Raw genomic sequence first — 54,893 nt, forward strand, 5'->3', positions numbered from 1 at the left:
GGAGCCGGGCCGAGCCGAGCCGGGCCGAGCCGAGCCGAGCCGAGCCGAGCCCGGCTACGCGGGCATGGATTCCGGCGTCGCGCGCCGACTCGTCAGCTCGGGCGAGTGGTGCGTCCCGATGCGCCGGGCCGGGTCCCGGTTCGGCGGCCTGGCGGCGGCGTGACGGACGTCCCGTCGGCGGCGCGACGTCCCCGCACGCCTTGAGTCCCGAACTCGCCCGCACCCATCTCGCACAACGGCCCCCGACGGCTGGATTTTCATGGTCGAGCAGCGATTCTGCGCCATCCCCCGGGGCTTGCGGCAAGCCCCGGGGTGCGCTATATCTTGAAAAGGGCGGAGGAAATCATTTGTTGCGGCGCGCGGAATCCCGCGCGGTTCACGCCTGCGCCGCCGGCGCCCAGTTCCGCACGACCGGTCGATACCCCTCCGGCTTGTCGCCCACCTTCGCGCCGGGGTTGATCAGCCACGACTGGTAGCCCGGCGTGAACATCCGGTACGGCCCGGCAGGCGGCACCTCGCTCGCGCGGTCCAGGGCGCCGCGCAGGTCGGCGGGCAGGGCGAAGTCGAGCGCGTGCATCGTCGCGTCCAGTTGCTCCGCGCTGCTCGCCCCGACGATCGCCGACGCGATGCCGGGCTGCGTCGCCACCCAGTTGATCGCGACCTGCGCCATCGTCACGTTCAGCTCGTCCGCGACCGTCTCGAGCGTCTTCAGCAGCTCCCACTGCTGCGCGGTCCAGGCCCCGGACCCGGTGGCGCCCTCGCCGGTCAACCGGCCCTCGCCGCTCAGGCCGTTCGACGAACTGCGGTATTTGCCGCTCAGGAACCCGCTGCCGAGCGGGCTCCACGCGGTGATTCCCAGGCCCAGCTCCAGGCCCGCCGGGACATGCTCCGTTTCGATCGTCCGCTCGATCAGCGAATACGGCAGCTGCAGACTGATCATCGGCGGCAGCGAATGCGCGTCGGCGAGAGTCTGCGCGCGGCTCGCGTACCAGGCAGGCACGTCCGAAAGCCCGGCGTACCGGATCTTCCCCGCTCGCACCAGGTCGTCGAACGTGCGCAGCACCTCCTCGACCGGCGTGATCCGATCCCACGTGTGCAGCAGGAACAGGTCGAGATAATCGGTGCCCAGCCGGCGCAGCGACGCCTCCACCGACCGGATCATGTGCTTGCGCCCGTTGCCGCCCGCGTTGGGATCGCCCGGCTCGACGCTGTTGGTGAACTTCGACGTCAGCACGAGCCGGTCCCGGTTGCCCGCCTCGGCGATGAACTTGCCGAGCAGCCGCTCGCTCTCGCCTGCGGTGTAGAAATCCGCGGTGTCGACGAAGTTGCCGCCTTCCTCGACGTACTTGCGGAAGATCGGCCGCGCCTCCTCCTCGGACTTCCCGTAGGCGGCGTGGAACCCGTCGACGCCGAAGTTCATCGTGCCGAGCGCGAGCCTGCTCACCCGCAATCCGGACCGGCCGAGCAGGTAATACTGGTCAAGAGACATCGGGGTCCTCGCTCCGTTCCCGAAAACACGCGCGGGCCGTGCCCGCCTGGCCCGGCCAGGGTGCCTCCGGAAAAATGGACCAGCAAGTCCAAAATCCTGGCCTCGCCGCGCAGCGAAGAACCGCGCCGGTCGCGTTCGCCGTGGATGTCCGCGAGGGGAACCCTCCGGGAGAATCAGAGTCCCTCAGGATTCCCCTCACGGACGCCGGAGAGGCCGGTGTCCCGCGACGCCGCGACCACGGCTGCTGAGCGAACCCCCGCGGGACGTAGGCTGCCAGACATGCCGTCGAACATGATCAGTCTCCGCGGTGTGCGCACTCACAACCTGGCCGACGTGGACGTGGACATCCCGAAGCACCAGCTGGTCGCGGTCACCGGCGTTTCCGGGTCCGGCAAGTCGTCGCTCGCGTTCGCGACGCTGGCGGCCGAGTCGCGGCGGCAGTTGTACTCGACGATGCCCGCGTTCGTCCGGACCAAACTCCCGCACGATCCGGCTCCGGAAGCCAGTTCGCTCAGCGGGCTCACGACCGTCGTCGTGGTGGATCAGCGGCCGCTCGGGACGAATTCGCGGTCGACGGTCGGCACCGCCACCGAGGTGTGGACGATGTTGCGGATGTTGTTCTCCCGCTTGGGCGAACCGTCCGCGGGATACTCGCCCGCCTACTCGTTCAACGATCCCTCCGGCATGTGCCCGGCGTGCGCGGGGCTCGGCACGGTCACCGACATCGACGGCGAGCGGATGATCGACCGCAGCCGTTCGCTCAACGACGGCGCGATGGTCTTCCCCAGTTTCGCGGTCGGCAGCTGGATCTGGAAGCGCTATGTCTACTCGGGATTCTTCGACAACGATCTGCCGTTGCGGGAATGGCCTGAAGACCTGGTGCAGTTCCTGCTGCACGGGCCGACGCAGAAGCCGCCGAATCCGTTGCCTCGCTTCCCGGCCAGCGCGAAGTACCAGTCGATGGTGCCGCGCATCCGGCGGCTGCTCGTGGAACGCGAGGCCAAGATGGGACCGGCGGTGCGGGCGGCGCTCGCCGACGTGACCCGGCAGCGGCCGTGCCCGGAGTGCGGCGGCAGCAGGCTCGCGCCGGCCGCGCGGGAGAGCCGGATCAACGGGGTGTCCATTGTGGACCTCGGATACCGCGACGCGGCGGGGCTGCTGGAATTCTGCGCCGGACTGGACCACGAGTGGGCGCGACCGCTGGTGGCGGCGCTGCGGCTGCGGCTGGAGTCGATGATCACGCTCGGCCTCGGGCATCTGCACTGCTACCGCGCGACGCCGACGCTGTCCGGCGGCGAGTCCCAGCGGCTGAAGCTGGTGCGGCACTTGGGCTCGAGCCTCACCGACCTCACCTACGTCCTGGACGAACCGACCGACGGGCTGCATCCGGCCGACGTCGCGTCCCTGGTCGACGTCCTGCGGCGGCTGCGCGACCACGGCAACACGGTGCTGGTGGTGGACCATCACGAAGCGGTGATGGTGGCGGCGGACCATGTCATCGACCTCGGTCCGGGAGCGGGCGAAGCGGGCGGACGCGTGGTGTTCCACGGTCCGCCGGCGAAGCTGCGGAAGGCGGACACGACGACCGCGCGGGCGTTGCGCACCGGCGTCCGGCTCAAGGACACGCTGCGCGAACCCACCGGCTGGCTGCCGTTGCGCGGACTGGACCGGCACACGCTGCGCGACATCGACGTCGACGTGCCGACCGGCGTGCTCACGGTGATCACCGGGGTGGCAGGGTCGGGGAAGTCGACGCTGGCGGGCGAACTCGCCGGGCGGCATCCGCGGTTCACGGTCGTCGACCAGAGCCAGATCGTCGCGACGACCCGGTCGACGGTCGGCACCTGGCTCGGGCTCGCCGATCCGGTCCAGCGCGCGTTCGCCGAGGTGAGCGGCGAGTCGCCGAAGCTGTTCAACCCGCGGTCGCAGGGCGGGTGCCCGGCCTGCCGCGGCACCGGCGTGCGACGCACCGACCTGGCGTTCCTCGAGGACGTCGACACGCCGTGCGAGGAGTGCGACGCGACCGGATTCCGCGCCGAGGCACTGGAACCCCGGCTCGAAGGACGGACGGTGCTCGAAGTGCTGGGCACGCCGGTGTCGGCGCTGTCCCGGTACGTGCCGCATCCGGACGTGGTCCGGCTGGCCGCGCTGCTCGGCGAACTGGGCCTCGGGCACCTCGCGAGCGGCCGCACGCTCGACACGCTCTCCGGCGGCGAGCGGCAGCGGCTGAAACTCGCCCGCCAGCTCGACTCGACCGGCGACGACCTGCTCGTCGACGAACCCACCGCCGGCCTGCACCCCAGCGACACCACGCGGATGGTGGCGCTGCTGGACCGGCTCGTCGACGAGGGCCGGACGCTCGTCGTGGTCGAGCATTCGCTGCACGTCGTCGCCGCGGCGGACTGGGTGCTCGACCTCGGTCCCGGCGCGGGCGAGAACGGCGGCCAGGTGCTCTACACCGGCACGCCGAAGGGACTCGCCGAGCACGACGGCGCGACGGGACGCTACTTCCGGGCCGCGCTCGGCGGCTAGACCCGCCCGGTTCCCCTCACGACCCGCAGCCGGGGAACCGGCGCGCCCCGGTGCCGCTCTGCCCGAGAACGTCGTCCGGATTCGAGTACGGGCAGGATTTCAGCGACAGGCAGCCGCAGCCGATGCAGTCGGAGAACCGGTCGCGCAGCGCGGTCAGCTCCTCGATCCGCGCGGTGAGGCGGTCGTGCCAGCGGCGGGAGATGCGCGCCCAGTCGCGTTTGGTGGGGATGCGCTGGTCCGGCAGTTCGGCGAGCGCGTCCTTGATCTCGTCCAGCGACACCCCGACGCGCTGGGCGGTCCGGATGAAGGCGATCATGCGCAGCGTGTCGCGCCGGTACTCGCGCCGGTTGCCGCTCGTGCGCCTGCTCGCGATGAGCCCGCGGCTCTCGTAATAGTGCAGCGTCGGGACGCTCACGCCGGCGCGTTCGGCGATCTGTCCCGGCTTCAGCCAGACGACCTCGCGCGTGATCTGGGGCATGGCAGCTCTTTCCGTGCTTGACATCAAGTCCGCTTGATGAAGTCCACTGTAAGCACCGCCCGGCAGAAGGCGGCGAGTGCGCGCGAAGGGGATTTTGTGACGACTGCGACCCTGCGAGTATGGGCCGACGTGTTGTGTCCGTGGCGCTGGATGGGACACCGCCGCCTCGCGCAAGCGATTGCGGAGTCCGGGGTTCCGGCCCGGATCGAGCACCGGAGTTTTCTTCTCGGCCCGGACGGACCCGGTCCGGGGCGGCGGCGGATCGCGGAGACCGCGGCCGTCGAATGGGGGATGAGCCCGGCGGAATGGGGGAGCCGCCGGGACCGGATCGAGCAGGCGGGACGTGCCGACGGGCTGGCCATCCGCATGGACACCGCGTGGGCGCTCGATTCCCGGCCCGCGCACCGCGTGCTGAAGCTGGCCGCGGCGCGGGGACTGGACGAAACCGCGGCGTGGGAGGCGATGTTCGCCGCGCACCTGCGCGACAACCTCGACCTGGCGGACTGGGGTGTGCTGGCGGAGGTGGAAACCGGATTGGAGCGCGACGAGGTGCTCGCGCTCGGCGACAACGAGGAGTACGTGGCGGAAGTGCTGGCAGATCACGAAGAAGGACAGGCGCGCGGGATCAGTTCTGTGCCGACTGTCGTGCATGGCGACCGCCTTCTCGCCGGGGCGCGCAGCGTCGGCGAACTGGCGGAATTCGTCCGGGCGGCAGCGAAGGCGGTGGCGTGATGTCCGAGATTCCGACGGTGATGCGCGCCGCCGCGATTGACGAGTTCGGGCCCGCGGAACTGCTGACCGTCCACCAGGTACCGACGCCGGTCGCGGAGCCGGGGCAGGTGCTGGTGCGCGTCGAGGCCGCTGGCGTTCAGCCGACCGACGTCGCGATCCGGGACGGCTGGACACCGCCGGGCGCGACCGTCGCGTTCCCGCAGATCCTGGGCAACGAGTTCGCCGGCACGATCGTCCAGGTCGGCGCGGGGGTGACCGAATTCGAGACAGGACAACAGGTTTCCGGGTTCCGGGTGCTCGGCTGCTACGCGGAGTACGTCACCGCGCCGGTCGGCCAGGTGGTCGTCAAACCGGAGAAGGTCGATTGGCTGACGGCGGGTGCGTTGTCCGCTTCCGGGCAGACTGCGCACACCGCGTTGGAACGGCTCGGTGCCCGGTCCGGCGAGACGATCCTGATTCACGGAGCGGCTGGCGGCGTCGGCTCGATGGCAGTCCAGCTGGCACGCCACCGCGGCCTGCGCGTGATCGGGACGGGCAGCGCGGGAAACCAGGAATATCTCCGCACGCTAGGCGCCGTCCCAGTGGTTTACGGCGAAGGAGAACTCGGCCGCCTCCGCGAAGCCGCCCCGAAGGGGATCGACCTTGCTCTCGACACCGCCGGGCACGGGAATCTTCGCACTGCGGCGGCGATAGTGGCTGACCGCGGCCGGATCGGGTCCATTGTGGAGCCGCCGCTGGCCGCGGAACTCGGCGGGCAGTGGATCACCAGCGACCGGTCCGCCCAGCGGCTGCGCGAACTGCTCGATCTGTGCGCGCGGGGAGAACTGCGGGTGACGGTCCGGGCGGAGTACCCGCTCGACGACGCCGCGAGCGCCCATCGCGACGTCGCCGCCGGACACGGTCGCGGCAAGGTAGTGCTGCGGATCGGCTGACGTAATTCGGTGGACGCGGGTCGTCGCGTGCCGTTATGGTTCGCCCGACCGTGACTCGACGCCAGGAGGTGAGACCCATGAACGCTGTTTCGATGTGGGTGCTCCCCGTGTCGTCACGGTCGGGCGACTGACGTAGGGGTTGCCAGGAGCGCCTTGAGCAAAGGCACTCCGAAAGGTGACCACCATGGACACTGTGCGTTTCACCGCGGGCGAACCCGCGGTGCGCATCACCCGGGTCGAACCCGGGCTCTGGCAGGCGCTGGACGACGGCAGGCTTGCCGGTCGCGCCGAAGCCACCACCCGGCCCGACGGACGGGTCTTCCTCAGCGTCGACGCCTGGCATCGCTCGGTCTTCGACCAGCTGGCCCGCGAGATGCTGGCCGCACTGCCGGACCCGCTCCACACCGTGGTCGACGAAACCGACCGCGAGCTGCTGGACGGCTGGCAACGGGCCGGTCTGACGGTCCGGCGGCGCGAGTGGGAGTACGTCGTGCCCACGGATCCGCGGGTCACCGGGCCGGTCGTGCTGCCGCCGGGCGTCACGGTCGTGCCCGCCGGATCCGCGGCCGAGGCTCCGTTGCGCGAGCTGGACCGCGTCGTCCGCGCCGAGGTCGAGGCGAGCGTGGGCTGGTCGGAGATGCCGGCCGAGGTGCTGCCTCGGCCGGCTGGCGACACCGTCGTAGACCCGGCGAAGTACGCCGTGGCTGTCGAGGACGGCGAGTACGTCGGTCTGCTCCGGGTGGTTCAGGTGACGCGCCTGCCCCGGATCGGGCTCATCGCCGTCCGCGCGGATCGGCGCCGCCGCGGCATCGCGCGCGGACTGTTGCTGCACACGCTCGGCGTCCTGCATCGAGCGGGAATCCCGAAGGCGTCAGCCGAAGTGAACGAGGCCAACGACGCCGCGACGGCGCTGTTCGAGGGCATCGGCGCGCGGCGGGCGAACAGCACGGTGGAGTTGATGCGCCATGGCCGGTAAGGGCGGGATCGAAGTCGAGGGAACCGTGGTCGAGTGCCTGCGCGACGCCCGGTTCACCGTCGAGCTGGCGAACGGGCACCACGTGCTGGCCCACATCAGCGGCAAGATCAGGAAGAACTTCATCAAGATCGTCCCGTTCGACCGGGTTCTGGTGGAGCTGAGCCCGTACGACCTCGACCGGGGCCGGATCCTGTTCCGGTACCGGAACTAGCCCGGCCCGTCCTTGCGGTCCCCGCCGGGACCGCAAGGACGGTCAGCTCGTTTTCGCGGCGGCGAGCTCGGTCAGCGCGGCGCATTTGCGGCCGAAGTTCGCCACGATGTCGGCGCCGATGATCCGCACCATGACCGCGCGCAACGGGGTGTCGAGGACGATGCGCTGGGTCAGCTCGGCCCCGCCGGGGACGGCCGCGACGCTCAGCCGGAGGTCCATCGTTCCGAGCGGAACGGGCTGGCGGAGGGTGAACTCGTGGCCGGGCCGCCAGCTCGTGAAGGTGAAGTCCTTCGCGATTTTCGCGTGCACGCCGCCGCGGAATCCGCCGCTGGGGTAAAGGAATCCGGTCGAACCCGTCGCGACCGGCCCGTGCAGCGCGACGCGCGCGACGTCCGGGTCCCAGCGCGGCCAGTTCTCGACGTCGGCGAGGACGTCCCAGAGCGCGGCCGGGTCGACGGCGAGGGTGCGGGTGGAGGTTCTGTCCCAGGTCATGCCCCCGAAGATATACGGAACTGCCAGTCTCGTAAACTGCGCTCCATGACGCACAACCGGCGCGGACGGCCGCGGGAGCAGGGAATCGACGCGGCGGTGCGGACCGCGGTCAACGAACTGCTGGAGGAGGTCGGCTACCAGCGGTGCACGGTCGACGCGATCGCCGCGCGCGCCGGGGTCGGCAAGGCGGCGCTCTACCGGCGCTGGAAGTCGAAAGGGGAACTCGTCTTCGCCGCGGTCGTGCACGACGACGCCATCGCGGCACCCCCCGACACCGGCACCCTGCGCGGCGACGTGGCGGGCGTCCTCGCCGACATTCAGTCCGCTTTGGAGGGTCCGCAAGTGCGCAACGCCTTGCCCGGCCTGCTCGCCGACCTCCGCGTCGAAGACGCGCCCGCCGCCCGGCTAGGCGAGTTGTTCCTGGTGCGAGAACGGGCTTACCTGACAGAAGTGCTCGACCGCGCGATCGCCCGCGGCGAACTGGCCCGGCGCCCCGAAGTGCCCGTGGTGCACGCGATGCTGCTCGGCTCGGTCTTCGCCTGGCTGCACCTTCTGCGCGAAGCAGTGCCACCCGGCGGCCTCGCCGACGCCCTCGCGCCCGGCTTGTACGGCGCCATTGCCGAGCTGGGCAGGTAATTTCCCCCGCGCCCGCAACGGATCCCGCGTTTCACCGCCGCGGCCGGGGCGACGGCTTACGCCGGGATAACTCGTCCGCGATTATCGCCTCCATGCGGGAGTTCGTACTGCGAAGCACGCGGTATCCGCGGTATGCCACCACGATTACCGCAATCCCGACGACCGCGGCGATCGACAGAACCGGCCCGTGCGAGACCAGCGTGTTGCGATAGTCGCGGGCGAGGTAGCCCAGCCCGAGCCCGGCGGCGAGAGCGTCGAGAAGCGCGAGCGGAACCCGTCCGGGGATGGGCATAGCGGTCTCCTCTCGGGACCCCGACCTCAGCAATCTAGGCGACCCGAGGCCTCCGCGAGCCGTCTCGACCCGATCGGCCTACGCTCCCCGGCCTGTGCGGAGCCTGTGCTAAGTTGACGTGAACTGGGGGGATCGACCTGCGGAAGCGAACCCAGGGGCCGGTAGCTCAGTTGGTTAGAGCAGGGGACTCATAATCCCTTGGCCGTCGGTTCGAGCCCGACCCGGCCCACTCTGCCCCTCTTTGTATAGGGTCTGACCTGCGAAAACAGCCTCGAAACGATCTTGAGCCGAGGTGTCGCGGAGGCGCTGGAGACGAGTGCAGCGCTGGTACAGCAAGGGATTGTTCGAGCAGGCCTGTTTTCCTGACCGCCGTTGAGGCACGGCTGGGGGGTACTGGGGCCCGATGGCATCAGGGGACTGGTCTCGGGTTGGGGACCGCGCCTGAGGGTCAGCGACCGCGCCGGCTCGCCGATCGACGCTTGCCTCGACACCGTGGCTATGCTGGTCGACTACCTCGACGACGAAGACATGTCGATGCTGGCTTTTGAAATTAGCCGCCGGGAGCTGGAACTGTACTTCGCGCACCAATAAGTCGCTGTCGCACAGTTGCATCGCGAAGAAGTATCCGAACCTGCAGCAGTTCTGGCGCTGGCTCGGCGACGTGGAAGAGGTTGTCGAGTTGTCTCCGTTCTGCAAAATCGAGGTGCCGCATTTTCCGGGCAAGCCGCCGACGGCCTTGCGGGAAAATGAGCTGAAGGTACTGCTCGCCGCTGCGAAAAGAAAAGAATTCACCGAGCTGCGGGGCAGAGCGGATATTCTGGTGCCGATTGACTGCGGAGTCCGGACCGGCAAGCTGCCGTTGTTGAGCGTGGCGAACCCTGTGGAGCGGGATTGACGCCCTTGTAGGGAAAGGTTTGGTGCCAGACCGCGGCTCCGGTTCCCGACGGTCCGCCGATGCGCGACCTCTGTGGATCTGCCTGATTCACGACACTCATGATCGAGAGGACGCGCCTGCCGCGGCACGGCGTGCGGCGCGAGCTGGACCGCACGGTCGGCGCGATATCGGTCCGGCACGAGGTCTTCGTGACTTTCACCGGCCCGAAACACCCTCCTGCGGCACCCGGCAGCAGCCGTCGGCGGTGGTGTCGACGGGCGCGCCGTTGTTCTGCATTGGACTCTCGGCGGCCTCGCGGAGTCGTTGCGCGCGCTCGGTGTGCGACGCGTCAGCTGGGGTCCGCTGCGAGTCCCGGGGAACGGACAAGGGAGAGCATGCATGGCAGGGCCGGTTTCATCTGATGCTGGATGTCGGTCTTGCTCGGCACCGGCACTGATCGGGCGTACCGAGTGTCGGTGATCGCCGACATCGAGAGCGGCCGGGCGTAGTATCAACCGTCGCTTATATAAGCCAGGCCTGGTATGTTTCTGGTTCGTGAACGCGTTCGACATCCTCGGCGACCCGGTCCGCCGGCGCATTCTGGAGTTGCTCGCCGGCGGTGAGCGGACGTCGGGGGCGATCACGGACGTGATCCGGGCTGAGTTCGCCTTGTCCCAGCCTGCTGTCTCCCAGCATCTGCGCGTTCTGCGGGAGAGCGGGTTCGCGTCGGTCCGTGCGGAGGGGGCTCGCCGGTTCTACGCCGTCGACCCCTCGCCGCTGAAGGAGATCGACGTGTGGTTGGGCCGGTTTCGCGGATTCTGGGAGCAGCGGCTCGATGCTCTGGGAACCGAGCTGGCCCGCGGCAGGCGCGCATCCCGGACCTCCGGCGCTCGCGAGAGCGATCCATCAGCGGAAGGAACGTGACATGAAGGACGTGCTGGACGAACTGGCCGCTGCGCGCCGCTCGATGGGCGCGACGACGCTGCCCGCCGGAGAGGCTTACACGGTCGAGTTGCGGCGTCGCTACGACGCGCCGGTCGAGGACGTGTGGAACGCCGTCACCGACCCTCAGCGGCTGGCCCGCTGGTTGAAGCCGGTCACCGGGGACCTGCGGCTGGGCGGGTCGTTCGAGCTGGAGGGCGGCGAGCACGGCGAGATCCTCCGGTGCGAACCGCCGGGTCTGCTGCGGGTGTCCTGGCTCTTCGGGCCCGACGCCGACGAGTGGCCGGGCACGAGCGAGGTCGAGGTGCGGCTGTCCCCGGGCCCTGCGGGGGATACCGAGTTCGAGCTGGTCCATGCGGCGGCCGTCGGGGAGCCCATGTTCCCGACCTACGGTCCCGGTGCCGGCGGGGTGGGCTGGGACCTGCATCTCCTTGCTCTGGCCCGGTTCCTGGCCGACGGCCCGGTCCTCGATGACGAGGAGTTCCGGACCTCGCCCGAGGGGCGCGAGTTCGTGCGGCGCAGCGCTGTGGCCTGGGGCGAAGCTCACTTGGTCGCAGGTGGCGATCCGCAGCACGCAGCGTCGGCGGTCGAGGCCACCACCGCGTTCTACGCCGGCGAGGCGAGCGCTTGATGAAGTACACCACGTCGATCGAGATCGCCCTGCCGCGGGAGAAAGTGCTCCGGCTGATCGCCGACCCCGCGCACCTGCCGAAGTGGTTGCGGGGCCTGGTGCTGCACGAGCCGGTCACAGGGGCGCACGGCCGCGTCGGCACCACCTCGCGTGTCGTGTTCCAGACGGGCAAGCACAGGATGGAAGCCACCGAGACCATCACGCGCCTGGAACCTGAAAGCCTGCAGGCCGTCCCCAGTTCGGTCGTCGTGCACTACGACCGCGAAATCGTCGGCGCGGGCATGCGGCAGGCACAGCGCGACCGGCTCGTCGACGCCGGTCCGGGCACCACGCTGTGGGAGAGCGAGAGCGAGTTCCGGTTCGACGGATTGCTGATGCGGCTGGCGGGGCTTGCGATGCCCGGCTCCTTCCGCAAGCAGTCGCGGCAGCACATGGAGGACTTCAAGGCGTTCGCCGAGCACGGGACGGACGTCCGCCAAACGACGGACTGATCTGCCGTCGAGGTGAGTCCGAGCATCACGGTTAGCGATGCACCCACCCAACGCGTCGACCTGTACGCCGCGATCCGGCCCGACGACAAGGCTGGATTGTCCAGGCGCGCTCTGCGGCGTTGGAGTCGGCGCGGTCCAGAAAGCCGAAGCCGCCACCGAAGCGAGGATCCTGGCTTGACCGCTGCCGGGGTCGTGTCACACGGGATGGTGCGCGGCTACGTCGTCACCCGACGGCGTGAGATCGCATCGGCGTCGGGCGGACGCCATACTGTGCTGGCTCGGGCTGAAACCCGGGTGCGCGCGACGCGATCGTGTCGTGGTCGGAGTGGACCTGGTCCGGCAGCCCGGCGGCGTGAGCTTCAGCTTGGTCGGCCTGCGGCACACTCGACCAATCCGTCAGGTACCGACCTTCTGACACCCCCGTCGCGCTGCAAGAGCTCCGCGGCCTGCGGACACGGCTCACCGCCCATCGCCGCCCCGCCGTCACCGTGCTCTGAGACCAGGCCTGCCGGACGGAATCGGTGGGTTTCCCGTACAGCGCGGCCACACCGACCCGAGCCTTCGGCAGCGAAGCAGGCCGGTGGGTTCTCGACTGCGACGCTGAATGCGGCGTTCAGCTGTGCTATCGCTGCGGTCCTGGGAGCACGGTGCCGAGACCGCTCTGCTGCTCGCCGCTGCCGAGTATCTGGTCGAAGGCCGCCACCAGGAACCCGGTCCGGCCCCGGACCGGGTTCTCCGGCAGGCCGGCGACGCTCCTCGGGGCGAGATCCGCGGAGATGAATTGTGCGGACGGCTTGGTGGTGCGGAATTCGCCGCGGTTCTCCCGGACGCGCAATCGATGCAATTATCGCTTCGTCTCAGGCGCAATGCAAAGGCCGCTATGCGGTGGAAACGGATTGCTCGGCCAGGAGCGAACGAGAACGAAAGCAGAGAACAGATGGGCTGTTCAGAGGCGATTCCTAGGGCAGCTGGTCCGGTTGGATCTGGCGAGTTTGTGATTCGGACTAGGGGCTTGACCCGTTCGGACTTGGCGGCCGGAACAGGTCGGGGAAGGTCGCTTCTCGTCTGTAATGCTCTCGTCGAGGGCGGCACAGATGAACATCTCTTCCGTCGACAACAACTGATCACGAATATCCCGTAGCCTGGTTCTGTTGCTTCACGTCGGAAAGCGAATCCGGTCCGCGGCGAATGCGTGTGCGGCCGGCTGGCGAGCCCGCAGGCTGACGTACCGGGACCGGCCAACTCGGAAGAGCCGGAGGAAGGCTCTCGGATGGAGAGCAACGGAATTGTCTTCGTCACGAGGAGAGGCGGCATCGTGATCAGACGGGGTTTTCGGAGCGTGGCAGCTGCCGGTGGGTTCTCGTTATTCCTGGCACTGGGCTTGTCCGGGGCGAGCGTGGGCGCTCTGTCCCCGCGCGAGCACGCATCGGCGGCAGAATACGCGCGGACACAGAGTTCGCGGAGCGCCGGGCCGGACAGCGACATGCGCGCGGAGCTGGAAGCCGCTGCGGCTGCTGCGAAAACGGCTGGTGCGGCCACGCAACCGATGCGTGAAGCGTTGGCCGCGTCGATCGCGGCGGGGGCGCACGAGCGCAGGCCCGCGCCGGCGGCGACGGCTCCAGACGAGGAATGGCGGCAATGGCTTGACAAGGACTATCCGATCAACGGGTGGCGTGCGGAGGAGGCGGCGCGGTATTGGACACCTGCTCGTCTGGCAAAGGCCGCGCCCGTCAGGTCCGCCCACGGGGCGGAGGGAACGTCCGCACCCGGGGATCGGATCTCTGCCGGCAGCGAACAGTTCGACGGCTACCCGGTGGTGGGACAGATCGTCGCGACTGTTCAAGGCGACCGGTTCTGCTCGGCGAGCGTGGTGTCCAGTCCGGGCAAGAATCTGCTGGTGACCGCGGCGCACTGCCTGACCGGGGAAACGCACAAGGCCTTGGCGTTCATTCCGCAGTCACGCGCCGGCCAGCAGCCGTTCGGCCTGTTCGCGGTCAAACCAGGGCGCATCTGGTTCGACCAGCGATACTTGAACCTCGGCAACGAGAAGGCCGCGCGCTGGGATGTTGCGTTCCTGGAGCTCGAGTCGCAAGGCGGCCGCAACGTCGAGGACGTGGTCGGCGGTCTGCGGATGAGCACCGACGCGGGCTTCGACCATCCCGCCGTGCATCTGGTCGGCTACCCAGGCGACAAGCCCCGGCCGTCGCGGTGCACGTCGGCCACGACGAAGTTCAGCTCGCCGGGACCGTGGCCCGGAGACTTCCTGAAGATCTCGTGCGACGGCTTCAGCCCCGGCACGAGCGGCGGCCCGTTCATCAACAACTTCAACGGCAGCACCGGTGATGTCATCGGTGTGATCGGCGGCTTTCACGACGGCGGACCCAATGACAACGAGTCCTACAGCTCGTACTTCGGCGCGGACGCGAGGACGCTGTACGACACTGCGGTGAATGGTTCCGCTCCCAGCCCGCCGACGGGCGGACTGCCGCCGTCCTGGATGTGGCGGCAGCATGAACGCGGCATCGCGCCGGGGAATTTCGCGGCCGGAAGCAAGATCGACAGCAAGTTCAGCGACCTGGTCGTGCGATGGGAGGACGGTGAAGTCAGTCTCCACCACGCCGCGGGCGACGCCCGATTCGACACCGAGTACACCCTTGCCGCACCCAATGACCTCTGGAAAAACGCCACGAGCATCGCTGCGGGCAAGTTCGCCGGCCGAACCACCGACGATCTGCTCGTACGCTGGGCGGACGGCGAACTGACGCTCTACCCGGGGGTGGACCAGTCCGGTTTCCACGGCGAAATCCAGCTCATGCCGCCGAATGACCTATGGAAAAATGCTGTGTCGATCGTCGGCGGAAGGTTCAGCGTCGCTGACACCCGGCGCAACGACTTGATCGTTCGGTGGGTCGACGGCGAGCTGACCCTTTATCCCGATCTCGACCAGACCGGCTTCCACGGGGAAAAGCAGCTGGCCGCGCCGAACGAACTCTGGAAGAACACGCGCGCGATCACCAGCGGCGACTTCACCGGCAATGACGCCTGGGATCTCATGGTCCGCTGGGTGGACGGCGAGGTCACCGTCTGCCCCGACATCGACGACGCCGGCTTTCACGGCGAGCACCGCGTCCAGCCGCCGAACACCTTGTGGACCAACGCGATCACCCTCGCCGCGGGGAACTACGACGGCAACGGCCATCCTGACGACCTGCTGGTCCGCTGGATCGACGGGGAGGTCAACATGTACGTCGACTCTGGCACGCAACTCGGCAGGGAAAGGATTCTCGTCGTCCCGAAGTAGCCGAGGAGGCGAACATCGCCCCTCGGCAACAGCAGGTGCGGCTCTGTTTTCTAACCCTGGATTCTGGAGGCGGCGGTCTGAGCTACCCGCTTGGCCAACGCGCAGTTCTCTGCCTCGTCCGGCGCACTGGAAACGGGTGTCGCGTCCACGCTCAGGTGGCTTCGCGCGTGCAGAGCCAGCAGGACTGCGCAACTCATCGGTGTTCCCCGGAACGTGATCATCTTGGCGTCGCGCCCGTGGATCTGTTCCTGGCTCACTTCCGCATCGGTCGAGAACGTGGTGTTCTGCGGCATGTCGGCGTCGTGGAAGCTGAGGTCCAGTTCAGTGCCGTCGACATTCCACCTGCATCGGGCGCGGCGGGTGCCGCCCATCTTGTAGGGCCGGTCCCAGGCTTGGCTGGGACCGGTCAGGCCGAGGGCTTGCTTGTCCGGGTCGGTCAGCAGTGCGCAGAGAGCCGCGCCGGTGAAGTTCTGCGCGGACGGTGGCATCGGCACACTGCTGGGTGGAGGCGCCGCGCTCGAACTGGCGCTGTTTTCCGGGGAACCGCATGCTGCGAGAGACGCCAGAGCGGCCGCGGGGAGGAACCGCAACGGTCGCGTTCTGTTCATTTTTCCCGCCTTCGACGGTGAATACCTGAAACCGGCAATCCGGATGTCGTGCTCGGCGACCATTCAACCACGCAGCCAAATTGACCTCCACACTGCTGCGGTTGCCGACTATTTCCGCACTGAACGTGCTGGTCGCCCAAGGGATTCCGCCGTGAGCCGGCGGCGGCGCTCGCGAAACACAAGCTCATCCAGGTAGCGCGTGATGGTTGAGTCGCTTGTCGTCACTGGCGGCGTGCCTTGCGGCAGTGGCCGGGTCTCGCGTACTGGCGCGACCCGGCACCTCGTTCGAAGACGCCGTGGAGAACTTGGCCTCGACCCTGACCGTCTTCAGCATCCCCGGTTCCGCCGCAGAAGTGGCCGCCCATCTCGTCGCCGGGCACCTTGACCTGGGCCTGATCCACCGACGAACGCATCGACTACCGCGTCGTCGCCGCGTATCGAAGCGGCATCGCGATGCGAAGCGACGACCCCCAGGCCGCGAAAGACCTCGTCGCCATCGACGATCTGCGTGACCGGGAGGTCGCCGTGGACTTCGCCGCCGCCAATCCGGTCGGTGATCCGCAGGCGCCGTGTTTTCGGCCGTGCCGGGCAACTGACCGGTTTCTCTGAGTCCGCGTACGTCGCTAGCACGTTACTGAACGAGACGCGGCCGAAGCTAGGCTCCTTGGGACAGCTATGCGCTGTCCGCGTGCATGACGAGTGCCTGCAGTTGCACCGAGTGCTTTCGCCGCAGTGTTGTGCGCCAGTACCGAAGACCACACAGAATACTGTAACCCTCGCCGTCGAGGATCTCCGGTCCGTGAACTGGCCGAACGCGCTCGATACGGCTGGCTATTGGGCGTGAAAGAGCCGGCACTGTCTCGATTCCATTGGTTCGGAACTCTTTGCGGTTAGTCCAGTAGATTGCCGCGAACGCATCCGTCCAGAAGCTGCTGTGTGCCGGTCGACTCATGCCGGGCGCCCGCTGAGGCGTGTTTTCCAGCAGGGAGGCGCGCCTGGCGACGACGACGGGAAGATTGTTTCGGCCTTCGGCTTGCGAGGCACGAAGCCAGCCGGCGCTCGCCATCTTCTTGCCGGTCCGGATGTCCTCAAACGTCGGGTAGACGGCGACTTCGCCGCCGTCAAGTATCCCCCCCCGGTAGGTTGCTTCTGCGGTGTGCTTTCCTCCGCGCCGGCGCACGGGAACTTCCTCGCTGCCAGCTGAAAGATTCGGAGCACAGCGACCTGTCGTTTTCTCTGGCCCGGGCTGTGAGCGCACGTCGCAAGTGAGCTTCGCGTACCTCATGCAGCGGCTTGCGTCGCGCCGGTGCTCCTGGTTCTCTTCGTCGCCGTCAGGTTGGCCAGGACCTCTTGCCCTATTGGCCGGTTACCCGATCGAGCTCCCCGGCGTTTCAGGAATGCTGTCCATCCCGATCCGAAATCGGTGAGGAACCAGGCTTCGGAGGTGCTGAGGTAATCGTGATCAGGTGACCGGCGGCTGCCTTTGTCGCACCTGTGCTCTCGACACCGAATCCGGCCGGGTTGTCCGCGCGGCTACTGGTGCGGTGGCTGTTGCGGCTGCTGGTGCCCCGGCTGAGGCGGCCGATAGCCCGCCTGCGGTGGCTGGTGCCCCGGCTGCTGCTGGAATCCGTGCTGCGGCGGGAAGCCCGGCTGTTGCCAAACCTCTTGCTGCGGCGGGAAACCGGGCTGCTGGGGGTATTCGGGCGTCGGCGGGAACCCGGGGTGGGGCTGCTGATCCGGAAGGGCCTGTGCGGCGGGGCCGGAACCGTCCTTTGCCTTCCGCCGGATCGCGATGACGAGCCGCCAGCCGCAGGGGATGGCGAATACGGCGCCGATTCCGATCGTGACCCATCGGCTGCCCGGGGTGAGGCTGTTTCTGGTGTCGGTCGCTTCCCGCAGTTTTTCCTCGTAGGACTGGCGGGACTTCTGGCCGTAAGTGGTTGTCTCGCAGTAGGTGCCGGGGCTCATGTCTTCGGTGCCGCACAGCACGCGGACGGATCCGCTGGGGGTGTAGAACGCGCCGATCGCGATCAGCCCTAGTCCGAGCAGCAACCCGATCGACCATCCGATCACGCTTTTCACAAGTTGCTCCTTCTGGCCTGATCCGGCGATGGGGAACTCATCAGACCACACATCGAGGTGTTACGTCTCCGTTTTGGATGTAACACCCGAAAGGGTGAACTCGGCCGAGCGGGATGAGCGGCTCCGTGCGCAGGCTTGGTGTCGCCGCGGCTGCGTCGTGGGAATCGGCAGTTCCGCGCGGGGCTGGCGGACGGGCTGGTCAGGGGAGTCGCGCCGGCATCGCGTCCGCGAACGAGGAGGATGCAGGCGCGTCGAAGTCGCGTGCGTCGTCGCATCAGGATTTCGACGCGGGGCTGCTGGTGTGCGTCCTGACGGGCTTGCAGGCAGGGCACGAGCACCAGCCGCGGGATCCTGCCCGGTCCGGGATCGCCGCGCGTGTCCACGGCGGCTGGCAGTCACGGTGCCCGAACCGGCGATGCGCGGCTTCGCGCGTCATCGCCGAAGTGGAGGAGCTGACCCTGATGGCTCGTTTGACCAGGACCGCCGGTCTGACCGATGTGCAGCAGGAGATTCTGTCCACGGTGCGGTCGTTCGTGGACAAGGAGATCATCCCGCACGCGTATGCGCAGCAGCGTTCGACGTTCGGCAAGCCGATCGCGCAGCACCAGGCGATCGCGTTCAAGCTCGCGGAGATGGCGACGAAGGTCGAGGCCGCGCACCTGATGATGGTCAACGCCGCCCGGTTGAAGGATTCCGGTGCGCGCAACGACGTCGAGGCCGGGATGGCGAAGCTGATCGCCAGCGAGTACTGCGCCGAGGTGACCCAGGAGGCGTTCCGGATCCACGGCGGTTACGGCTACTCGAAGGAATACGAGATCGAGCGCCTGATGCGCGAGGCCCCGTTCCTGCTGATCGGCGAGGGCACCAGCGAAATCCAGAAAACCATCATCAGCCGCGGCCTCCTGGGCTCGCCCGGCCGAGCTTAAGGGCTGTCTCGTCATTCGTGGTGTTGTTGGCGGGGTCGGGGTTGTGGTCAGTTGGTGAGGGGATGTTGTGCAGATGCGCGACGCCGGACGCCGTGGCGGCGAGCGTGCTCCCCGGGTGCCTCCCGCATCCCGCGGCGATGTCCACCGGCGTAGCGCGCCACGGGCACCGCACCGCGCAAATCGGTCGGGCGCTCGGCTGTTTCAAGTGCGTTCCGGCTTCAGCGCACCGCGTCGAGGGAGAGGCGGAGCACGGGTTCGCCGTTGCCGTCGTACTCGCCGGTGGGCTCGAAGCCGAGCCGTTCGTAGAAGCCGCCGGGGTTGCCGTCGCCGAGGGCATGGCTGGTCAGCAGTTCCGTCGCACCCGCGTCCCGGACGATGGCCATGACCTGGCGCACGGCTTCAGCGCCGTAGCCGCGGCCCTGATAGCGGTGGTCGATCAGGAGTTTCCAGAGGAACCACGGCCCGATCAGGTCCGGCGGTCTCGGCTCGATGTTCCAGCTCACCATGACGAACCCGACCGGCTCGTCGCGGGCGTAGATCGCCCGGTACCAGCCTTTCGCCTCGGGGAACTTCGCCGCGTCGGCCAGTGCCCGGTGCACCGACCCGACGAACCGCTCCTGCTCCGGCGGCAACCGTAACGCGAGCACCGCGTCACGGTTTTCGTCGACGATCTCGCGCAGGCACACGACCACGGCGACCAGCGTAACCTTCGGCGGCCGTGCTGGGAGATCGTCGCCGCGCCGTCGTCCTGGGCGTACTTCAAGCCGTTCCGGACCGCGAACACACCCGGGGCAGCCCCGGCAACTGCGTCGACGATCTCCTCGCCGAACTCGAACGTCTGAACATGGGCACGCATGCCGAGCAATCCCAGCAGAACGTTCTCGCGCGAGTCGGCACTCAGTCCTTGAGGGATGTCTCTTAACCTGGTGGGCGGCTGGCCGGCGCGATAGTTGAGCATGGTGGCGCGGTTCAGGTGATCGCGGCGTCGCGGCCGGAGTGGAGTGCCCAGTTCACCGGGCGACGGGGGCCATGGTCGCCTGGTCGCCTCCCCGTGCGTTCCGTCTTCCGGGCCGACCCGTGCACGCGTACGCCGAGCCATGCCTGTTCGGTGCCCGCACTCCGGCGCAGTGGCAGGGCCGCTGCTTGTCGAGCACTCTCGCCGCGATCAGCGAGCGGGGGAGCGATCGTCATTGGCTTGACGGCCGGGCGCACCGTTGAGCCGGTGTCGTTCGTGGATATAGAACGCCTGGCCGACGGCGCCGAGCAGCATGCCGAGAGAGCCGATGACGAACAGCCAGATCGCGAGCATTTCGGTGGCGTGCCACACGAACAGGACGCTGCCGACGAAGAAGATCAGGTTTCCGGCAACCCCGATGACGAGGTGCACCGTGGGGAAATCGCGGACGAAGTCTTTGAGCATGATCAGGTGAAACCTCCAGTGGTGAGGGCGCGAGCACCGCCTTGTCTGACCGTCGGTTACCCGCAATCTGAGGTTGGACACTGGATCCGGGCGCAAGTGCGCTGCCGCGTCCGCCTGACGGGCACGTCGACGGTTCACAAAAGACACTGGTAACAGTCCTGCCCCAGAAGATTCAGCCGCGCCTTCGTGGTGCTGGCCGGGTGCAGGCACGCGCCGCGAACTCGGCCGACTGCCGTGCCGTGACCTGGTGATCACGAGTCCTGTTACCGCGACGACACGTTTGTCACTGCCGCGCCGCGGTGATCCTCGGGGCATGGTTGCTCCGTGGTTGCTCGTGCTCTCCTGGCTCGGCATCGCCGTCGCGGCGGTGTCGGCGGCCTGGCTTGTCATCGACATCTACGGCCGCGGCTACCGGCCGCCGATGGCGATCATGGGGATCGTCTGGCCGGTTACCGCCTTGTATTTCGGGCCGGTCGCCGTGTGGGCGTATCGCCGATGGGGGCGGCCGAAGTCCTCGCGCTGGCAACGAGAACACGGCCGCGAGCCGGACGAGGCTCCTCGCTGGGCAGGTCCGGCGCTGGGGACGTCGCATTGCGGTGCCGGTTGCACGCTCGGGGATATCGCCGCCGAGTTCGCGGTGTTCCTGCTCGGTGCCGAGTTGCTGGGCAGCACGCTGCTGGCGGAGTACGTCGGGGACTACGTCCTGGCGCTCGTGCTGGGCATTGTGTTCCAGTACTTGGCGATCGCCCCGATGCGCGGGCTCGGCTTGCGGCGCGGGCTGGCGGAAGCGGCGAAAGCGGATGTGCTGTCGTTGACCAGCTTCGAGGTCGGGTTGTTCGGGTGGATGGCGCTGATGTCGCTGGTGTTCTTTCCGCACCCGCATCTGCGTCCGGACCACGTGACTTACTGGTTCCTGATGCAGGTCGGCATGGTGATCGGGTTCGCCACGTCGTACCCGGTCAACGTGTGGCTGGTCCGGAAGGGCATCAAAGAAAGCATGTGACCGCATCTCTCGCGTCCGGGCGCTGCTGGCGGAACTCAACGAAGACCTGCGGCGCAAGCTCGTCGAGGAAGGCGCTCAGGGGAGCATCGCCGGGGCCCCTGCCGCCGGGCTGGCTGACGCCGCGACCGGCCCGGCGGGCATTCTCGCTGTGGGCGAATTTGGTGCGGGGGAGCGGGTTTTCTTCGCTGACGCGGTCCGGGCCGGCCTCGCCGGAGCTGGGCACACGGGCGCGGCGGCTCAGCTTTCCGGATCGCTGTCCTTTCTCCGAGACCGCTTTCCGCTCGCCTTCGAGACTTCCGCGTCGTGTGTCTTGGCGAGGGCTGTGAGCGCCTCGGTGAGGAGTTGGAGACTGTCCAGAAAGGAATGCTGGGGGATGGCCTGGGGGTCGGTGTGCGCGAGGGTGGCGATGCCGTTTTCCAGTGCGAGGACCATGAGCGCGATGGCGTCGGGCGAGGCCGGAGGGGCGACGCCGGCTTGTCCGAAGGCGTTGGCGACCGCGGTGCGATACCACTCCCGGGAGGAGTTCTCGTAGTCGCGGAGCCGGTCCGCGACGTCGGGGTGGCGCAAGGCGTAGAGCCGGAATTCGGTGATCAGAAGGTACCGGCGCCGGTCGGCGAATCGGTTGCCGCCGTGGCCGCGGAGCGCTTCGATGGCGGCTTCGGGGGTGCCGTGCCGTTCCTGGAGATCGCTGCCTTCGGCGATGTCGTCGGCGAGCCAGCGGTCCAGCAGGGCGAGGAAGAGCTCGGCTTTGTTGGCGTAGTTGGCGTACACCGCGCCGCGCGAGAAGCCGGCTTGATCGGCGATCTGGTCAAGGGTCGCGTCGGTGAATCCCCTGTCCGCGAACACTTTTTCGGCGGCGTCCAGCAGCAGGCGGCGGGTGCGTGCCGCGCTCTCCGCCCTGGTCAGTCGAGCCACGATCACCTTCCTGGGGGTGTTGACACCGCAACGCTAGTACATGAATAGTACTCACATGCGCGGATGTATCTGAATGCACGCGCGAAGGTGAGGAACGAGGTCATGCGAACGAGCCTGGCGCTGCTGCTGGCCGCGGCATTGAGCGTGGCAGTCCCCGCCGCCGCGTCGGCGGCGCCGGGCACACCGGCGGCCGACGACTGGTCCTGCCATCCCTCGGCCGCGCATCCCCATCCGGTGGTGCTGCTGCACGGAACCGCCGACAGCACGGCCGCCTGGCACGATCTCGAACCCCGGCTCGCGGCGCGCGGGTACTGCGCGTTCGCGGTGGATTACGGCGCCGACTGGTTCACCGCTTACCAGGTCAACGCGATGGGGCCGATCGCGCGGTCTGCCCGGCAGGTCGGCGCGTTCATCGACCGGGTGCGCGCGGCGACCGGCGTTTCCGCCGTGGACATCGTCGGCCATTCCCAGGGCGGGATGATCGCGGAGTACTACGCCCAGCAGCATCCCGGCCGGGTGCACTCGGAAGCCTTGCTGGCTCCGGTCACCCACGGAACCACGCTGAACGGGCTCGTCACCTTCGCCGACGCTTCGGTTGTGTTGCGTCCGCTGGTCGATCTGGGCATGTACCTGACCGCATGCCCGGCTTGTGCGGACATGGAACAAGGCTCGCGATTCGTGCGCGCGCTCAACGCCGGGCCGATCACCCGGTCCGGCGTTCGCTACGCAGTGCTCGCCACCCGCGCTGACACCACCGTCACTCCGGCCGGAACCGCGTCGTTCATCCGCGAACCCGGCGTGCGCAACGACTTCGTCCAGGATTACTGCCCAGCGGCCACCACTGAACACGCGACCTTTCCGCAAGACCCCATCGCGATCTCCTGGGTGCTCAACGCACTCGATCCTGCCCACGCACAGCCGATCCGCTGCCCGGCGACCGCGCGACAAGACGGGAACTGACATGGCATCACGCATCCGACAGGCCCTCCTGGCGATCGTCCTCGCCGCCACACCGCTCGCGGCGATCACTCCGGCGGCCGCGGCTGACGACAACGGGTGGGCCCGCTCGTTCTACTGGGGCGTGGCGACCTCCGGCTTTCAAAGCGAGGGCTATGCCCCGGACAGCAACTGGAAACGCTATGTCGACGCCAACGCCGGCAAGAACAACGTCGACCCGTACGGCAACGCGGTCGATTTCCGGCACCGCTATCCCAGCTACATCCAGCTGGCGAAGAACCTCGGCGTGAACACCTTCCGCCTCGGCATCGAATGGGCGAGGGTCGAACCGAAGCCCGGCGTCTGGGACACCGCCGAACTGGCCTATTACGACGACGTCATCAAACGCATCACCGACGCCGGCATGACCCCGATGATCACCCTCAACCACTTCGCCGAACCCGGCTGGGTCACCGATCGGGGAAGCTGGGCGTCCGGCGAAACCGTCGGCGCCTTCCTCGACTACACCCGCCGCGTCGTGCAGCGATACCGCGACCGCAACGTCCTGTGGATCACCTTCAACGAGCCGCTGGTCTTGCTGCAGGACGAAATCAAAGTCGGCGCCATCCAGGCTTGGCAGCTTCCCTGGGCCGACGCGAACGTGATCACCGCGCACCGGCGAGCCTACGACTTGATCCACCGGCTCGACCCCGGGGCCAAGGTCACCTCCAACCAGGCGTTCATCAGCGGTTTCAACGCGCTGACCGACTTCGCCTTCCTCGACCACGTCAAAGACAAGCTCGACTACATCGGCATCGACTACTATTACGGGCTGAGCCTCGACAACCTTTCCGCGATCTCCGCCGCGTCCGGAGAATTCTGGAAAGTCAAACTCCAGCCGGAAGGCATCTACTACGCCCTGCGCGAGTACCACAATCGATTCCCCGAATTGCCGCTCTACATCGTGGAAAACGGCATGCCCACCGACAACGGCAAACTCCGCGACGCCGGCTACACCCGCGCCGACAACCTGCGCGACACCGTGTACTGGGTGCAACGCGCCAAAGCGGACGGCATGAACGTCGTCGGCTACAACTACTGGAGCCTCACCGACAACTACGAATGGGGCAGCTACCGGCCCCGTTTCGGCCTCTACACCGTCGACGTCCTCGCCGACCCGGCGCTCACTCCGGCCCCGACCGACGCAGTCGGCGCCTACACCGCGATCACCGCCGACGGCGGCGCGCCCGGCGATTACCGGCTCAAACGCCAGCCAGGGGTCTGCTCGCTCGTCGCACCGCTCAGCAGCTGCCTCGATCCGGCCGACCCGAACGGTCCGCGCACCGTCCTGAAATAGCGCTGCGGCGCTGTGTTCCCTCTCGGATGTTCCCTTCGCCGCGGGTTCACCCCCGCGGCGAGCCGGACCCCTGATCGTGCCTGTCCACAGTGGACGCAGCACGGCCCGGTGCGGGCGCGACGTTCGCGACGGCCCGGGCTAGGGCGGCGACGGAGGGGGAGGTGCTGTGCGCGGGCCAGGCGAGCACGAGGTTGCTGGGCGGAAGGTCGGTCACCGGAACGACGGCCAGGTCGTCGCGCAGGGGCGTGGTCAGCGACTGGGGCAGCACGGCGATCGTGCGGCCCAGGGCGATGAGGTGCATCAGTTCGCTGATGGTGCCGGTCGCGTTGGCGTCGGCGGGATGTTTGTGCAGGTTTTCGCCCGCCAGGTCGGCCATGCGCAGATCGGCGCGGCGCGCCAGCGGGTGGGACGCGGGCAGTACCGCGAACGGTGCTTCGCACAGCAGCGTTTCGGTGTCCAGCCCGTGCAGGTCGTCGGGCGGTGAGTACAACAGCGCCGCGTCAGCCTGCCCTTCGCGCAGCATCTGTGCTCGGTCGCCGCCGAAGGAGACCTCGATCGGCAGCACGTCCGGTTCGCGTTCGTAGGCCGCGAGGACGGCGGGAAGCAAGCCCGCGTCGCCGCCGGGTTTCATGGCCAGGATCACGCGCGGGTCGCGGCTGCCCGCCCGGCGGGTCCGCGCGGTCGCGGCGGCGACCGCGTCCAGTGCCACGCGTGCTTCGCGGGCGAGCACCTGGCCGGCCGGGGTGAGCGCGACCGCGCGGCTGGTCCGGTCGAACAGTTCGACGTCCAGCCTGCGTTCGAGGTGCCGGATCGTCTTCGACAGCGCGGGTTGCGTGATGCCGAGCAGGCCCGCGGCACGGCCGAAATGCAGTTCGTCGGCCACCGCCAGGAAGTGCGCCAGTTCCCGCGTCTCCAACCGGTCCATTCCTTCAGGCTATCGATCGCGGCCCGGTCGGCCTTGGACAGGCCGCGAGCGCCGGTGCTGGAGTGGAGGAGCCGGCCGGTCGGCCGGCGCACGGACACGAACACGGAGGCACTCGCCATGCCCGCAATCGCTCTCGTCGCCGCCGGGACGCGCCTCGGCCTGTCGCTCGGCCGGGTCTTCGGCAGCCACGGTTTCGACGTCGCCCTGATCGCGCGCTCCGCGGAACGACTCGGCGAGCTCACCGGGAAACTGGCGGCCGAGGGGATCGACGCGACAGCGTTTTCCGCCGATGTCGCGGACCGCGCTGCCTTGACCGCGGCCCTGGACGGTGCGGCGGCGAGGTTCGGCGGAATCGACGTATTGCAGTACTCCGCGCCGTACGTGCGGGTCGGCGACAGCTGGATGACCGGGGTCCTGGACGTCACTGTCGAGACCCTGCGGCCGCAGATCGAAGGCTCCTGCTACGGCGCGATCGCCGCGACCCGCGCGGTGCTCCCGGCGATGACGGCGGCCGGTTCCGGCACGATCCTGTACACGACCGGGGCGAGCGCGGTCGTGCCGACCCCGTGGGCCGGCGCGGTCGGAGCCGCGGGCGCCGCACTGCACAACTGGGCCCTCAACCTGAACGGCGCACTCGCGGGCAAAGGCATTTACGTCGGCCATGTCGCGCTCGGCGCCTGGATCGCCGGCACGCCGGGCGCTCCCGCGGACGCGACCCCGATGGAACCGGACGAGATCGCTCGCATCCACTGGGACATGCACGCCGCCCGCGGCCCGGCTGAACGCCTCGTCACCTCCTGACCGGACGGCGATCGCGCGGCGCGGAGGTCCGGTGCGGCCGGGCCGTCGTCGCGATGACCCCGGGCGACGCCGGCCGGATCGATTTCCTCCCGCCGCTGCCGACCCGCCGCGCGAAGCTGCAGCGCGTCTGGCGCAACGGCGGCGAACGCAAGATCTGCCTGGTCTACCGGCGGCCGTTCTGGCGCGACCAGGGACTGAACGGCACCGCGGTCACCGATCTCCCGATCGCGCATTTCGTCGTCGACAATTCGCCGCCCGACGGAAGCAAGGGCATCCTCCTGGCCTTCGTCGGCACGGCCGCCTCGGGCGAGTTCCATTGGGACGACACGATTCTCGACAACGAGACCGCACGCCGCGACGCGTTCGTGAAGGATCTCGTGCGGCTTTTCGGTCCCCAGGCGGGGGATTACGAGCAGTATCTGGAAAAGTCCTGGATCGCCGAACCGTGGGTCAGCGGGGTGGCGGCGGTGCGGACTCCGGGCGTCATCACGAACTACACCGATGCGGCGTCCGCCGCGGTCGGCCGCGTCCACTGGGCCGGAGCGGAGACTTCCGCGGAGTTCGAGTCCTACATGGAGGGTGCCGTCCGCGCCGCGGATCGAGCGGTGGCGGAGGTCCTCGCCGCGTCGCCCGGGTGATCCGGAGCTTCACGCTGCCGGGCAGGGCCGCCGGCCGTGCTCTCGAAACGGGACCGTCTCGGCACGGATGCGGCGGTGTCCAGCCGACTCCGGCGGCTGCAGGCCGCGGACAGGCCGCCCACAGCCGTATCCGGCCCGGACCTGAGCGACTCGCGCTCGCTCAAGGGCCGTTTCCGGCAGGTACTCGGGGGAATCGGGGTCCGTGGCAGTTGCCGCGGGCCCCCTCCGGTCAATACCCGTTCGCCCGGCCTTCGCGGCGTGGGCCGGTGCACGCGCTGAGTGTTCCGTCCTCCTCGCGCCAGGCCATCTGGCAAGTGCCCATGTGGTAGTCGTACTCGGGCAGCGGGTCGGTGAGCACGCCGAGTTTCGCCAGGCCGTCGCGGAGGGGAGGGTGTTCATCATCTGCACCCAGTTGCCCCGCTCGTCCACGATCGCCAGTTCGCAGTTGCCCGCGGGCTGCTTCGACGCGCCGGACGCGGCCATCGCGGGCAGTCCGCGGGTGAGCTTCACGTGCTCGGTCAGGTCGACCTTTGCCTTGGCGTTGCGCAGGATCGCCGCGAAATCCTTGATGAGTTCGCGGGAGATGAGCGGCTCCGTCGGGTCCTCGAACACCAGAGGATCGTTCAGCAGCCCGGTTTCGTGGGCGGCGCGGCGGAGTGCGTGCGCGAGGTAGTACAGGGCTTCCGCGTTGTCCGGGCGAACCGGCCACTGGCCGACCTGGCGTGCCGCGCCGGATCAGCATCCCTGGAGGGCACCTCGACGCTGCGGCAGGCGAGTCTCTGCCGCAGCGTCGGAGAGAGGCTGGTCAGCTGCCGGTCGTGGCGAGTTCCTCCGCCGCGGCGGCCGGGGAAGCGGTGCGCCGCGCGCGGGATCGGCTGCCGAGCAGGGAGTACGCGGCTCCGACGAGGAGTCCGCCGCCGACGAGGTTGCCCAGCCCGACGAACAGCAGGTTGCGGCCGAATTCTCCGGCGCTCGCGCCGGGAACGCCTTCCAGCAGGCCGAGGGAGAACGTCGTCATGTTGGCGACCACGTGCTCGAATCCGGAGCTGATGAAGGCCAGCAAACACCAGAAGATCAAGGCCAGCTTGGCCCCGTCCGACTTCGTGCGCGCGGCCATCCACACGGCGAGACACACCAGGAAGTTGCACAGCACGCCGCGGAAGAACAGCGCGCCGGCGGATTCCGCGGCTTTGGCCTTGACCAGGCTCGCGAGCAGGGCGGCGCCCGGTCCGGCGTGGCCTCCGGCGCCGCCGATCGACAGCACCCCGCCTTCGTGCACGAGCCACGCGAACACGATCGAACCGAGCAGGTTGCCGACGAACGACACCACGATGACCGCGGCCGCCGCGCCGGCCCCGCGCCGCCGGACCAGAACTCCCTGCACCATGGTCATCATGTTGCCGGTGGACAGTTCCGCTCCGGCGAACACGACGGCGGTCAGGGCGATCCCGAACACCAGCCCCTGGACCACTTTGGTCCAGGGGGAGTTCGCCGCGTTGAGCGGCCCGGTCGCGGACAGCAGCAGGACGACCGCCACTCCGATGAACGCCCCGGCGAGCATCGAACTCACCAGGTAGCGGCCGGGGCGGCGCAGGTCGTCGATCTTCCCGTCGGCGACGTCTGCTTGCAGGTCGAGTGCTTCGGGTACGGGAATCGGCATGGGACAAAGCCTTCCGGTGAGGTCAGGTACCCGGGCATTCGACCGCGCGGATTCTTCGCTCCGGTAGCGCGGTGATCAGCAACGGGTGTCCGAGTGCGCACAGGTCGCGGTCCGTGCGGGTGAAATACCGCACCGGGCTCATTTCGGACAGCCGCTCAGTCCCGTGCGGGAGCCCCGCTGATCCGGGCCGCGACGATTCCGCCCGCGATCAGCAGCACCGCGGCCGCGGCGATCCAGGCCCAGACCGGTATCCCGCTGCCCGTGTCGTTGCCGGCGGCCGGTGCGGTGTGCGCTGCCTGCGTCGCGGACGGGGGAGCGACGGGAGCTGCGACACCGGCGCCTGCCTTGGCGAGGGTGAAGGAATAGGAGCCGGACACGGGATGCCCGTCGGCTGACACGACCCGGTACTCCACGGTGTACTTCCCGGCCGGGCCGAGCGGTTTCACGGGCGCGGAAAGGGTCGGCCCGTCGACCGCGGCGCCCGCCGACTCCCAATGCGTCGCGCCGTCCGGTCCGACTACGGCCAATTCGGTGAAACCGCGGTCCAGTGGCTCGTTGAAGGTGAGCACAATTTTCTCGGGTGCGGAGGACAGTTCGGAATCCTTCGCCGGTGTGCTCGATTCCAAAAAGCTGTGCGCTTCGGCCGTCGAGGCAGGGAAAAGCGTGGCCAGGAGACTGAACGCGATAGCGGTGAGGACGCGCGCGAGAAGCGCGCGGCGGCTCGGGTGGCGGCGGACGGGGGCGGAAATCCCGGATGATGGTCGCATGAACCCTGCTTCGCTAAGGGGACTGGTGTCGGAACGAGATGGTTTCGGCGGCGCGTTGTCGGCGGCGGGTCGAACGCGAAACGGGAAGGTTAAATAGTTCTCACTGCTGGCCGAGCCAGCGAATTCACTGCTTGCCGTTCGATGTTCGGAGATCAATTTTACGTTCCCGTCACGGTGCGGCCGTCTGCCGAAACGCGCCGTTTGATGTGGTGCTTCCCGTCGTGATCCGGCCGGGTCGGCGGCAGACGTCGGGGAAGGAAATGCTTGTGGTGGCTTCAGTGGGACGCGGACCGCGGCGCGACCAGGTGGTCGCGGCCTGTCTGGCGGGCGCGGTCGTCGTCGTGGTCGGGTACGCCTCGGGAATCGGCCTGAAAACGACAGCGGCGAGCGGTCCGGCCCCTTCGGATCAGCCTCCGGCGCAGGCGGCGCCCGCGCCGCAACCGGTTCTGCCCAACGGCGAACTCCCGCCTCCGGGCGCCGTGCAGCCGATGCCTCCGGTGCCCGGAGGCGGGATCCCGCCGGTCGACGCGCCTCCGCCCGCGGCTCCGGTCACGGACCTGCCGCCAGGAGAAGTCCCGCCGCCGACCGGGGACATCCCGCAGCCGTCCGGTGACCCGATGCCGCCCGCCCCGCCGGACACGCCGCCGCAGACCCCTCCGGAAACTCCGCCGCCGACGGGGACGCCGACGTGCCGGCCCGGCGCGGTCCAGCCGGTGCTCGACACGGTGAGCGGGCTGCCGCTCGTCGGCGGCCTCACGACCGGGCTCGCGGTGACCGGCCCGGACGGGCTCCTCGCGACGCTCATCGGTTCCTGCCCGGCAGTTCCGGGGCAACCCGCGGGATCCCCGGCTCCCGCGGCGATTCCGTCGAGCGGCGGCTGAGCCCATGGACTTCGGTTCCGCGAAATTCTGGTACGTCCTCGCGCGCTGCGCGGACTACTCCGGGCTCGCCTTGTTCGTCGGCGGGCTGTTCTTTCTCGCACTGCTGTGGCCCGCGGGAGCGGACCGTCGCCGGGCCCGGGGCGTGCTCGCGACCGGCTGGGTGCTCGGGTTCGCCGGGACGGCGGCCGGGCTCGGGCTGCAGGGCGCGTGGGTGGCGCAGCGGCCCCCGGCCGATCTGGCCGACCCGGATCTGCTCGCCCAGGTCCTCGACAGCCAGTTCGGCCGGATCTGGTTCGCCAAGGCGCTCGTGTGGGTGCTCGCCGGAGTGGTGCTCGCCGATGTGCTGCAACGCGGCCGCCGCGCCGCGGTTTCGGTGGCGTGGCGGGTCGGCGCGGGCGTGGTCGCCGCGGGGCTGCTGCGCACGACGGGCCTGACCGGGCACTCCGCGGAGAGCGCGCATCCGCTGCTGAGCCAGCTCGCGGATTTCGGGCACCTGGCGGGAGTCTGCGCGTGGACCGGCGGGCTCGCGATGCTGCTGTTCGGCGTGCTGTCCCGGCGCGATCCCGGCGAACTCGCCGAAGTCGTTCCCCGTTATTCGAAACTCGCGCTGACGTCGGTCCTGCTGGTGATCGTCGCGGGGGCCGTGCTCGCGGTCGAGACGCTCGGCGACGTCGGACGGGTGTTCACCACCGGCTACGGCCGGATCCTGCTGACCAAACTCGCCGTGCTCGCCGTGGTGCTGCTCTTCGCCCAGGCGAGCAAGAGCTGGGTCGCGCGCCGTCTCGATTTCGCCGTGGTGCTGCGCGGCGACGCCGGCGCCGTCCGTCCTTTCGTCAATTCCGTCGCCGCGGAAACCACGCTCGTCGTCGTGGTCCTCTTCGCGGCGAGCCTCCTCGTCACCGCCAGTCCCGGCCGGTGAACGTCCCACCCCGGAAAGGAATCTCCTTGATGGACAACCCGGAACCCACCTCTGCCGCCGCCGGAACGCGGCCGGAAGCCCCGCCCGAGGCGGCTCGCCGGCGCCGGTGGCCGATCGCGGTCGCGGTCGTCGCACTGGCGCTGGCCCTGGTCAGTCTCACCACCCTGCGCACGGGACAGCAGACGGCTCCGGTCGCCGCGCCTGCCTCGCCGCAGGTGGACCTCGCGGCGCTGGCGAAGCAGAGCCCGCTCGCGGTCCCGCTCTACCAGGGACTGGCACAGCAGCAAGGCGGCGCGGCGGCCCCCGCCGCGGCCGCGGGCTCGGCCAAATCGGTCGAGATGAGCGGGTACAAGTTCTCGCCGGCCAGCTTGACCATCGCCGCGGGCGACACGGTGACGTGGACCAACCACGATTCCGCGCCGCACAACGTCGTCGTCACCGACGGACCGGAGAAATTCACCTCGCCGACCATGCAGACCGGCGGGACCTTCTCCCACACCTTCACCAAAGCGGGCACTTACTCCTACTACTGCTCGATCCATCCCGACATGAAGGCGACCGTGACGGTCCAAGGCGCTCCCGCCCCGCCGCCGTCTTCGCCGACCGCCCCGCCGTCGTCGTCCTCGGCGCCGACCGCGCCGTCCAGCCCGACGCACACGATGCCGATGCCCACCGACGCCCCGCCCGGAAACTGCGTGCCCAAGGGCGTCCTGCAGCCGATCCTCGACCACGTCAAGGCCGCGCACCTGGAGGAGTCGCCGGGGCAGCAGGTCACTGACCTGCTGAAGCTGGACCAGTACATCAAGACGCACACCGTGTGGCTGGAAAGCGTGCTCAAGCCCGTGCTCGACGGTTCGGCCGACAAGGTCGTCACCGACACGCTCGCGCCGATCATCGCGCACATCAAGGCCGCGCATCTCGAGGAGTCGCCGGGGCAGCAGGTCACTGACCTGCTGAGTCTGGACCAGTACATCAAGACGCACACCGTCTGGCTGGAAAGCGTCCTGACGCCGCTGCTGAACCAGGCGTCCTGCTGAGCCATGCCCACCGGTCCGGGGCGGGCCGCCGTGCCCGCCCCGGACCACCCTCGACCCCCTCGGAGGACTTCGTGCCCACTGACACCCGGTTCCTGCCCGCGGCGGGCGCCCTCGACGCGGACCCCGCCGTCCACCGGATCCGGCCGGACCGCTGCGTCCTGGAGCTGACGCAGCGGCTGCTCGGCATTCCGGTGCTGCGCGGGCGATTGACCGTCCGCCGGGCCACGTTCACCCGCGACCCGGAAGGCAGCAGCCTCGCCGCCGCGATCGACGGTGCGTCCTTCCGGTCCGCCTTCCCGCTCCCGTCCGCGACGGTTACCCGCGAACTGGGCGAGGTGTGCTTCACCGGCGAGGAAATCGCCGAACGCCCGCCGGTCGAATTCGCCGGACGGCTCGGCTTCGGCGGCTCGTCGCGCGACCTGGTGCTCGGCGGCGAGCTTCGCGAGGCCGGACCGGATCGCGTCATCCTGTGGCTGCGCGGGACATTGCCGCCGCCCCGCCGTCCACTGAGGACAGAAGGCTGGTTCGCGCGGTTGCTCGTCCGCCGACCGATCCGCGTCGAGTTCGCCGGGGAGTTCGTTCAGTGAAACGCTTTCTCGCCCTGCTGGCCGCCGCGTTCCTGCTCGCGCTTGCCACTCCCTTGGCCGCACCGGCCGCCGCAGCCACGCAGACAGTGATGATGCAGGACTACGCCTACTCGCCCGCGTCGCTCACCGTGCACGTCGGCGACACGGTGACCTGGACCCAGCACGACACCGCTCCGCACGACGTGGTCACCACCAGTGCGCCCGTCGCGTTCCGCAGCCCGCAGCTGTCCCAGGGCCAGAGCTGGAGCTATACGTTCCGCACCCCAGGCACCTATTCCTATTACTGCTCGGTGCACCCGGACATGCGAGCGCAGGTCGTCGTCCAGCCGGCGGCTGCCACCCAGCCGCCGCCTTCTGCGGCACCCGCTTCGCGTGCCGCTCCCAGCCGTACCGCCGTGGCAGCGCCGCCGGCAGTGCCGACCGCTACGACCTCACCGTCCACAGTGGCCACTTCAGCGGCGCCAGTCCAGTCGAGTGCGGCGGCGGCGCCTCCAACGCCGGCTGCGGCACCTCCGGTCGCCCAGGCCGCGGCGACCACCAGCCTCGATCCCAAACTGCTCGTAGCCGGTCTCGTGACCGCGGTCGCGATCGGATGCCTGTTGCTGCTGACGTCGCGGAAAGCTTGATTTCCGCACAGTGCACGGGCGATCAGCCAGTCGATGTCCGGCTGGTCGCCGGGCACTCTGCGCCCGGTGCGGAAGCAGCCGCTTCTCTCGACTGCGATGGTGAGTCGCTGTCACGACTGTGGCGTCGCCAAGCGGCATCCGCTGCAGTTCTGGCACAGGTGCCGCGCGTCCCGGGCAGTCCGGTATCGCGGCTCCGGGCGAGGTGCCCGGTGCGTCTCCCGGTCAGCCGGCCCCCAGCGAACCTCGGCGACATCGGCGGGGGATCGATCCGGCCGGAAGATCGGCTGCGAGCACGAGGGCTGTCGGGGCTGCTTCAGGTCCGGGTCGACCCTGTCCGGAAGACCTGCACGACCTGCCGCCCGCGGGCGGACAGTTCGGCGAGGATTTCCGTTTTCGTTGCCACCAGCGACTCCAGTTCGACGACGAGCGCCCACTGGCCGTCGCATGCGATGCGGATGCCGCTGCCGGCGCCGTCGGTCAGGTCGCTCAACGACCAGGGTGTTGCTGTTGTCCCGAGCGGTTCTGCGGAGAGCGCGCGAATCCAGGCAGTTCCTGGTTGACCTCTACCAAGGTCGAGGTCCGAGAATCGCGATCATGACATTGTGGATCTGCGACCGATGCGGCATCGAGCAACCCGGTTCGCCGGAACCCCCGCACTGTGTGATGGACCGCGGGGAGGTCGGCATCGAGGAGCGAGGGGACCTCGGCCCGCACTCCGGGAGCTGGCGGACTCACGAACAGCTCGCCGCCGAACCGCACACGGTGCGGCAGCGGGACCACGGCCGCGGGGTGCACAGCCTGCGCCGGGAACCGGTGGTGGGCATCGGGCAGTGGTCGTTCGTCGTGCGGACCGCGCGGGGGAACGTGCTGTGGGATCCGCCGACCTCCATTGAGCCGGACACGCTCGCCGCGGTCCGGGCGCTCGGCGAGGTCGCCGCGGTGGCGACCAGCCACCCGCACATGTTCGCCGCGCAGGTCAGCTGGAGCCACGCGTTCGGGCGGATCCCGGTGCTGGTGAACGCCGCGGGCCGGGAATGGCTGGGCCGCGCCGACCCGGTGATCGAGTTCTGGACGGAGCAAGCCGAGCCGGTGCCCGGGGTCGAGCTGATCGAGGTCGGCGGTCATATGCTGGGCAGCTCAGTGCTGCGCACCCCGGACGGCACGCTCCTGTCCGGTGACACGATCAGCGGCGGCCTGGCTCCCGACTGGGTGTCGTTCCAGCGCAACTTCCCGAAGCACATCCCGCTGTCGGCCGTGGTGGTCCGGCGCATCGCGGACCGGCTGGACGGCTGGTCCTACGACCGGTTGTACACGCTCGGCGGGGACACCGTCGACGCGGACGCCAAGGCTGTCGTGCACCGCTCCGCCGAGGCGCACATTCGTTGGGTGAGCGGCGAATTCGACCATCTGACCTGACTGTGCTCCTCGGCCGTACCCCGAGGAATGAGCTAACTGAGGGCTACGGCTGCCCTGGCTGCCGCCCCCAGGCTGGAACGAACGCCTGCCGCCGCCGCTTCTCTGTGCGGCGGGGCACCTTATCGATTGCTCCTCACTATCAAAGCGGAATTGCCGGACCGGTCGGAAGCCCGGTCCGGGTCGGATTCAGGAGGATAGGATCTGACGACGAAACTGAGGCATGCTATGAATCCGCCGTCGCCGGTCGAGCGCAGGGTCAAACAGTGCACATGATGGGCGGACTTCTCTTTGATGTCTGCGAACTGCAGTACTTCCGCAGTCTGCGCACGGTCTGCGTAGTCTATGGTCAGGGACTGGCAGAGGGATTTGAGTTTCATCCCGACCACCCCGAAGAAGGTGGCTTCGATCAGGTCGCCGGCTTGGGTGTCGACGGTGCGCAACCGAAGTTCCGAATGGCTGATGGCATAGCGCCACGGGCGAAAAGCCCGGTCGAACGTGACGGGAAGCGCCGCGCTCGGGCGAGCGTCCCGGTCAGGGGATGAAGGGGTTGGCAACGGGCACTCCGTCTCGGTAAAAGAGCACATTCGGCCACGAGCCTGGGTTGTTGCGGTTGCCGGTTAGCTCCCATGCTGTGGCCTGACCGTCGAAGATGGGATCGAGTCCGTCGCCGAGTCGTGCCGCGGCAACGGGATCGTCGATTCCGTCCAGGTTGAAATGGGTCTTCGTGCGACCGTACGCGACGGAGCTGTTGAACTCGTTGCCCCAATTCTCTCCGGCGGAAGGCCTGTGCTTCCAGAACTTCGCTCCGAGCGAGTCCGCGGAGTCGGCGAGCGCCATCGGATCTGAGTTGTGAACTAGGATCGGCGTTTTCCGGCACCCCCAGCGCCGAGTTCCGCAGCCGGTGGGCCGTGCATGACGTCATGATCCGCCACGGCGGCGCCAACCGGCTCCAGCATCCCGAGTTCGGCCCGCTGGAATTGACCTTGCAGTCCCTCGATCCGCCCCTGCCCGGCCGGGCCGTGCACGACTTGATCGCTTACCCCGCCGAACCTGGCGCCGAATCCGAGGACCGGCTCAGGCTCCTCGCGAGCTGGGCGGCCACGCGAACTCAGCCGAGCCTGGACTGAAGCTGGCGGTCGCCGTCGGCGCCGGGCTGGGCGGCGGACTCGCGGTATACGCGGACGAGGGCTTGGGCCCGGGCGAATTCGGCGGAGGTGAACGGCAGCGCGGGACGGTCCGCTTCGATGAGTTCGCCGACGCGGCCGTGCAGCAGCATGGTGGTGCCCGCCAAGCGCTCCTCCCGCACGCGGCGGCCGGGTTTCCGCTGGACCGTGCAGGACGGGCCGAGCAGCGTGCCGATCAGCTGAGCGAGATCGGCTCCCGGGGCGGCCGCCTGTCCGGCGATGGCGAGCATCCGGGTCGGGAGGTCGACGAGTTCGTGCACGTCCGCTCGCACGACCCAGACGTTGCCCCCGCCGCCGGACCGGGCCGCTTCGGCGATGTCGGCCGCGGTCGTGCCGCCCGGGGTGCGGAGGAGGAACTCGTCGACGGCGCCGTCGGGCACGGCGAGGACTTGCATGGCCGCGATGTCGTAGCGGTGCGCGGCGAGGGTGGCGGTGAGGGCGGCCAGGCTTCCGGGCACGTCGCGGACGGTCGCGCGGAGCCGCCATTCGGTCGCGTCCGCCGGTTCGGTCGCTCGTCCCGCCCGCTGCGGCCGGTGGCTCCAGCGGTGTCGCAGGGCCGCGGAGACGATGAAGAGCCCGCCCAAAGCGAACAGCAGCGCGGGCCCGACCCGGTTGTTCGAGAGAGTGCTGACGAACAGATCGGCGATCCCGGTGGCGAAGAACAACGCCGCCAGTTCGACCAGTTCCCGGTTGACCGAACGCTTCCGGCTCTCGGCGGTCGTACGCCGCATGTCGGTTGCTCTCATGCTCGCCAGCGTCGCGGTGCTCGTTTACCGTTGGCGTCACGGTCTGTCACGATTCAGTTAACCGGTGGCGGCGTCCACGCCAGCCGCGGATCGGTCTGCGCGAAGCTGCCCAGCAGCTGGTCCACGCGCATCAGCACGTCCAGGTCGAGCCGGACACCGCGGCTTTCGCGTTTTCGGTCACCTGTTCCGGCGTGCTCGCTCCCACCACCGCGGCGGCGACGGTTTCGTGCTGCAGGGTCCAGGCGAGCGCGAGCCCGGCGGGACCGCACCGTTGCCGTATTCGCCCGTCAGGACGCCTTGTGCCAGCGGGACAGCGGCGAACTGGCCGATGCCGAGGCGGTCGGACACCGAGATCACCTGTGCCTCTTGCCTTGCCGCACGAGGTCCGACAGGGCCAGGAACCGGCGTCTTGTAGTCGAATCTCAAGAGCTGGTAGACGTTGATGTAGTCGGTGCGCAGCCGCCGCAGCGAGCCCTTCAGAGAGGCGATCACGTGTTTGCGGCTCAGCCCCGCGTCGTTGGGCCCGGGGCCTTCGGGCCAGAACACGCCGGTGCACAGGACCAGGCCGTCCCGGCGAACGCCGCGCCGAAAGCGGCTTCCGCGGTGCCGCCGTCCCGGGCCGCTGCCGTGTGGAAGGTCGTGATGCCCGCGTCCAGCGCCGCGGTGGCGCAGCCGGGGGCGCGGTGGTTTTACCAGTTGCCGTAGGCGATTTCGCTGACGGCGAGGCCGCTGGCGCCGAGCGTGCGGTAGTCCACTTCAGCTTCCTCGGGCGGCTGTCTGGTCGATCCGCGCGTGCATCGCGCGGGCCTCGCGGGCGAACGTCTCCCGCACCGATTCGTGCGGCAGGATCAGGAACTCGTCCCGGGCGAGCCGCCGCACGACCGCGTCGGCGACGTCCTCCGGCTCGAGCAACGCGGTGCGGACGCCGAGCGGGCACAGCGCGCTGATCCGCACCCCGCGCGGGCGATAGGTGATCGCGAGCCATTCGGCCAGCGCGACGGCCGCGTGTTTGGTGACCGAGTACGGCGCGTCGCCCGGTACTCCGAGCAGGCCGGCGGCCGACGCGGTGAGCGGCAGGCAGCATTCGCCGCGGGCGAGCATCGAGGGCAGCACCGCCTGTGCGGCGTGGACGTGTTGCCCGTCGCGGACCAGAACTGCCGCGCGAGCGCGCCGATCCCGGTCGATTTGCGCACTGGCCTCGGATTCGCGCTGACGACCGGCGGTCCGGTGACCGGAACATGCTCGGTCCCGCCGTTGACCGGCTGTGGTGCCTTCACCGCGTATCTCAGCTCGGTTTTTCAAGGGGAGGGAAACACTTTCGCTGTCGCGTCGGCCGCGCGCTAGACCCCGGGGACTCGGGAAGCGGGGCATGGTGCTTGCCTGGAACGCCGGGTAAGCGCCATGCCTCGCTGGCATTCGCTCAGCTGCGGCCGTGCCCAGTGAGGGGTGTCAACGAACCAACCGAACAGGGGCGGCGCGACGATCATGCCCAGCGCCGCTCCGGCGAAGTTTCGCGCACCACGAAGCAACGTACCCCGCTATATATCGTCTTAGGATATATGTGGACCATGGTGCGAAGCCCCCGCTCAGCGGAAGCGCGAGCATGATCGGCGCCGAGGCCCGGTACCGCGCCCTGCTGCGCGTGCTCCCGGCTTGGTATCGCGCCGATCGAGGCGACGAGATGGTCGGCACGCTGCTTGACCTGCACGGCGAGCAGGACCGCAAGGCGCTGTGGAGCGAACTGTGGGCGGTGCTCGCGCTGGGCCTGCGTACCCGGCTGGCGGCCAGGGCAGCACCCGCGCGCACGGTCGCCCTCGGCGATCTCGTGCGGCAGGTCGCGCTCCTCGGGCTGCTCTGGGACGTGCTCAGATCGGCCTGCTTCGCCACCGGCACGCTCTGGACGCTCCTCACGTTCTCCGGCCCCTACCCGGGGAACTTCCGTGCGGCGATGACGTCCGACTTGATCACGGAGCTCATCCCGCTGGCGGCCGCGCTGATTCCGCTCGTGCTGCTGGTCGACGGATGGCGCCGCCTGGCGCGGATCACCGCCGGGGCGATCCTGGCGGTCGGCGCGATCTGGTTTCTGGCCAAGCATTCCGGCCCGGAAGCGATCGCGTACTTCGCTCCGCAGTGGATTCCCCTGGTGCTGTTGCTGGCGGCCTTCCACCGCGACGCCCCGCTGCCGCCGGCGCGGCCGTGGTGGTGGATCGTCGGGGGAAGCCTGCTCCTCGCTCCCGTCCTCGCGTTCAGGTTCGCGCTCCCGGGCGATCTCGACCGGATCACCGGGTTGTCGCCGCTCGTCTGGCTGTGCGCGCTCGCCGGAGCCGGATACCTGCTGCTCCGGCTCCGCTCCGCGCCCCGTCCGGCATGGACGCTAGCGCTGGCCCTGTGCATCGCACTGGCGGTGATCCAGAACCTGGTGCTGAAAAACGGCATCATCCCGTTCGACGCGATAGTGCTCGCGCAGGTTTGCTGCGCCGGGGCGATTGTCGTGGCATTGACCGTCGTCGGGATTCGCGACTACCGCCGTACCGTCGTGAAGGGCTGAGCGTTCTCCTCCAGAAAATGATTCTGGCGCTGTTGGCGTATCCGCGGAAACCATTGCACAAGAGTCTGTCTCTGGGCTCCGCCGACGAGCAGAACCGGAATCCTTCCGGAGCGCGGGCGGTCACCCCGGCACCGCGATTTTCCTTGCGGGACATCGACCAGATCGACGGGCGGGTTCCGCCGGGGGCGATCGCCTGGACGAGACCGAACCTGAGGCGTGAATCGTCACGCGCGATCCGGCTTCCCGTCCATCACGATCCCGCGGCCGGTGACCTCGAACGCGGTGGTGTAGGGGAGATTCGTGCTGGCCCGGGTCTTCAGCACGGTCAGCGCCCGGTCGATGCGCGCCCCGGAGCGCTGGTACTGCAAGAGGATCACGTTGTCGGACAGGTGCGAGATCCCGGTGCCGGACAGGCCCGCCTGCCCGTACAGGTCCGGGATCTCCAAGGTGAGCAGCGTGGTGATGCCCACCTGGGCGCAGCGGCCCAGCAGCGAATGCAGGAACTCGCTGAACCGCTGGTCGTCGTCGCACGCCGCGGCGAGGTCGGTGAGGCTGTCGATGACCAGCCTGCGGGTCCGGCTGGCGGTCAGCGAGTCCAGCAGGTCGTAGAACCACTGGTCGATGTAGATGTCGTTGGGGGATTCGCAGCGCAGCGTGACGGAGTCGGACCGCGGTTCCCAGCCGAGGCTGCGGACGGCCCGGTTGAGCTGGAGCGAGTTCTCCTGCAGCGTCGTGAAAGTGCTGTGCTGGCCCAGCTCCACGCCGTGGTAGGCGAAGTGCAGGCCGATGACCGTCTTCCCGGAGCCGGGCGGCCCGGCCACGATGGTGCTCGAACCGGGCCAGAATCCGCCGCCCAGCATGGCGTCGAGGCCGGGGATGCCCGAACTCGCCCGTGCGGTGGCCGCCGGGTCGACCGTGCCCTCGCCGACGGCCGGATCGCTGAGCCGGGGGAACGCGTCCAGCCCGTTCTCGGAAATGCGGTAGGTGTGCCAGCCGGGCAGGAAGGTGCTGCCGCGCAGCTTGAGCACCTGCAGCGCGCGGTTGGTGCGCTGGCCGCTGGCCTGCGTGGACAGCGCGATGGTGGCGTCGGCGATGGTGAACTCGGCCGACGACGCGAGTTCGGCGCTGTCGTATTCGGCCAGCCACAGGGTGCTGGTCGCCAGCGCGCTGAGCCGTCCGGCCAATTCGTAGAGGAAGCGCGTGTAGGCGGCCTGGTCCTGGGAGCCGTAGCGCAGGGCTTTGATGCTGTCCACGACCAGGATGCCGCACCGGGTGCGGGTCGCGATCTCGGTGAGCCGGGCGAGACCGGCGTTCAGCCCGCCCTCGGTCACCACGTCGCCGAGGTCCTCGAACAGCACCGACGTCCCGATCCGGTCCGGCGCGCAGAACTCGAGGCCGTCCAGGAACTGGGTGATCTTCGTGAGCGGTTCGGTGAGGGTGCTGAAGTAGACCACCGGGCGGGCGGGGTCGGCGTTGGCGAACGCGTACTGCTGGGCCAGCACGGTCTTGCCGGACCCGGGAGCTCCCGCCAGCAGGGTGATCGACGGGTCGATCAGCCCGCCGCCCAGTATCGCGTCCAGCCGTTCGCATCCGCTGGCCAATCGCTGTTTCGTCACGCGACTCTCCCGGCCGCGGGGTGCAGATCGCGGACCATGGCCAGCACCTGCGACGGGTGCACCGGTTTGGGCAGCACCCGGGCGGCGGCCGGCGGACTCTGCCGCACCGCCGACGGCGAAATCACGATCAGCTGGGTGCCCGGTCCCTCGGCGAGGGCCCGGATCAGGTCGCCCGCGCCCGCGGCGGTCTGGTCGATGATCGCCAGCGGCGGCGGGAGCGAGTTCAGCACCGCAGCCGCGGAAACGGTTGCGGTGACGTCGAATCCGGCGGCGCGCAGCGCGTCCGACAAACAGCTGACGGTGAAGCGGTCCGGGTCCACCACCAGGATCCGCGTGTCGTGGCCGGGACCGGCGAACTCGTCCGCGCCGCCGTCCGCCGCGTGCTCGGCGCTGCGCACGAGCGGCTGGGCCAGGTCCCGCGCGTGCGCGCGCAGCATGGCCTCCGCCGAGGGGAGGTCCACGCCGTGGCGGGCGGCGAGCATTCCGGTGGCCTGCCAGACCTCGATCTGGTCCTGCTGCGCGGTGTGCCGGGTCAGCCGCACGGCGGTGGAGGGCAGATCGTCGGCGACGGCGTCGGCCAGCAGGACCGTCGCGGCGATCCCGGCGCAGCCTCGCACGACGGCGATCTCGTCGGCGGACAGCGTCCGGTGCGCGCGGCTGACCAGCACGACGGTGCCGACGAGCGCGTCGAACGCCTCCATCGGGACTGTCTGCACCGCGGTGATGCCGTGCTCGACGGCGAGCCGCGCCAGTCCCGGCCGCTGGGCGGCCTGACCGACGAGGTCGGCGTAACCGGTCGCTTCCCCGGGCGTCGCGCACACGTCCTCGTCAGCGCGGAAAGCGAGGAAATCGTCGGCCAGCGGCCAGTCTGTCCCGGCGAGGGCGACGCCGCGGCCGCGGTCGTCAGGCAGCAGCACGATCGCCGCGTCCACGCCGGGCAAGCGCGTGCAGACGCGGGTGAGCAGATACGCGGCGTCGAGTCCGGTCCGCCGGCCGGTCACCGCCCGAGCCGTCTCCAGCAGCAGCGAAGCCCACTCGCCGTTCAGCGTGTTCATTCCGGGTGCCTCCCGCTTTCGCCGCCATGGCTTTCGTCGCCGCGGTCGTCCGCGTCGTTTTTGTCGCGGTCGTCGTCGTGCTGCCACGACGGATGGTCAGGAGGCAGGCGCAGTACGCCCGCGACCACGTCGTCGGCCACTTCGGACAGCCGCCTGCCGCTGACGTACGCGTAGGCCCGCAACCGCAGCGAGGCTTCCGCGACCGGGCAGCCCAGCTGGGCCGCGGCCATTCCCGTGGCGGAGTGCACGGTGCGCCAGCGGCGGTAGAGCCGCTCGTCGACGATCGCCTCCGCCTCGCCCGACGCCGTGAGGGCCACCCTCGCGAGCAGGTGGCCGGTCACGACCTGGACCATCGTGAGCGCCAGGTCCAGTTCGCCGTCGGTCAGGGAATGCGGGGACTCGCGGTAGATCTCCAGCACCCCCAGCGACGCCGCCCCGGTGGCGAGCGGGAACGCGAACACCGCGCGCAGCCCCTCCTCGACCACGGCGGGCGCGAACAGCGGCCACTGCCGGAACCGCCGCGGCTCGTCCAGCTCCGCGGACAGCACCGCGAACCGGCGCCGCAGCGCCGTCAGCCCGGGACCTTCTCCCACGGTGATCTGGAGTTCTAGCACGCGCTCGGCACGCGGATCGGTGGCGTAGGCGGGCTCGCCGAGACCGAACCGCTCCTTCAGCCGCACTCCGACGCCGTCGGCCGCCAGCACCTCCTGGCACACCTGGACCACGTGCCGCAGCGCCACCGGGGAACCCTCGGCCAGCGCACGGGCCCGGATCGCCTCGTAGATCCTGGCCAGCTCCTGCTCGATCACCACAGTCCGCGCCTCTCCGTCCGGAGGACTGCACGAACCGCGACGTTAGAACCGGCCGTCCAACGTGGCCAGAGCAACAAGGCTCTAGTGGCGGAGGATTCCGGCCCTGTGCGCCGTCCGCCGCGCCGGGCGGACGCGCCGGGCCGCTCGCCGTCCGGCGGCGGCATCGCGCACGGTTTCGCGAGGGTGTTCGCTACCGGTTTGCGGGCTGCCTTGCCGCAGCGGGGAATTCGCCGCGTTCGACCTGGCCCGCCACGCGCTGCCAGAATTCCAGCGCGGCGTGCTCCATGCCCAGCCCCAGTTCCAGGGTGACCATGCGGTTCGCCACGTCGTGGACCTCGCCGAAGCGGTCTTTCATGTCCTGGTATTCGGCGATGCGGCGTTCGTGCTGCTCGATTTGGCTCGCTGCCAGGCGTGCGACGTCGGGCAGTTCGCCCAGTTCGTTGAAGAACAGCTTGATCTCCGCGACGTCTCGCAGTTCGAAATGCTCGTGCACCGGTTCGGCCAGCCAGCCGCGGAGCGCGGCCGATCCCTCTTCGGTGATCGTGTACAGCTTGCGCCTGCGTCCGTGCTGTTCCTCGTGCACGTCGAGCAGGCCCGCGTCCTCCAGCCGTTTCGGCTCCGAATACAGCTGCGCGTGCGGGAACGTCCAGAAATAGCCGATCGACCGGCCGACCGCGCGCTTGAGGTCGTAGGGGGTCGACGCGCCGCGCAGCGCGATCATGCCCAGCACGACGTACGAGGTCGTGGACAACCGCACGCTTGACATGCCCCGAAGGCTACCGTACGGTCCTGACCGTCTGAAACAGATGGTCTGAAACAGATCATTGCGGAGATCTTCCGCCCCGGACTGCGGCAACGGAGCACTGATGGACCTGGGCACGGCGATGCGGTGGACGGCCGAGCGCTATCCGTCCCGGCGGGCGGTGGGCGGCGCGCGTCCGCTCACCTACGCCGAATGGGACGACCGGACGAGCCGGCTGGCGAGGGCGTTCGGCGAACTGGGAGTGCGCGCGGGCGACCGCGTCGTGCTCGTGCTCGCCGGCGGGCTGCCGCTGGCGAGCGCGCACTTGGCGGTACAGAAGATCGGCGCGGTTTCGGTTCCGCTGTCGTTCCGGTTCGCGGCGCCGGAGCTCGCGTACTGCGTGGCGGACGCGGAGCCGGCACTGGTGGTTTACGACGAGGAGAACGCCGAGTTGGCGGCCGAGGCGCTGGACGGGGTTGCCGGCGTTTCCGCCGACGAGCTCGACCACCGCGCCGGACGAGGTGGTCCGGCTCCGCTCGTGCCGGTGCGCGACGACGACATCAGCGTCATGCTCTACACCTCTGGCACCACGGGGAAACCGAAAGGCGTGCCCCGCAGTCACGCGGCCGAGCATTATTCCGCGCTCGCGCACATCATCCAAACTGGACAGTCCTATTTCGACGCGACGCTCGGCGTGATGCCGTTGTTCCACACCATGGGCATGCGGACGCTTCTGTCCACAGTGCTCACCGCGGGCACCTGGGTGCCGCAGGTCCGGTTCGACGCCGAGGAGACGCTCGAACTCGTCCAGCGCGAGAAAATCTCCAGTCTCTTCCTCGTCCCCACGATCTATTGGTCGCTCCTGCGCACCGGTCGCCTCGGGGAAGCCGCCTCGGTGCGCAAGATCGGGTACGCGGGAGCGGCGATGACGACCTCGCTGGCCGGACAGCTGCAGGACGCGCTGTCGCCGCAGTCGTTCGTGAATCACTACGGCAGCACAGAGATCTACACCTTCTCCATCGGCCCGGACTCGGCGGCCAAACCGGGTTGTGCCGGGCGTGCCGGGGTCTTCTCCCGGGTCCGGCTGGTGCGGCCGGAGCCGGACGCGAGCCCGCACGACCTGGTCGGACCGGGGGAGCAGGGGCAGATCGCGGTGTCGATGGCGAGCCCGGAGGCGTTCGCCGGGTACTGGCGCCGTCCCGACGCGGACGCGAAGGCGATCCGCGGCGGCTGGTACTTCCCGGGCGATCTCGCCGTCGCCGACGACGAGGGCGACCTGTGGGTGTCCGGCCGGATCGACGACATGATCAACTCGGGCGGCGAGAACCTCTACCCCGAGGAGATCGAGAACGCGCTCGCCGCGTGCCCGGCGGTGCGCGAGGTGGTCGTCACCGGCACCGCGGACGACCGGTGGGGCCAGGCGGTCACCGCGTTCGTGGTGCCGGAGCACGGGATCACGCCGGACGAGGCCGTCGCGGCGGTCGCCCGGTTCGCCCGCGACGAGTCCGGCCTGCCCTCGCTCAAACGGCCCAAGCGCGTCGTCGCGGTGCCGGAGATCCCGAAGTCCGGCGTGGGCAAGATCCTGCGCCGCGAACTCGCCGCACCCGATGTGCAGGAGGCGCCGTGACGGACCGGATGTGCGCGCGGATCGAGGATCCGGCGCTGCTCACCGGCCGCGGCCGGTTCCTCGACGACCTCGACCCGTTCGCCGGGACGCTGACCGCGGCGATCGTCCGCAGCCCGCATCCGCACGCGCGGATCCGCCGGGTCGACCTCGAGCGCGCACGCCGCCATCCGGGCGTCGCCGCGGTGCTCGGGCCCGAGGAGGTGGCCGCCGGGCTCAATCCGTTCCCGCTCGCGGTGAAGACGCCGATGCCGTATTACCCGACCGCGGTGGACAAGGCCCGGTTCGTCGGGGAACCGGTCGCGGTGGTCGTCGCGGCCGACCGGTACGCCGCCGAGGACGCGGCCGAACTCGTCCAGGTCGACTACGAGCCGCTGCCGCCGGTGATCGACATCGAGGACGCGCTCGCTCCGGACGCGCCGCTGCTGCACGACACGGCGGAGAGCAACGTCGCCACCGACCGCACCTTCGATTTCGGCGACGTGGACGCGGTTTTCGCCGCGGCCGATCGCGTTGTCGCGCGGGAGTACGACTTCCCGCGCTACTCGTCCACGCCGATGGAGTGCGGTTCGGTGGTCGTGGAGTGGCGCGACGAAGCGGACGGGCCCGCCGTCGAGGCGTGGGCGAACTTCCACGGTCCGTTCTCCATGGTCGCGGTGCTCGCCGGGGCGTTCGGCGTGCCCGCGTCGCGGATCCGGCTGCGCGTGCCCGCCGACATCGGCGGCAGCTTCGGCATCAAAGCCGCGATCTACCCGTACGTCGCGTTGATGGCGCTCGCCAGCAAACACGCCGGACGGCCGGTGCGCTGGACCGAGGACCGCGTCGAACACCTGCTGGCCAGTTCGGCGGGGTCCGACCGGAAAATGCGGTTCGAGGCCGCGATCGGCGCGGACGGCCGGGTCGCCGGCCTGCGTGCGGACCTGGTCGACAACGTCGGCGGCTACCTGCGCCCGCCCGAGCCGAGCACGCTCTACCGGTGCTTCGGCAACATCACCGGCGCCTACCGGATCGACGCGGTGCGGATCCGCTCGCGCGCGGTCGTCACGAACAAGACGCCGACCGGCCTCAACCGCGGTTTCGGCGGCCAGCAGCTCTACTTCGGCCTCGAACGCCTGATGGACGAGATCGCGCGGACTGGCGGTCTCGATCCGATCGAACTCCGCCGCCGCAACTTCGTCGGCGATTTCCCTTACGCCACCCCGACCGGCGGCATTTACGACTCCGGCGACTACCACGGGGCGCTCGACCTGCTCGTCAAGAACAGCGACTACCAGGCGTTGCGGCGGCGGCAGGCCGAAGCCCGCGAGCGCGGCGAATACCTCGGCATCGGCGTCGCGACGATCGTCGACCCGTCGGCCACGAACATCGGCTACGTCGGCCTCGCCACGCCCGCCGAACAGCGGGCCGCGGGCCGGGGGAAGTCCGGTTCGACCGAGCACGTGCGGATCAGCGTCGACCCCAACGGCCTCGTTTCGGTGCTGCTGGGCACGGTGCCGCAGGGGCAGGGCCACGCGACCGTCGCACAGTCCGTTGTGGCCGATCAGCTCGGCCTGCCGCGCGAACAGGTGCGGCCGGTAGTCGAGATGGACACCGCCACGACGCCGTGGACGATCAGCACCGGCAGCTACTCGTCCCGGTTCGCTCCGCTGCTGACCAGCGCGCTGGTCGAGGCGAGCGAACGGATCGCCGCGACGGTCAAGGTCGCGGGTGCGACGCTGCTCGGCGTCGACCCGGCGGGCGTCGAACTGTCCGGCGGCTTGGTGCGGGAGACGGGAAACCCGGAGCACTCGGTGTCGTTCCGGCACGCGGCCGGGCTCGTGCACTGGGACCCCGGCTCGCTGCCCGACGGCGTGTCCGCGCGGCTCTACGAGGAAGCGGCGTTCACCCCGCCGCAGTCGAAAGCGCCGAGCCGCAGCGATCAGATCAACTCCAGCCTCTGCTACGGATTCGTCGCGGAACTGGTCGTGGTGCGCATCGATCGCGAGACCCGCGAGGTCCGGCTGGAGCAGGTGTACAGCGTGCACGACGCCGGAACCATCCTCAATCCGGTGCTGCTGGAAGGCCAAGTGCACGGCGCACTCGCGCACGCGCTGGGCGGCGCGCTCTACGAGGAGATGCGCTACACCGAAAACGGCCAGCCGACCGCGACGTTCATGGACTATCTCTGCCCCACGACGGCGGAAACGGCCTACGAGCTCGACAGCGACCACCTGCAAACCCCCTCGCCGCTCACGAAACTCGGCGCGAAGGGCTGCGGCGAGGGCAGCTGCATGAGCCTGCCCGTCGCCATCGCGAACGCCGTCGCCGACGCGCTGTCGGCCGAAGGCGTCGCGATCACAAGCCTGCCCCTGCACGGCAACGTCGTGCACGAGCTGCTCGAACGCAGCGCGGCAACCAAGGAAGGGAACAACTGACCATGGCACTCACCGGAGGCGAGATCCGGCTGCACCGCGGACATGAGGGCCGCGTCGCCTACCTCACGCTCGACCACGGCAAGTTCAACATCATCACGTGGGAGACGCGGCAGGTCATGGCCGACCGCTTCGCCGAGATCGACGCCGACGACGACATCCAGGCGGTCGTCGTGCGGGCCGAGGGCGAGCATTTCTCCTCGGGCGGCGACATCGCCGGCTTCATGGAGGTCGAACCGGTCGCGTTCACCGACCTCGGCCACAACGTCACCGCCGCCTCGCGCAGCCCGAAGCCGGTGATCTGCGCGGTGGACGGCTACTGCTTCGGCGTCGGCCTCGAACTCGCGCTGTCCACCGACATCCGGGTCTGCACCGAACGCAGCGAGTTCGCGCTGCCGGAGATGCGGCTCGGCATGATCCCCGGTTCCGGCGGCACGCAGCGGCTGGCCCGGCTGATCGGGCTTTCGCGGGCGAAGTACCACATCATGACCGCCAGCCGGATCAAGGCGCAGCAGGCGGGGGACTGGGGCCTGGTCGCGAACGTGGTGCCCGACCGCGCCGCCCTCGACGCGGAGGTCGAGCGGATCGTCGGCGTGCTGCTCGGCTATTCGCCGCTGGCCGCCCGCACCGCCAAGGAGGTGCTGGACAAGGGCGTCGACGCGCCGCTGTACTCGGGCATCGAACTGGAGCGCAAGGCGTACGCGATGCTGCGCTCCAGCAACGATTTCGCCGAGGGCGTCGCGGCGTTCGCCGACAAGCGCAAGCCCAAGTTCCAAGGTCGGTGATCCTCCCGTGAAGGCTGCGCCGTTCGCCTACGCTCGTCCCTCCACTGTGGACGAGGCGGTCGCGGAACTCGCCCGTTCCGGCGGGGGCGGCAAGGTGATCTCGGGCGGCCAGTCGCTGGTGCCGGTGCTGGCGATGCGGCTGGCCCGCCCCGAGGTGCTGGTGGACATCAACGGCATCGCGTCGCTGCGGGAGATCCGGCGCGGAGACGGGTTCGCCGAGATCGGAGCCACCGTCCGGCAACGGGCGGTCGAACGCGACGCGGTGAGCCGCGAGGTCCCGCTGCTGGGACTCGCGCTGCCGTGGGTCGGGCACCGGGAACTGCGCAGCCGCGGCACGGTGTGCGGCAGCCTCGCGCACGCCGACCCGGCCGCCGAACTGCCCGCGGTGGCGTGCTGCCTCGACGCGCGCCTCACGCTCACGGGCCCGGCTGGCTCGCGATCGGTGGCCGCGCGGGACTTCTTCGCCGGGGCGATGATGACCGAACTCGGTCCCGACGAGGTGCTCACCGCCGTCCGGTTCCCGTTGGCAGGCAAGGGTGACGGCTACGGATTCGGGGAGATCGCGCGCAGGCATGGCGATTTCGCGCTCGCCGGGGTCGCCGTGCACGTCCGGGAGGGACGCGTCGCGCTCACCGGCTTCGGCATCTCCGACCGTCCGGTCACCCGCACCGCCGGACTCGACGAGATCACCCCCGATCTGCTCGCCGAGATGGTCGACACCGACGGGGACGTCCACGCGTCCCGCGACTACCGGCGTCGGCTGTTCCGTGTGCTGGCCGAACGCGAAATCGCTGCTGCGACAAGAAAGGCAAGCGCATGACGACAGCGGAACGACAGCCGCGTCCGGTGCGCGCGGAGCCCGGCGAGCTGGTCGAGGTGTCCTTCACGGTGAACGGCACCGAGACGACGCTGCGGCTGCCCGCGCGAGTCACGCTCTCCGACGCGCTGCGCGATCACCTCGGCCTCACCGGCACCCACGTCGGTTGCGAGCACGGGGTGTGCGGGATGTGCACGGTGCTGGTCGACGGCGAGGCCGCTCGGGCGTGCCTGCTGTTCGCGATCCAGCTCGACGGGGCCGAGATCACGACGGTCGAAGGGCTCGGCAAACCCGGCGACCTGCATCCGCTGCAGCGTTCCTTCGGCCGCAATCACGCGCTGCAGTGCGGCTTCTGCACGCCGGGGTTCCTGATGAGCTCCTACGACCTGCTCGCCGCGAAACCCGAGGTGGCGGCGGAAGAACTGCCCGCGGAACTGTCCGGGGTGATCTGCCGCTGCACCGGATACCGGAACATCGTCACGGCCGTTCGCGAGACGCAGGAGGAGTTCCCGGAAGGCATCCCCGCGCCGGGCAACTGCGGACGGCGCGCGCTGGCGGGCCGCTCGGCCGGGCAAGCCGCCGGTGCGTTGCCGGAGGCGGAGGAGGAACCGGTCGCGACGGAGATCGTGCTGCCGGACGGGGCTCCGACCGTCGCGGTGCGGATCGCCACCGGGATCGCCGTCGAGGACAGTCGCGTGTGGACGGTGTTCGACGACATCCAGTTGCTGGCCCGGTGCCTGCCCGGAGCCGAGCTGACCGGCGAACTCGGCGACAACCTGTACTCCGGCCGCGCGCGGGTGTCGGTCGGCCCGGTCAAACTGGCGTTCAACGGCGTCGCCAAGATCCTCGAACACGATCGCGAGGCGGGCCGGATGCGCGTGCTCGCCCAAGGCCAGGACACCGGCGGCGCGCAGACGCAGGCCGACATCGAACTGCGCACCGAAGCTTCCGGCGACGGCACCGTTCTGCACGCCGACGCGAAGGTGTATCTGACCGGGCGCATCGCGCAGTTCGGCCGGGCGCTCGCGGGCGACATCAGCCGGCGCATGTTCGAGCAGTTCGCCGGCGCGGTCGCCGAGGCCGCACAGTCCGGACGCGCGCCGGAAGGCCCGGTCAAAGCGCCCAGCGCGGTGAAGCTCATGTTCGGCACGCTGCTCGACCGGATCCGGCTCGCGTTCCGGCGTCGCTGAACGCTCCCCAGGTTTGCCACGTTTGTGCTCCACAAGGAGGTGGGTATGTACGAACACCAGTCTCGCCGCGCCACGATCTACGCCGCGGTGTCCTCGGTCGCCGGATGGGCGTTCGATCTCTTCGACCTGTTCATCCTGCTCTACATCGCCGGCACGGTCGGCAGGCTGATCTTTCCCGGGCACAGCCCGACGCTGAGCCTGGCCGCGGTGTACGCGTCCTTCGCGGTGAGCGTGCTGCTGCGGCCCGCGGGCGCGGCGATCTTCGGCGCGGTCAGCGATCGCGCCGGACGCAAGAAGACGATGGTGATCGTGCTCGCCGGAGTCGGTTTGTCGACCGCGGCGATGGGCGCGGTGCCGACGTACGCGGCGGTCGGGGTCTTCGCGCCCGTGCTGTTCCTGGCTTTGCGTCTGGTGCAAGGGATTTTCGTCGGCGGCGTCGTGGCCGCGACGCACACGCTGGGCACGGAAAGCGTGCCGCCGCGGTGGCGCGGCCTGATGTCCGGGCTCGTCGGAGCCGGGGGAGCGGGCCTCGGCGCGGCGATGGCGAGCGGTCTCTACATCGGGGTCAGCGCGATGTTTCCCGGACCGCGGTTCGAGGCCTGGGGCTGGCGGGTGATGTTCTTCGCCGGTCTGCTCGCCGCGGTACTCAGCTATTTCGTGCTCCGCGGCGTCGAGGAATCGCCGCTGTGGCGGGCCGCCCGCGCGGCCGGCCCGCCCGCGAAAGCGCGCATCAGCGACCTGGTGCGCGGCGGGCGCGGCAAGGTGTTCGCGCTGAACATCGTGCTCGTCGCCGGGGCCGGATCGCAGTACTACCTCACGTCGGGCTACCTGCCGACCCTGCTCGGCAGCGTGACCGGGGTGCACGGCACCGCCCAAGGCGTGATCCTGCTCGTGGCCAGCCTCGGCGTGATCGTCGCCGCGGTGCTGGCCGGGCACCTGAGCGAACGCTTCGGCCGCCGCCGCATGATGCTGATCATGGGCACGGTGAACCTCATTGCCCTGCCGCTGCTGACGTGGCTCGTCTCGCACGCCGACCCGGCGGATTCGGGCCTCATCGGGGTGTACGCGACGTTGCTCGCGTTCTTCGCCAACGCCGCCTACGCCCCGGTGCTGGTTTTTCTCAACGAGCGCTATCCGACCGCGCTGCGCGCCAGGGGCACCGCGGTGTGCTGGAACCTCGGGTTCATGATCGGCGGCCTGATGCCGACGTTCGTGAACCTGGCCAGCCCCGGCCTCGACGCGGTGCCCGGCAGGCTGGTGCTCTTCCTCGGCGCGACGGTCGCGGTGTTCCTCGTCGCGACCGCCGTCAGTCCGGAGACTCGCGGGCGCATGGAGGACACCGAGACCCGGGCGTCCACAGTGGACGCTGTGCGGTCGTGAGGTCAGGCCGTCAGCGTCTTGTACAGGGCGTCGAGGCCGTCGCGGTAGCTGCCGGTGACCGGGAACGACGCTTCGAGGATCGCGTAGGCGTAGTGGCGTTCGGTGTCGCTGAAGCTCGCCAGCCGCTCAGCCGGGAAGGGAGCCGAATCCGCCGACGAGGTCCCAGGCCTGCTGGGCGACGCGGGCACGGAGCGGCTGACGGCACTGGAAGCCCCTGTTTCAGGCGTTGCCGGGCAGGGGAGCGGCGGGATGGACGAGACCGGCGGCGCGCAGGTCGTGCCAGAACCCGGCCGGGACGCGCTCGGCCAGCGCGGCGGTGTCCTCGGCGATCCGGCTGGGCCGGGTAGCCCCGGGAATCGCGGCGGCGGCCACCGGGTGGGCGAGCGAGAACTGCAGCGCGGCGGCCTTGACGCTGATGCCGTGCCGCGCCGCGAGCTCCCTGAGCCGCTCCACGCGGTCGAGGATTTCCGGCGGGGCCTGCCGGTATTCGAAGTGGGTCCCGCCGGCCAGGACGCCGGAGCTGTACGGGCCGCCGATCACCATGCTGACGTTGTGCTCCTGCGCCATCGGGAGCAATCGCTGGAGGGCGTGCCCGTGGTCGAGAAGCGTGTAGCGCCCGGCGAGCAGGAAGCCGTCCGGCTGCGGCTCGTCGAGGTCGAGGGTCAGCTCGATCGGCTCGGTCTTGTTGACGCCCAGGCCCCACGCCTTGATGACGCCCTCGCCGCGCAGCCGCGAAAGCACGCGGAAGGCTCCGGTGCGGGCCTCTTCGAACTTCTGCAGCCAGCGGTCGCCGTGGAAGTCCTGCGCGATGTCGTGCACCCAGACGATGTCGAGCCGGTCGGTGCCGAGCCGTTTCAGACTGTCCTCAATGGAGCGTTCGGTCGCGTCGGCGGTCCACTCGTGGAGGATCTTGTTGGGGTTGCCGTGCTCGAACAGGCCGCCCTTCTCGCCGAAATCGGGCGCCGCTTCCCTGCGCTCGTCGAGAACGACGCGGCCGACCTTCGTCGACAGGACGTAGGAATCGCGCGGTTCGCCCGCCAGCACCTGGCCGAGCCGCGATTCCGCCAGCCCGGCCCCGTAGTACGGCGCGGTGTCGTAGAAGCGGATGCCCTGCTCCCAGGCGGCCGCGACGGTCGCGAGGGCCTCGTCCTCGGGAATGGCGCGGAACATGTTCCCGAGCGGAGCGGTCCCGAACCCGAGCCGTCCGGGGAGGATGTGGGTGAGCGACATGGGGTTTCTTCTCTCTCGCACTGTCGGGGTTCTGCTCACGGCTGGGTTGCTTCAGCAGGTTACATGCGTTGACAATAGTTGCGGATGCGCGATAATCGCCCGGAGAAGCGCGCGGTGTCACGGGCTGGGCCGCCCGTCGGGGAGTTCGGGAACGTCGTCCTGCCGAGCGCGGCTGCCGCGCTCGCGGGCCGGTGTCAACGCGGTCGCCAGGGAATCGGCACTCCGGCCGTGGACTGCTCGGAGAGGGGTGCCCCGCTTTCGTCGGCGTCCATGCGGCTCGCAATCGCGGATCCTGGTCGGGTGCGGTCGTTTCCGGTGCGCTCGGCAGAGGGTAGCGCTTGTCGAAGGTCCGCCGGAATAGCAGACGCCGCAGTGGATCAGAATGGCGCAGTGCGTTCCTCTCGCCGCCAGTGTGTACAGCGCCGACCGCTTGCCGGACGTCAGTCCACAGTGGACCGAGGTCGGGTTAGCGCGCGGCGGACAGCACCAGTTCGCGATAGTTGCGCAACGCCGCCCGCCAAGACTCTAGTTCCAGCTTCTCGTCCGCCGCGTGCATCTCGCGCGGATCCCCCGGACCCCAGATCACGATCGGGGCTCCGGAGACCGACCCGGCCAAGGCCGAGGCGTCGGTGAAGTAGGTGGCGGCTGGCGCGGTGGCGTGGCCGGCCAGCGCGTCCGGCAAGCCCGGCGTCCGCACGGCGGGCAGATCGAGATCCACCTCCGCACTGATCGCCGGATCGAGTGACGAAGCCCAGGCGATCGCGGGCGCTCCACCGTCGACAGTGCGCACATCCAGCGTCAGAACCGCTGACGCGGGAACGATATTCGTCGCGGTCCCGCCCTCGAACGTGCCGACGTTGACGGTTTCCTCGCCGAGATAGTCCTCAGTGGACAGCGGAAAGGAGCCGAGCAGGCCGAGGGCCCGTTCGGCGAGCAGCTGGATCGCGTTGCGCCCGAGGTGCGGCGTGGACCCGTGGGCCGCCTTGCCCGTCGCGGCGAGGCGCAGCCACGTGGCGCCGCGATGCCCGAGCGAAACGCGGTTCTGCGTCGCCTCCGGCACTACGACGATCCGCGGCGTCAGCTCCAGCGAGCCCGCGGCCTCCGCCGCGCCGCGACAGCCGATCTCCTCGTCGCTGGTGATGAGGACCTGCGCGTCGGTGCCGGCTTCCGCGGCGTTGCGCAACGCCGCCAGCGCGGCGACCAGCCCGCCCTTCATGTCGACGCTGCCCCGGCCGTGCAGGCACTCCTCGTCGGTGTCCGCGGAGAACGGGGCGCGTTCCCAGAGGTCGGGGGAGCCGACCGGAACGGTGTCGATGTGGCACACGAACAGCGCCCCGCTGCCCGAACCGGTGCCGAGCAGCACCCATGGCCGCCCGGTGGCGGAGCGTTGCAGCACGCGTACGCCCGCCGCGGCGGTGGCGTAGGAGACAGCCAGCTCCTGGGCGGATGCCTGCGCGGCGTTGTCGCCGGAGGTGGTGTCCTGGCGCACCAGATCGCGCAGCAGCTCAAGGGCTTCGTCGGTCATGCGGAGTGCTCCCGGGTCGATTCGCGGACGACGAGCTGCATGGAGAGCACGTGGTCCGCGGGGCTGTCCCCGGCCGCGAGACGGGTGATCTCGTCGACCGCTTTGCGGGCCATCTGCTCGGTCGGTTGCGCAACGGTGGTCAGGCGCGGCGAGGTCCATTCGCCGAGGGTGATCCCGTCGCAGCCGATCACCGACAGGTCTCCCGGCACCGAGACCCCCGCGCGGCGGGCCGCTTCGAGCAGGCCGACGGCGGCGATGTCGCTGGCGGTGAACACGGCGGTCGGCTCCGCGCCCGCCCGCGCCATGTGCGCGAAGAAGTTCATGCCGAACGCCGAACTGAACGCGCCGCGCACGATCATCGCTTCGTCCGCCTCGATCCCGTGCGCTTTCAGCGCCGCGCGGTACCCGGCCTCGCGCTGATCGGCCGTCCGCAGCCCGGCCGGGCCGCCGACGTGGGCGATGCGCCGGTGGCCCTGGGAGATCAGGTGGGTGGTCGCCTGGTAGGCGCCGCCGAAACTGTTCGCGGTGATGTGCGCGATCCGCGGCCCGGCGGCCTCCACGTACTCGTCGAGGAAGACCACCGGGAAGTCGCCGGCCAGCCGGTTCGCGAAGGCTTCGTTGGTGCTGTTCATCCCCAGGTAGATCAGCCCGCCCACGTCCGGCACCCGCATCAGGCGCTCGACGCTGGCGCGCTCCCGCGAAGGCGACGATCCGG

At 69.5% G+C, this 54,893-nt stretch carries 58 protein-coding genes, 1 tRNA gene and 2 pseudogenes (1 of these 61 running past the window's edge); 32 read left to right on the top strand and 29 right to left on the bottom strand.

The features are described 5' to 3' along the window. Positions 1–376: 376 nt before the first annotated feature. The gene (locus tag H4281_RS42325; RefSeq protein WP_182896477.1) at positions 377–1,489 is read right to left on the bottom strand and encodes an aldo/keto reductase; all 1,113 of its coding nucleotides are present in this window, start codon (positions 1,487–1,489) and stop codon (positions 377–379) included. A gap of 279 nt (positions 1,490–1,768) precedes the next feature. On the opposite strand from H4281_RS42325, the gene H4281_RS42330 reads away from it, so the two are divergent. Next, the gene (locus H4281_RS42330) at positions 1,769–4,021 is read left to right on the top strand and encodes an ATP-binding cassette domain-containing protein (RefSeq protein WP_182896478.1); all 2,253 of its coding nucleotides are present in this window, start codon (positions 1,769–1,771) and stop codon (positions 4,019–4,021) included. A gap of 16 nt (positions 4,022–4,037) precedes the next feature. Here the strand turns inward: H4281_RS42330 and soxR are convergent, their stop codons facing one another. Then, entirely contained in the window at positions 4,038–4,499 is a 462-nt protein-coding gene (gene soxR, locus H4281_RS42335) for a redox-sensitive transcriptional activator SoxR (RefSeq protein ID WP_182896479.1), read from the bottom strand. 96 nt (positions 4,500–4,595) lie between these two features. On the opposite strand from soxR, the gene H4281_RS42340 reads away from it, so the two are divergent. The 4 genes from H4281_RS42340 (at position 4,596) to infA (ending at position 7,350) form a co-directional block, all read left to right on the top strand. Continuing rightward, complete coding sequence (locus tag H4281_RS42340; RefSeq protein ID WP_220508682.1) at positions 4,596–5,231, top strand: DsbA family oxidoreductase; 636 nt, start codon at positions 4,596–4,598, stop codon at positions 5,229–5,231. Then, a complete protein-coding gene (locus H4281_RS42345) occupies positions 5,231–6,163 on the top strand; it encodes an NADP-dependent oxidoreductase (RefSeq protein ID WP_246412738.1) in 933 nt (310 codons plus the stop codon). Before H4281_RS42340 ends, H4281_RS42345 begins: the two co-directional genes overlap by 1 nt. Positions 6,164–6,347: 184 nt before the next feature. Next, complete coding sequence (locus H4281_RS42350) at positions 6,348–7,139, top strand: GNAT family N-acetyltransferase (RefSeq protein WP_182896481.1); 792 nt, start codon at positions 6,348–6,350, stop codon at positions 7,137–7,139. Continuing rightward, positions 7,129–7,350, top strand: a complete 222-nt coding sequence (gene infA, locus H4281_RS42355; RefSeq protein ID WP_037818449.1) for a translation initiation factor IF-1 — start codon at positions 7,129–7,131, stop codon at positions 7,348–7,350. The genes H4281_RS42350 and infA overlap by 11 nt, the downstream gene beginning before the upstream one ends. A gap of 42 nt (positions 7,351–7,392) precedes the next feature. Here infA and H4281_RS42360 read toward each other — a convergent pair whose 3' ends face one another. After that, a complete protein-coding gene (locus H4281_RS42360; RefSeq protein ID WP_182896482.1) occupies positions 7,393–7,842 on the bottom strand; it encodes an SRPBCC family protein in 450 nt (149 codons plus the stop codon). A gap of 45 nt (positions 7,843–7,887) precedes the next feature. On the opposite strand from H4281_RS42360, the gene H4281_RS42365 reads away from it, so the two are divergent. After that, positions 7,888–8,478, top strand: a complete 591-nt coding sequence (locus H4281_RS42365) for a TetR/AcrR family transcriptional regulator (protein WP_182896483.1) — start codon at positions 7,888–7,890, stop codon at positions 8,476–8,478. A gap of 31 nt (positions 8,479–8,509) precedes the next feature. On the opposite strand, the gene H4281_RS42370 is transcribed toward H4281_RS42365, so the two are convergent. Then, complete coding sequence (locus tag H4281_RS42370) at positions 8,510–8,770, bottom strand: hypothetical protein (protein ID WP_220508683.1); 261 nt, start codon at positions 8,768–8,770, stop codon at positions 8,510–8,512. Between the two features lie 155 nt (positions 8,771–8,925). Between H4281_RS42370 and H4281_RS42375 the strand changes: the two genes are divergently transcribed. The 5 genes from H4281_RS42375 (at position 8,926) to H4281_RS42395 (ending at position 11,708) form a co-directional block, all read left to right on the top strand. After that, positions 8,926–8,999: transfer RNA gene (locus tag H4281_RS42375), tRNA-Ile, on the top strand. A 315-nt stretch (positions 9,000–9,314) separates the two neighbouring features. Beyond that, positions 9,315–9,665 (top strand): site-specific integrase, encoded by a 351-nt coding sequence (locus H4281_RS42380; protein ID WP_182896485.1) that lies wholly within the window; start codon positions 9,315–9,317, stop codon positions 9,663–9,665. 534 nt (positions 9,666–10,199) lie between these two features. Then, positions 10,200–10,568, top strand: coding sequence for an ArsR/SmtB family transcription factor (locus tag H4281_RS42385; protein ID WP_182896486.1), 369 nt, complete (start codon positions 10,200–10,202; stop codon positions 10,566–10,568). A 1-nt stretch (position 10,569) separates the two neighbouring features. Then, positions 10,570–11,217, top strand: a complete 648-nt coding sequence (locus H4281_RS42390; protein WP_182896487.1) for an SRPBCC family protein — start codon at positions 10,570–10,572, stop codon at positions 11,215–11,217. Then, positions 11,217–11,708, top strand: coding sequence for an SRPBCC family protein (locus tag H4281_RS42395; protein ID WP_182896488.1), 492 nt, complete (start codon positions 11,217–11,219; stop codon positions 11,706–11,708). The genes H4281_RS42390 and H4281_RS42395 overlap by 1 nt, the downstream gene beginning before the upstream one ends. Positions 11,709–12,330: 622 nt before the next feature. On the opposite strand, the gene H4281_RS42400 is transcribed toward H4281_RS42395, so the two are convergent. Next, positions 12,331–12,552, bottom strand: coding sequence for a hypothetical protein (locus H4281_RS42400; RefSeq protein WP_182896489.1), 222 nt, complete (start codon positions 12,550–12,552; stop codon positions 12,331–12,333). Positions 12,553–13,191: 639 nt separating this feature from the next. Here H4281_RS42400 and H4281_RS42405 point away from each other — a divergent pair. Further along, positions 13,192–15,009, top strand: a complete 1,818-nt coding sequence (locus H4281_RS42405) for a trypsin-like serine peptidase (protein WP_182896490.1) — start codon at positions 13,192–13,194, stop codon at positions 15,007–15,009. A gap of 50 nt (positions 15,010–15,059) precedes the next feature. On the opposite strand, the gene H4281_RS42410 is transcribed toward H4281_RS42405, so the two are convergent. From H4281_RS42410 to H4281_RS42420, 3 genes are all read right to left on the bottom strand, one after another. Continuing rightward, positions 15,060–15,680 (bottom strand): DUF3558 family protein, encoded by a 621-nt coding sequence (locus H4281_RS42410; protein WP_182896491.1) that lies wholly within the window; start codon positions 15,678–15,680, stop codon positions 15,060–15,062. A 610-nt stretch (positions 15,681–16,290) separates the two neighbouring features. Continuing rightward, a complete protein-coding gene (locus tag H4281_RS42415; RefSeq protein ID WP_182896492.1) occupies positions 16,291–16,797 on the bottom strand; it encodes a hypothetical protein in 507 nt (168 codons plus the stop codon). Between the two features lie 353 nt (positions 16,798–17,150). Next, the gene (locus H4281_RS42420; protein WP_182896493.1) at positions 17,151–17,699 is read right to left on the bottom strand and encodes a hypothetical protein; all 549 of its coding nucleotides are present in this window, start codon (positions 17,697–17,699) and stop codon (positions 17,151–17,153) included. Positions 17,700–18,259: 560 nt separating this feature from the next. On the opposite strand from H4281_RS42420, the pseudogene H4281_RS42425 reads away from it, so the two are divergent. Further along, a pseudogene (locus H4281_RS42425) lies at positions 18,260–18,625 on the top strand (acyl-CoA dehydrogenase family protein); the annotation flags it as partial. Positions 18,626–18,843: 218 nt separating this feature from the next. Here H4281_RS42425 and H4281_RS42430 read toward each other — a convergent pair. Beyond that, on the bottom strand, positions 18,844–19,317 hold the full coding sequence (locus H4281_RS42430; RefSeq protein ID WP_312872287.1) for a GNAT family N-acetyltransferase: 474 nt from the start codon (positions 19,315–19,317) through the stop codon (positions 18,844–18,846). Between the two features lie 473 nt (positions 19,318–19,790). After that, entirely contained in the window at positions 19,791–20,045 is a 255-nt protein-coding gene (locus H4281_RS42435; RefSeq protein ID WP_182896494.1) for a YrhK family protein, read from the bottom strand. A 313-nt stretch (positions 20,046–20,358) separates the two neighbouring features. Here H4281_RS42435 and H4281_RS42440 point away from each other — a divergent pair, with 313 nt between their 5' ends. After that, positions 20,359–21,048, top strand: a complete 690-nt coding sequence (locus H4281_RS42440) for a DUF4396 domain-containing protein (RefSeq protein ID WP_182896495.1) — start codon at positions 20,359–20,361, stop codon at positions 21,046–21,048. Between the two features lie 237 nt (positions 21,049–21,285). Here H4281_RS42440 and H4281_RS42445 read toward each other — a convergent pair whose 3' ends face one another. Next, the gene (locus H4281_RS42445; RefSeq protein ID WP_182896496.1) at positions 21,286–21,963 is read right to left on the bottom strand and encodes a TetR/AcrR family transcriptional regulator; all 678 of its coding nucleotides are present in this window, start codon (positions 21,961–21,963) and stop codon (positions 21,286–21,288) included. Between the two features lie 102 nt (positions 21,964–22,065). Here H4281_RS42445 and H4281_RS42450 point away from each other — a divergent pair, with 102 nt between their 5' ends. Together H4281_RS42450 and H4281_RS42455 are read left to right on the top strand one after the other, a co-directional pair. Next, on the top strand, positions 22,066–22,923 hold the full coding sequence (locus tag H4281_RS42450) for an esterase/lipase family protein (RefSeq protein WP_220508684.1): 858 nt from the start codon (positions 22,066–22,068) through the stop codon (positions 22,921–22,923). Position 22,924: 1 nt separating this feature from the next. Beyond that, on the top strand, positions 22,925–24,256 hold the full coding sequence (locus H4281_RS42455) for a family 1 glycosylhydrolase (protein ID WP_182896498.1): 1,332 nt from the start codon (positions 22,925–22,927) through the stop codon (positions 24,254–24,256). 46 nt (positions 24,257–24,302) lie between these two features. Here the strand turns inward: H4281_RS42455 and H4281_RS42460 are convergent, their stop codons facing one another. Then, positions 24,303–25,181 (bottom strand): LysR family transcriptional regulator, encoded by an 879-nt coding sequence (locus tag H4281_RS42460; RefSeq protein ID WP_182896499.1) that lies wholly within the window; start codon positions 25,179–25,181, stop codon positions 24,303–24,305. 117 nt (positions 25,182–25,298) lie between these two features. Between H4281_RS42460 and H4281_RS42465 the strand changes: the two genes are divergently transcribed. Beyond that, entirely contained in the window at positions 25,299–25,982 is a 684-nt protein-coding gene (locus H4281_RS42465; RefSeq protein ID WP_182896500.1) for an SDR family NAD(P)-dependent oxidoreductase, read from the top strand. Further along, entirely contained in the window at positions 25,979–26,620 is a 642-nt protein-coding gene (locus tag H4281_RS42470) for a flavin monoamine oxidase family protein (RefSeq protein WP_281390808.1), read from the top strand. The genes H4281_RS42465 and H4281_RS42470 overlap by 4 nt, the downstream gene beginning before the upstream one ends. Before the next feature lie 229 nt (positions 26,621–26,849). Here the strand turns inward: H4281_RS42470 and H4281_RS46485 are convergent, their stop codons facing one another. From H4281_RS46485 to H4281_RS42480, 3 genes are all read right to left on the bottom strand, one after another. Next, the gene (locus tag H4281_RS46485) at positions 26,850–26,978 is read right to left on the bottom strand and encodes a hypothetical protein (protein ID WP_255751371.1); all 129 of its coding nucleotides are present in this window, start codon (positions 26,976–26,978) and stop codon (positions 26,850–26,852) included. A gap of 447 nt (positions 26,979–27,425) precedes the next feature. After that, positions 27,426–28,280 carry a formate/nitrite transporter family protein gene (locus tag H4281_RS42475; protein WP_182896502.1) on the bottom strand — a complete coding sequence of 285 codons (855 nt, stop codon included), beginning with the start codon at positions 28,278–28,280 and terminating at the stop codon, positions 27,426–27,428. Between the two features lie 155 nt (positions 28,281–28,435). Further along, positions 28,436–29,047, bottom strand: a complete 612-nt coding sequence (locus tag H4281_RS42480) for a copper resistance CopC family protein (RefSeq protein ID WP_182896503.1) — start codon at positions 29,045–29,047, stop codon at positions 28,436–28,438. A 260-nt stretch (positions 29,048–29,307) separates the two neighbouring features. On the opposite strand from H4281_RS42480, the gene H4281_RS42485 reads away from it, so the two are divergent. From H4281_RS42485 to H4281_RS42505, 5 genes are all read left to right on the top strand, one after another. Further along, the gene (locus tag H4281_RS42485; RefSeq protein WP_182896504.1) at positions 29,308–29,928 is read left to right on the top strand and encodes a hypothetical protein; all 621 of its coding nucleotides are present in this window, start codon (positions 29,308–29,310) and stop codon (positions 29,926–29,928) included. Positions 29,929–29,932: 4 nt separating this feature from the next. Further along, positions 29,933–30,847, top strand: coding sequence for a CopD family protein (locus H4281_RS42490; RefSeq protein WP_182896505.1), 915 nt, complete (start codon positions 29,933–29,935; stop codon positions 30,845–30,847). 29 nt (positions 30,848–30,876) lie between these two features. Then, positions 30,877–31,884, top strand: coding sequence for a cupredoxin domain-containing protein (locus H4281_RS42495; protein WP_182896506.1), 1,008 nt, complete (start codon positions 30,877–30,879; stop codon positions 31,882–31,884). A gap of 71 nt (positions 31,885–31,955) precedes the next feature. Further along, entirely contained in the window at positions 31,956–32,471 is a 516-nt protein-coding gene (locus tag H4281_RS42500; protein ID WP_182896507.1) for a hypothetical protein, read from the top strand. Further along, a complete protein-coding gene (locus H4281_RS42505; RefSeq protein ID WP_182896508.1) occupies positions 32,468–33,097 on the top strand; it encodes a cupredoxin domain-containing protein in 630 nt (209 codons plus the stop codon). The genes H4281_RS42500 and H4281_RS42505 overlap by 4 nt, the downstream gene beginning before the upstream one ends. A 313-nt stretch (positions 33,098–33,410) precedes the next feature. On the opposite strand, the gene H4281_RS42510 is transcribed toward H4281_RS42505, so the two are convergent. After that, positions 33,411–33,587 (bottom strand): hypothetical protein, encoded by a 177-nt coding sequence (locus H4281_RS42510; RefSeq protein ID WP_182896509.1) that lies wholly within the window; start codon positions 33,585–33,587, stop codon positions 33,411–33,413. A 104-nt stretch (positions 33,588–33,691) separates the two neighbouring features. Between H4281_RS42510 and H4281_RS42515 the strand changes: the two genes are divergently transcribed. After that, entirely contained in the window at positions 33,692–34,513 is an 822-nt protein-coding gene (locus tag H4281_RS42515; protein WP_182896510.1) for an MBL fold metallo-hydrolase, read from the top strand. Positions 34,514–34,632: 119 nt separating this feature from the next. Here the strand turns inward: H4281_RS42515 and H4281_RS42520 are convergent, their stop codons facing one another. Beyond that, positions 34,633–34,953, bottom strand: coding sequence for a hypothetical protein (locus tag H4281_RS42520; RefSeq protein ID WP_182896511.1), 321 nt, complete (start codon positions 34,951–34,953; stop codon positions 34,633–34,635). A gap of 91 nt (positions 34,954–35,044) precedes the next feature. Continuing rightward, positions 35,045–35,350 carry a hypothetical protein gene (locus H4281_RS42525; protein WP_182896512.1) on the bottom strand — a complete coding sequence of 102 codons (306 nt, stop codon included), beginning with the start codon at positions 35,348–35,350 and terminating at the stop codon, positions 35,045–35,047. 5 nt (positions 35,351–35,355) lie between these two features. Between H4281_RS42525 and H4281_RS42530 the strand changes: the two genes are divergently transcribed. Continuing rightward, positions 35,356–35,640 (top strand): MmyB family transcriptional regulator, encoded by a 285-nt coding sequence (locus H4281_RS42530; protein WP_182896551.1) that lies wholly within the window; start codon positions 35,356–35,358, stop codon positions 35,638–35,640. Here the strand turns inward: H4281_RS42530 and H4281_RS42535 are convergent. The 3 genes and pseudogenes from H4281_RS42535 to H4281_RS46035 all read right to left on the bottom strand — a co-directional run. Beyond that, positions 35,622–36,443, bottom strand: coding sequence for a hypothetical protein (locus tag H4281_RS42535; RefSeq protein WP_182896513.1), 822 nt, complete (start codon positions 36,441–36,443; stop codon positions 35,622–35,624). The genes H4281_RS42530 and H4281_RS42535 overlap by 19 nt on opposite strands. 177 nt (positions 36,444–36,620) lie before the next feature. Further along, a complete protein-coding gene (locus H4281_RS46890) occupies positions 36,621–36,989 on the bottom strand; it encodes an aldo/keto reductase (RefSeq protein ID WP_370648197.1) in 369 nt (122 codons plus the stop codon). Between the two features lie 210 nt (positions 36,990–37,199). Further along, positions 37,200–37,580: pseudogene (locus tag H4281_RS46035) on the bottom strand (SDR family oxidoreductase); the annotation flags it as partial. Positions 37,581–38,046: 466 nt separating this feature from the next. On the opposite strand from H4281_RS46035, the gene H4281_RS42550 reads away from it, so the two are divergent. Beyond that, complete coding sequence (locus H4281_RS42550; protein ID WP_220508685.1) at positions 38,047–38,991, top strand: hypothetical protein; 945 nt, start codon at positions 38,047–38,049, stop codon at positions 38,989–38,991. A 224-nt stretch (positions 38,992–39,215) separates the two neighbouring features. On the opposite strand, the gene H4281_RS42555 is transcribed toward H4281_RS42550, so the two are convergent. The 4 genes from H4281_RS42555 to H4281_RS42570 all read right to left on the bottom strand — a co-directional run bounded on the left by H4281_RS42555 (position 39,216) and on the right by H4281_RS42570 (position 43,240). Next, positions 39,216–40,607: a DUF7125 family protein gene (locus H4281_RS42555; protein ID WP_182896515.1), complete on the bottom strand. Its 1,392-nt coding sequence runs from the start codon at positions 40,605–40,607 to the stop codon at positions 39,216–39,218. After that, positions 40,604–41,662, bottom strand: coding sequence for an ANTAR domain-containing protein (locus H4281_RS42560; protein ID WP_182896516.1), 1,059 nt, complete (start codon positions 41,660–41,662; stop codon positions 40,604–40,606). The genes H4281_RS42555 and H4281_RS42560 overlap by 4 nt, the downstream gene beginning before the upstream one ends. After that, the gene (locus H4281_RS42565; protein WP_182896517.1) at positions 41,659–42,474 is read right to left on the bottom strand and encodes a GAF and ANTAR domain-containing protein; all 816 of its coding nucleotides are present in this window, start codon (positions 42,472–42,474) and stop codon (positions 41,659–41,661) included. Before H4281_RS42565 ends, H4281_RS42560 begins: the two co-directional genes overlap by 4 nt. A 190-nt stretch (positions 42,475–42,664) precedes the next feature. Continuing rightward, complete coding sequence (locus H4281_RS42570) at positions 42,665–43,240, bottom strand: PadR family transcriptional regulator (RefSeq protein WP_182896518.1); 576 nt, start codon at positions 43,238–43,240, stop codon at positions 42,665–42,667. 100 nt (positions 43,241–43,340) lie between these two features. On the opposite strand from H4281_RS42570, the gene H4281_RS42575 reads away from it, so the two are divergent. From H4281_RS42575 to H4281_RS42600, 6 genes are read left to right on the top strand one after another with little or no spacing between them, the layout of a single operon-like run. After that, positions 43,341–44,843, top strand: a complete 1,503-nt coding sequence (locus H4281_RS42575) for a class I adenylate-forming enzyme family protein (RefSeq protein ID WP_182896519.1) — start codon at positions 43,341–43,343, stop codon at positions 44,841–44,843. Then, positions 44,840–47,254 (top strand): xanthine dehydrogenase family protein molybdopterin-binding subunit, encoded by a 2,415-nt coding sequence (locus H4281_RS42580; protein WP_237600591.1) that lies wholly within the window; start codon positions 44,840–44,842, stop codon positions 47,252–47,254. The genes H4281_RS42575 and H4281_RS42580 overlap by 4 nt, the downstream gene beginning before the upstream one ends. A gap of 2 nt (positions 47,255–47,256) precedes the next feature. After that, the gene (locus H4281_RS42585) at positions 47,257–48,036 is read left to right on the top strand and encodes an enoyl-CoA hydratase/isomerase family protein (protein WP_182896520.1); all 780 of its coding nucleotides are present in this window, start codon (positions 47,257–47,259) and stop codon (positions 48,034–48,036) included. Positions 48,037–48,043: 7 nt separating this feature from the next. Then, positions 48,044–48,856: an FAD binding domain-containing protein gene (locus tag H4281_RS42590; protein ID WP_182896521.1), complete on the top strand. Its 813-nt coding sequence runs from the start codon at positions 48,044–48,046 to the stop codon at positions 48,854–48,856. Continuing rightward, a complete protein-coding gene (locus tag H4281_RS42595) occupies positions 48,853–50,043 on the top strand; it encodes a xanthine dehydrogenase family Fe-S subunit (protein ID WP_182896522.1) in 1,191 nt (396 codons plus the stop codon). Before H4281_RS42590 ends, H4281_RS42595 begins: the two co-directional genes overlap by 4 nt. Positions 50,044–50,088: 45 nt before the next feature. Further along, a complete protein-coding gene (locus H4281_RS42600) occupies positions 50,089–51,423 on the top strand; it encodes an MFS transporter (RefSeq protein WP_182896523.1) in 1,335 nt (444 codons plus the stop codon). Between the two features lie 2 nt (positions 51,424–51,425). On the opposite strand, the gene H4281_RS42605 is transcribed toward H4281_RS42600, so the two are convergent. The 4 genes from H4281_RS42605 to H4281_RS42620 all read right to left on the bottom strand — a co-directional run. After that, entirely contained in the window at positions 51,426–51,611 is a 186-nt protein-coding gene (locus H4281_RS42605; protein WP_182896524.1) for a hypothetical protein, read from the bottom strand. 31 nt (positions 51,612–51,642) lie between these two features. Continuing rightward, on the bottom strand, positions 51,643–52,653 hold the full coding sequence (locus H4281_RS42610; protein WP_182896525.1) for an aldo/keto reductase: 1,011 nt from the start codon (positions 52,651–52,653) through the stop codon (positions 51,643–51,645). 466 nt (positions 52,654–53,119) lie between these two features. Further along, positions 53,120–54,178 carry a M20 family metallopeptidase gene (locus tag H4281_RS42615; protein ID WP_182896526.1) on the bottom strand — a complete coding sequence of 353 codons (1,059 nt, stop codon included), beginning with the start codon at positions 54,176–54,178 and terminating at the stop codon, positions 53,120–53,122. Further along, a protein-coding gene (locus H4281_RS42620) for a LacI family DNA-binding transcriptional regulator (RefSeq protein ID WP_182896527.1) crosses the window boundary here: on the bottom strand, positions 54,175–54,893 show its 3' portion. 271 nt of this gene lie beyond the right edge of the window; 719 of the gene's 990 nt are visible here — the last part of the coding sequence; the start codon falls outside the window, past its right edge; it ends in the stop codon at positions 54,175–54,177. The genes H4281_RS42615 and H4281_RS42620 overlap by 4 nt, the downstream gene beginning before the upstream one ends.

The organism is Amycolatopsis dendrobii, from assembly GCF_014145675.1.
GTDB lineage: Bacteria > Actinomycetota > Actinomycetes > Mycobacteriales > Pseudonocardiaceae > Amycolatopsis > Amycolatopsis dendrobii.

Excerpts from the sequence above, each read along its gene's own strand:
- H4281_RS42325 (WP_182896477.1), bottom strand. The coding sequence starts at position 1,489 with ATGTCTCTTGACCAGTATTACCTGCTCGGCCGGTCCGGATTGCGGGTG.
- H4281_RS42330 (WP_182896478.1), top strand. The coding sequence starts at position 1,769 with ATGCCGTCGAACATGATCAGTCTCCGCGGTGTGCGCACTCACAACCTG.
- soxR (WP_182896479.1), bottom strand. The coding sequence starts at position 4,499 with ATGCCCCAGATCACGCGCGAGGTCGTCTGGCTGAAGCCGGGACAGATC.
- H4281_RS42345 (WP_246412738.1), top strand. The coding sequence starts at position 5,231 with ATGTCCGAGATTCCGACGGTGATGCGCGCCGCCGCGATTGACGAGTTC.
- H4281_RS42350 (WP_182896481.1), top strand. The coding sequence starts at position 6,348 with ATGGACACTGTGCGTTTCACCGCGGGCGAACCCGCGGTGCGCATCACC.
- infA (WP_037818449.1), top strand. The coding sequence starts at position 7,129 with ATGGCCGGTAAGGGCGGGATCGAAGTCGAGGGAACCGTGGTCGAGTGC.
- H4281_RS42360 (WP_182896482.1), bottom strand. The coding sequence starts at position 7,842 with ATGACCTGGGACAGAACCTCCACCCGCACCCTCGCCGTCGACCCGGCC.
- H4281_RS42365 (WP_182896483.1), top strand. The coding sequence starts at position 7,888 with ATGACGCACAACCGGCGCGGACGGCCGCGGGAGCAGGGAATCGACGCG.
- H4281_RS42370 (WP_220508683.1), bottom strand. The coding sequence starts at position 8,770 with ATGCCCATCCCCGGACGGGTTCCGCTCGCGCTTCTCGACGCTCTCGCC.
- H4281_RS42390 (WP_182896487.1), top strand. The coding sequence starts at position 10,570 with ATGAAGGACGTGCTGGACGAACTGGCCGCTGCGCGCCGCTCGATGGGC.
- H4281_RS42395 (WP_182896488.1), top strand. The coding sequence starts at position 11,217 with ATGAAGTACACCACGTCGATCGAGATCGCCCTGCCGCGGGAGAAAGTG.
- H4281_RS42405 (WP_182896490.1), top strand. The coding sequence starts at position 13,192 with ATGCGCGCGGAGCTGGAAGCCGCTGCGGCTGCTGCGAAAACGGCTGGT.
- H4281_RS42410 (WP_182896491.1), bottom strand. The coding sequence starts at position 15,680 with ATGGTCGCCGAGCACGACATCCGGATTGCCGGTTTCAGGTATTCACCG.
- H4281_RS42435 (WP_182896494.1), bottom strand. The coding sequence starts at position 20,045 with ATGCTCAAAGACTTCGTCCGCGATTTCCCCACGGTGCACCTCGTCATC.
- H4281_RS42440 (WP_182896495.1), top strand. The coding sequence starts at position 20,359 with ATGGTTGCTCCGTGGTTGCTCGTGCTCTCCTGGCTCGGCATCGCCGTC.
- H4281_RS42450 (WP_220508684.1), top strand. The coding sequence starts at position 22,066 with ATGCGAACGAGCCTGGCGCTGCTGCTGGCCGCGGCATTGAGCGTGGCA.
- H4281_RS42455 (WP_182896498.1), top strand. The coding sequence starts at position 22,925 with ATGGCATCACGCATCCGACAGGCCCTCCTGGCGATCGTCCTCGCCGCC.
- H4281_RS42460 (WP_182896499.1), bottom strand. The coding sequence starts at position 25,181 with ATGGACCGGTTGGAGACGCGGGAACTGGCGCACTTCCTGGCGGTGGCC.
- H4281_RS42465 (WP_182896500.1), top strand. The coding sequence starts at position 25,299 with ATGCCCGCAATCGCTCTCGTCGCCGCCGGGACGCGCCTCGGCCTGTCG.
- H4281_RS42475 (WP_182896502.1), bottom strand. The coding sequence starts at position 28,280 with ATGCCGATTCCCGTACCCGAAGCACTCGACCTGCAAGCAGACGTCGCC.
- H4281_RS42480 (WP_182896503.1), bottom strand. The coding sequence starts at position 29,047 with ATGCGACCATCATCCGGGATTTCCGCCCCCGTCCGCCGCCACCCGAGC.
- H4281_RS42485 (WP_182896504.1), top strand. The coding sequence starts at position 29,308 with ATGCTTGTGGTGGCTTCAGTGGGACGCGGACCGCGGCGCGACCAGGTG.
- H4281_RS42490 (WP_182896505.1), top strand. The coding sequence starts at position 29,933 with ATGGACTTCGGTTCCGCGAAATTCTGGTACGTCCTCGCGCGCTGCGCG.
- H4281_RS42495 (WP_182896506.1), top strand. The coding sequence starts at position 30,877 with ATGGACAACCCGGAACCCACCTCTGCCGCCGCCGGAACGCGGCCGGAA.
- H4281_RS42515 (WP_182896510.1), top strand. The coding sequence starts at position 33,692 with ATGACATTGTGGATCTGCGACCGATGCGGCATCGAGCAACCCGGTTCG.
- H4281_RS42525 (WP_182896512.1), bottom strand. The coding sequence starts at position 35,350 with ATGGCGCTCGCCGACTCCGCGGACTCGCTCGGAGCGAAGTTCTGGAAG.
- H4281_RS42535 (WP_182896513.1), bottom strand. The coding sequence starts at position 36,443 with ATGAGAGCAACCGACATGCGGCGTACGACCGCCGAGAGCCGGAAGCGT.
- H4281_RS42550 (WP_220508685.1), top strand. The coding sequence starts at position 38,047 with ATGATCGGCGCCGAGGCCCGGTACCGCGCCCTGCTGCGCGTGCTCCCG.
- H4281_RS42560 (WP_182896516.1), bottom strand. The coding sequence starts at position 41,662 with ATGAACACGCTGAACGGCGAGTGGGCTTCGCTGCTGCTGGAGACGGCT.
- H4281_RS42570 (WP_182896518.1), bottom strand. The coding sequence starts at position 43,240 with ATGTCAAGCGTGCGGTTGTCCACGACCTCGTACGTCGTGCTGGGCATG.
- H4281_RS42575 (WP_182896519.1), top strand. The coding sequence starts at position 43,341 with ATGGACCTGGGCACGGCGATGCGGTGGACGGCCGAGCGCTATCCGTCC.
- H4281_RS42585 (WP_182896520.1), top strand. The coding sequence starts at position 47,257 with ATGGCACTCACCGGAGGCGAGATCCGGCTGCACCGCGGACATGAGGGC.
- H4281_RS42595 (WP_182896522.1), top strand. The coding sequence starts at position 48,853 with ATGACGACAGCGGAACGACAGCCGCGTCCGGTGCGCGCGGAGCCCGGC.
- H4281_RS42600 (WP_182896523.1), top strand. The coding sequence starts at position 50,089 with ATGTACGAACACCAGTCTCGCCGCGCCACGATCTACGCCGCGGTGTCC.
- H4281_RS42610 (WP_182896525.1), bottom strand. The coding sequence starts at position 52,653 with ATGTCGCTCACCCACATCCTCCCCGGACGGCTCGGGTTCGGGACCGCT.
- H4281_RS42615 (WP_182896526.1), bottom strand. The coding sequence starts at position 54,178 with ATGACCGACGAAGCCCTTGAGCTGCTGCGCGATCTGGTGCGCCAGGAC.